Origin of the sequence: Microcoleus sp. AR_TQ3_B6, from assembly GCF_036702785.1 — a bacterium.
In the GTDB taxonomy this organism is placed as follows: domain Bacteria; phylum Cyanobacteriota; class Cyanobacteriia; order Cyanobacteriales; family Microcoleaceae; genus Microcoleus.
On record NZ_JAUBVJ010000065.1, the window covers coordinates 1 to 46,189 of the forward strand.

Below are 46,189 nucleotides of genomic sequence, written 5' to 3' on the forward strand. Positions count from 1 at the left end.
GATTAATTTTTATTTCTCCGGTGCGGTCTTTTAAAATTACTTCTAATATGGTTAACTTCTTATTTTTCGGACTAGAAAAGCAATTGCAGCGCTTTACTTGGGCGATCAAAGTGACTGTTTCCCCAGCTACCAGCTCGCGAATTTGTACTTGCTTTGCATAGTCGATGTGGTTGCGCGGATAGTAGTAAAGCAAGTCGTATACAGTGTATAAACCCAGTTTTGCCAAGCGGTTGCCGTTGGCGGGGCCGATGCCGGCGGTGCGGATTAACTCTTGGTCGAGAGTCAGGCCCGGCGGTGGGGCTGATGAACTCAGGGGTGCAGTTCGGGGAACGGAAACTGCTGGGGCGGTTGTTTCGTCAGGTTTGGCGGGTCTGACTTGTGGTGCAAGTTCAAGCTGGTGGCGAGTTTCTTGTTCCCAAACTTGCTCCATTTGCCTTAGAAAACTGGCCGTAATGGCGATCGAATGCTGGCGCTGTTCGAGATCCTTCTGAGGGTAGATGTCAAATTCAGCGGCTAGTTGTCTGGCTCGATCGCGCGAAGAAGCCGCCACCGCAACTGCAAGCTGTCTCAAACTCAGCCCGAGAAACTCGCTGAAGCGGTATTGACTGCCTTGGATGTCGTTAAATCCGCGATCGGCTTCTACGGAAAGAGCTTTTTGCAATCGCTGCCATTCGGGTTGATTATTAGTCATCAGTCATTAGTAATTAGTCATTAGTCATCAGTCATTAGTCATGAGTCATTAGTCATTAGTTATTAATCATAGCTCAAGAATTCCAGACAACAGACAACAGACAACTGTCAACTGACAACTGACTAATCTTCAAACCAACTCGATCGCCAAGCCGACTCAGCCTCCACCACAGCGAGTTCCCGCTGCTTTTTCTGGTAATCGCGGCCCAGCGTGTTCAACCTTACAGAAAGGTTGCGAATTTGCTGGCGCCAAGCCGAGGTTCCCGCATCAGCAAACTCTATTTCCGACAGCCGGAGTTTAACCGCTGTAATGTGCAGGGCCCTACTAGCCAATGTTTCTGGCAAGTTTCGCGATGCTGATGGGGCATCGGTTTCAATGATTAAGCTTAATAAGTTAGGCGGCCCCGCAACGCTGTCCCCGGAAGATTCAGCAACAGAAGCAGCTTCTAGAACAGGTTCTGGCAATTGACTGGGCAAGATTCCCGACTGTTGCAGCAAGCGGTTGGTGTCGCGAGAAAGCAGCTTGATAATGTGGGCTATCGACTTTTCAATACTATTTTGCCAGCGCGCCAAACTTTCGGGGGAATTGGCAGTTGGCACCTGGTAATTTGCCACTGCAAATAGATAGTTAGTGGCGGAAAGTTCTTTTTTTTCCTCTATTTCTTCCTCTTGTTCCTCTTGTTCCTCTTGTTCCTCTTGTTCCTCTTCTTCCTCTTCTTCCTCTATTTCTTTCTCTTCCTCTTCCTCTTCCTCTTCCTCTGATTCAGTCACCAGCGAGCGCAATTTTTCCTCCGACGCCGCAGCCAAACGCCTTACAGACTGCTGCATTTTTTGCCGCGCGTCGAAGGACAACTTGAGAAACGACTCCGGTACTGCTTGAGTGCAAAGGTGATAGCAAGCCAAAATTAACTGCTGCCGCACCGCTTGTCCTAACGCAGTTAAATAACCCTCGTAGGTACTCTGAAACTCCAAAGTCAAGGCTGCTAAAGCCTCTTCTAGTGCTGCCAAATCTTGCTCTATTCGCTCTCTTGCTCGCACCATATCTCTCGTATAAAATTAAAATAGGACGCGGGCGAAAAAATTATGTTTCTGCCACAAATTGTCTGAGTCTCCCTTTAATACTGGTTAGAAACCGGGTGTCTGTTACGCAGTGCAGGAGTCCTGTAAAAATTAAAAATTAAAAATGAGAAAACTTAATTTTTAACATTTTTAATTTTTAATTTTCCATCTTAATTTAAGATTATTGAACACCCATTTGGGCTGCCACTTCATCGGCAAAGTTAGCTTCTACCTTTTCAATGCCTTCGCCCAAGACAAAACGCACGAAGCGGCGCACTTGGACATTTTCTCCAATTTGGGCGATCGTTTGTTTTACCAACTCTTCCACCGAGATATTCTGATCTCTAATAAAAGGCTGATCCATCAAACATAACTCTTTCAGGCGCTTGTCAATGCGGCCTTGAACAATCTTTTCTTTGATGTTGTCCGGCTTGTTGCCCAAGTCGTCCTTCTCCATTTCAATTGCCTTTTCTCTTTCGACAAATTCGGCGGGGATATCTTCAATCTTCACGTATTCTACATTCGGGCAAGCTGCAATTTGCATCGCAATATTCCGCACCAAAGCTTGGAATTCTTCGCGGCGGGCGACAAAATCAGTTTCGCAGTTAACTTCCACCAATACTCCCACGCGGCCGCCGGTGTGAATGTAGCTACCTACGAGCCCTTCTGAGGCAACCCGTCCTGCTTTTTTGTCAGCCCCGGCGAGACCTTTTTTCCGCAGCCACTCAATGGATGTCTCGATATTACCTTCGTTGGCAGCGAGGGCTTTTTTGCAGTCCATCATGCCCGCGCCGGTTTTGTCGCGCAGTTCTTTAACAAGTTTTGCAGATATGTCCGCCATCTTCTTTAAGTTCCCAATCAAAATTAGTTATTAGTCATTAATCATTAGTCATCAGTCATTAGTCATCAGTCATTAGTCACTAATCTTAATGTTAATGATTAGACAAGAGTGAAGAAATACCCAGTCTACCTTAGGGCGGACTTTGTACGTGTAGGGCCAGGATTTATGCTGGCGCTGGCACAATTAATGCTTTTGCCAGCACTCTACTAATGACTTAGACTCGTGCCATGTACAATTAAAAATTAAAAATATCCCACTAAAAATAATAATAATTATTTTTAATTTTCAATCTTTAATTTTTAATTTCCTGGTGTCAGATTGCGAGGGCAATACTAGCTCTCGGTTTCTTCGCCTTCAGCGTCTGCGTCGTCGGAATCTACATAATTGGGGTCATCCAATTCTTCGATTTCGCCGTCATATTCAGCGCCTTCGTAGCCACCTTCGTAGTCGTAGTCTTCCTCAGAGTCGCCGCCCTGCTGACCGTGACGACCTTCGTAGATCGCATCAGCCAACTTGCCGACAATCAGCTTGATCGATCGAATAGCATCGTCGTTCGCCGGAATCGCAATGTCCACCAAATCCGGGTCGCAGTTGGTGTCCAACAGAGAGACGATCGGAATTCCCAACTTTTGGCATTCCAACACCGCATTATACTCGCGGCGTTGGTCTACCAGCACCACTCCGTCGGGAATCTTGCGCATAGATTTAATCCCGCCCAGATATTTCTGGAGTTTTGCCATTTCTCGGCGCAGCACCGAAGCTTCTTTTTTCGGGAGCAAATCGAGGGCGCCGATTTCCTCGCGGCGCTCCAAATCCTTGAGGCGCTCCACCCGGGACTTAATAGTCGTCCAGTTGGTGAGCATTCCCCCCAGCCAGCGCTGGTTGACGTAATAAGCACCGCAGCGTTGAGCTTCTTGGGCTACAATCCCGGCAGCTTGGCGCTTCGTACCCACGAACAAAAACTTTTTGCCTTTTTCTGAGGCCACTCTCATGTACTCGTAGGCGTCTTCCATAAGCTGAGCGGTTTGCACGAGGTCGATGATGTGAACCCCGTTGCGCTCTGTAAAAATGTAGGGAGACATTTTCGGGTTCCACCGGCGGGTTTGGTGTCCGAAGTGAACCCCTGACTCTAACATTTGAGCCAAACTGACTACTGGCATTGTATTTTTAACTCCTGTATTCGGGTTAATCCTCCACCCGGTCGTATTTCTGAAGGTTTGCGCCCTCGAAACACCCGAAAACCCGGATGTGCGAATTTAAACAACTTTTCTAGTTTATCACAGCGCGCCTTACTTTTTCGGACAATCTTATATCCCTAGGGTGGGATGGCTGGTGGTCACCCGGAGGTGAGATTTAGTGCGGGGTGCGCCGGCTGGGGTAGAGTTACTCGCAAGGGCTTCTTAAAAACGAAAAATCCAGGTGGGAGGTTGCCAAAGCCTTTGTTCGCTTGTGAGAGAATGGCGTTGTTGGTGCGCCTAAGAGTGCCTTCTACCTTCGATCGAGCTGGTATCCATTTTTTTCGATCGGCAATTCTGTCGGCTTTACTGCCGTGCCATCTCGATCCGCAAAAATCCCAAAGCTAAAAACGCCATGCCCATCCCCATTCTCGTCTTGCTTGAAGTTCTAATTGTCATCGCACTTTCGAGACTTGTCGGTTTAGGATTTCGATCTATCAAACAACCTCAAGTCATTGGAGAAATTGTAGCAGGAATTATGCTCGGGCCTTCTCTGTTGGGCTTAGTTGCACCAGCCACCGCAACAGCACTTTTTCCAGCCGAAGCTGTTCCTTTTCTCAACGTGCTGTCAGAGGTGGGGCTGATATTTTTCATGTTCTTGGTTGGTTTGGAACTGAATCCGAAGTATCTCAAAAACAATTTAGATATTGCGATTTTAACTTCTCACGTCAGCATTTTAGTGCCGTTTTCCCTGGGAAGCTTGCTAGCGCTGCTGCTATATCCCATCGTTTCAAATAATAGCGTTTCGTTTACAGCCTTTGCCCTATTTTTGGGCGCTGCGATGTCAATTACTGCCTTTCCGGTGCTGGCAAGAATTATTACAGAACACAACTTGCAGAATACAAAATTGGGGACGCTGGCCCTGACTTGCGCTGCGGTAGACGACGTGACGGCGTGGTGTTTGTTAGCAGTGGCGATCGCAGTTACTCGAACTAACTCGATGCTCGGCGCTTTGCCAACCATTTTTGCATCTTTAATTTACATCGGTTTCATGATGACTGTAGTCCGCTGGTTGTTGCAGCGGATTTCCAAGCACTACAAACGCACCGGCAGATTAACACAGTTAGTGCTGTCGGGAATTTACATGGGAGTTGTAGCTTCTGCCTTAATTACTGAATTGATCGGCATTCATTTAATCTTCGGTGCATTTTTGCTGGGGGCCGCCATGCCGAAAAATGCGGGATTAACCAGAGAGTTAGCTGAAAAAACCGAAGATTTTGTCCTGATATTTCTGCTGCCAGTCTTTTTTGCTTACAGCGGTTTGCGCACTCAAATCGGCCTGCTCAACAGTCCCGAGTTGTGGCTGCTGTGCGCCGCAGTTTTGGGAGTGGCAATTGTCGGCAAATACGTCGGCACTTACGTGGCCGCCCGAGTCTGTGGCATCAGCAACCGCGAAGCTTCAGCCCTGGGATGGCTGATGAATACTCGCGGTTTGACTGAACTAATTGTGCTGAATATCGGTCTTTCCCTGGGCGTAATTTCACCGCTGCTATTTACGATGTTAGTCATTATGGCTTTAGTCACAACTTTTATGACTTCGCCTCTGTTGGAGTGGACTTATCCAAAACGGTTAATTCGGTTAGATATTTCAGAAGTTAGCTCTGAGGATTCAGAATTAGAAGATTCACCAATTGCCGATAGCAGCGAACAAACAGGTAAAAATTTGCTGCCAACTTATCGGATTTTAGTACCGGTTGCCAATCCCAGCACGCAGAAAGGTTTACTGCAACTAGCGGTAGCGCTGGCGCAGCCCGCTGCTGGTATGGGCGGTGAAGATTTACAGTCGGCGGCGGTTCATCCTCTGAGTTTGATAGAATTAAATGAGGATTATGCCTTTGAAAGTACGCCTGCGGAAGCCGATCGCATTATTCAAGAGCGCCGCTCGAAATTATCAGAATTGATCGAGAGTTTGGAACTGCAGGAGGCGAGAAAATTCGTACATCCCATCATTCGGGTTACTAATGATGTAGCCCGGGAAACGGCACAAATTGCGGAGATCGATCGCGCGGATTTGATTTTAGTAGGATGGCACAGACCTACTTTTAGCAGCAACCGTTTGGGAGGACGTGTCGGCAGAATTCTCGGCAACGCTAAGGTGGATGTAGCAATTTTTGTTGACAGAGGCCGGGAAAAGTTGAATAACTTGTTAGTACCTTACGCGGCAAACATTCACGATGATTTGGGGTTAGAATTGGCGCTGAGACTGTTAGTTAATAGCGAGGAACGCCGTTTGACGGTGCTGCGGGTGGCGGTTGACGGGGAAGCTGGAAATGATCTGAGTTACGATTTTCAGCGAGTGATGGATCAGTTGCCGGTTGAGGTGCGATCGCGCATTGAAACTCCGATTGTGGAGGCTGCTGAGCCAATTCAAGCAGTGGTGGCGGCTTCTGCTAATGCTGATTTGACGATTGCGGGTACGAGTCGGGAGTGGGGAATTGAGCGCCAAACTTTGGGACGGTATACTGATGAATTGGCTGTGCAGTGTCATTCTTCGCTGCTGATTGCGCGGTGCTACGTTAAAGTGCGATCGCACTTGGCGTCGGTACTTCCTCAAAGGTAGTCTGTTGACTGTTGACTGTTGACTGTTGACTGTTGTTATTAGTTATTGGTTATTGGTTATGTGTGAGTTAGTACCAATGCCCAATGCCCTGTTTGGCCAATGCCCAATTACCAATTACCAAGATGATGAATCATTTAAGCCTCAAATCGCTGGCATTTTACGCAATTGCGATCGGCTCAGTTTCGGTGCTGTTTAAAGTAGTGAGTGCTTACGGCGAAACAAATTTAAAGGCGGCCCCGGCAATTGCGGGAAGTTATCGCTTCGATGCTCAAAGTTTGCCCGAATGTCTGAAATCTGATTCCTTGGTATTGACAATCGAGCAATCAGGTGTTTATTTGAGCGGTAATTTGCGATCGGGCAGCAGCGAAGCCGAGAGGGAAAAAATAGCCGAGGACACACCTCCTCTACATGGCAAGTGGGAAACTCAAGGATTGAGTTTGTCGGGTGCAGTTCCTAATTTAGCCGGTTGCAGCGATTCCACAGCAACGGGTCAAAACAGTTCGGTTAAAATGCGAGGAATTGTGGAGGGAGAAAGCCTCAAGGGAAAAATTAGTCTAACAGATAAGGCGGTGGCTACTGATTTTACGGCTCAAAAAGAAGCGCCGCCGAAACCCCAGAAGAAGGAACATTGATCGATCCCAATAGGGAATGGGTAATTGTCACATTCATTGTCAGTTCCCGAATCTGTGAGATTAAATCCGGTTACGTCGGAAGGATGTCGAGGGTGCGAGCGTCCCGCTCGCTTTCGGAGACAACAGCGCAACCCGGGAAAAATTATAATTCCGATGGGGCGATCGAACTCTCGCCGGAGCTCGTCTAGTCCCAAAACTCCAGCATCGAATCTGAAATCGAGCACCAAGAATTGTTAGAGTGAAATATATACATAAAAGTCAACGATCGAAATAAAGTATCCCTGAGGAGTCGTCGGTTCTGAATTTGTCATGCCCGAGACCCCACATACCCGTATAGTTTGTTTGGAATGGATGTTGCCGTGATATTAATGCCGTCAGAAACTTCGCTTACCCAGTCAAACCCGTTGATTTTAGACAGTTTGCCAGACTTGTCGCCCTCCGATGGGGGATGTCCCCGCCGGGCCAGATTGCAAATTGACTTGATGTTGCTGGCGATCGAAGCCTTGTATCTCGGAGGTGCTGAAGAAATGCTGGCAGTGTCAAAGGACCTGGAATTGGAATCGATTATCAAAAATCGGGTTGCCCTTTGGCTGATGCGCAATACTAACCCGCTGAGACGCTACACCCAGCGCCGCTCCCTTACTATGGTGGAGGCAAAAGCGCTGGTGGCGATCGCCTGTAATATGGCGCGCAAGTTAACCGCGACAATTCGGCAATTGCTGCTAGACTCGCAGCAGTTGCGATCGAGAAATATCCCCCTCAACCAGCACTTGCCACTGGCCGAGTATTTAGAACGCTTTCGAGCTCACTTTCGATCGCGCATGAACCCCAAGCGATCGCTAGTTGCAGCTTACGATTCCGACGACAAGCTCAACGAACTCGCTTTGAACTTGTTGAGCAACCTGCTATTTTGTACAGGCACAGCCGGAATGCAGCGCTTCTGGGTTAGCCTGTTTGATGGAGAAGTTGAATAAAAAATGACTATTAGGCGTCAGTACAGTCTGCCAAATTGCACCCTGGTTCTAGAAGGGTTGAGCGATGGCTCCTCCGCCAGCCAGCTAGATAAACGGCCGGTGCTTTCCATACTAATGAGCGCTGAATGCTATGTGACGGGTCTGGGCGAGCCCCTAAGCGGGGGACGAGAGTTTTTTGAAAGCTTGGTCAGGGTTGTCAGCAGCTACGCTCAAGAATTTATGAGCGGAGTGCATTATCCCGATCGCTACGGCCCGAATTTGGGTATGGTGCAGTTGCACAGAATTGACGGGAATTTGCATCGGTTGACCGTTCTACCCACCGAAACAGGCAGCCCAAGCCAAATCGATCAAAAAACAGAACCGTCGGCAAAAGTAGATTTGACGACGGTACAGCTATTTGACTTAGTGGAAGCCATCGATCAGTTTTTTGCCGACACGCAGACGCTGCCGGAATTGTCACTGCAATTAACCCCTATTTCCAAGCGTTACGTCAAGTCTGCCGAACCTTTGGCGAAGCGGAGTTTGCCTGCTATCGTGGGGGTGTCGAGTTTAGCTTTGGCAGCGATGGCGTTTTTCTTGGTGCCAGTGCCCGAAGTCCAGCGCCCCAGAGATCCGGTGCCGCAGCCCAATGCTGGGGGCCAGAATCTCGGAACGCCGAATCCGGGGGGATCGGGCTCGCCTAATCCCAATCCTACGCCGGAGGCTGACGGTTTGCGGCCTAGGACTCAAACTCCGAACGCTGCATCGAGTTCGCCGACTCCGATCCCCGCGCCGCCGTCGGACGCTTCACCCTTGGCCGCACCCCAGTCGAACACTTCGCCGGAAAGCACGCCGAGTCCTGTTTCTGAAGGTTTGGCAAGCCCTGAGGTGGCAGCCGTCCCAATTAGCGATCCCACGGAAATTGAGCTGTTGAAGGGCAAACTTTATCAGCAAATTGACGGAGTAGTGAAGAATAAGCCTCCCGTTGATGCAGAGTTGGTTTATCGGGTGAGTGTGGCCGCCGACGGCGCGATTGTCGGTTACAAGTCGGAAAATTCGGCAGCAGTCGCTCGCTCTGAAACGCCGTTGTCGGAGTTGCTTTACAAGCCGGTTGGCAGCAGGCTACCTGCGGAACCGCTGGCTGATTTCCGAGTAGTTTTTGCACCAAACGGCAAAGTTCAAGTCACTCCTTGGTAATGGTTGATTGTTGACTGTTAACGGAATCAAATCCGGCTTTCATACCCCTTTTATTCTTTAGTCCTTCTCTGCTAGGACGAAAGTTTGTGTAGGATCGGTTTTAACCGCCGAGTCTGATCGTGGGGGCCCAGAAACCGGGTTTTTTATGAAAAGACGGGTTGTAAGTCGCAGATTCGCTAAAAAACCCGGTTTCTTTGGTCGTAATGCGTAAGTGCTGTAGGATTCAAACCCACATTCCGCACCCTGAACTGGCACACTGTTTTTTTAGGATTCAAATTCCTGTCGGTGCGGTAGGCTCAATATCTGGGTCAAATCCCCCGACTTGATTTGTGCGAATTATCCACAAAAATTCTCCTTGTGTTAATAAAATTTTGGCGATTTCATCTTGGGTGCGCCTCGGCAGCATTGTTCGGTAACTAATAGCAGCTTTTATCAGGTTCGCTATACCAACAAAAAAGGTTTTTTTCAGTTCCGAATCAATCCCCGCTAATCTCGAATTTTTCTGCCAATCGGGACGTACAATGCCGAGGGGCATTAATACTTTTTCTAAACTCTCTCCTAAAGCTACTAACTGGTGAAATCTTTGAGTTTGTGCGGCGGCGGGATTTGTTTTCAGCCAGTCTTGAATCTGAGGATTTGACTCTATTTCGGAAGTGATTTTTTTAATTGTCGCGTAAATTGCCTGACTTGAATCTTGGACGCAAGAAGTTGCTGGCGTGACTAAACTTGCGCCGGTGCCGTCTCCGCTGCGGTAGCGGGCCATCATGATATCTAGTTGCTGGTTTAGTTCGGTTAAAGGCGACAAGCTGATGCCACCAAAATCGTAGTCGCAACACACGCAATCTAATTTACAGATGATATCGCAAACCGGGCGATCGCCCAACCAGCCGCGCTGCAAGTCTCCCATGTAGCTTTGCCATTTGCTGGAACCGGCAACGATTCCGTCGGGATTGTGGGCGTAAACTTGTTTGTATTCTATGTCAAAACGCAGTTCGCTGGTAAATCGATCGCGCACCACTTTTGCTACTCCGAAAGCAAAATGTCCGGTGACAATTCCCAGCGGTGCCGATTCGCCTTTTTTGCCGCCGATACCGCCGAAACAGTGAATCACTATCCCGATATCTCCTTCTTGCCAAGGGGAGATTGAAGCGTTTTCTGTAGCATCATTTGGGTTTAACAATACTATTTTTGCTTGCCCTTTTTGTGCTGGTGTATTTTTCCAATTTTTGCTGTTTAAATAAGCCAGAGATTTTTCCAGACCAAAATGTGTTTCATCTGGTGTTAATTGGGCAATTTTGCGGGGTTCGATTGCCTGCACTACAAACATACTGTCTTCGTCTCTTTCGCCGTAAATGTACCAGCCGTCTGGATTTAATGGCGATTGTTCGATCAGGTGATTGGTAGACCTCGCTACGCCATTTTTGTCTGGCTGTACTTGCGGAATCCGAATGATTTCGGCGGGACCGTCAAATTGTTTAGATGTTTTGTTGAAATGCCGGACAATAAATTTGTCGCTGTCGGGTTCTTTTCGCTGCAAAATTGAGACGAAGGCGCATAAACGTCCGATAATTTGTACTGGTTCGCGATCGATCGTGAGTTCATAGCGATCGCTACTGCTATAATTAATAGCAATCACCGGCCTGCGTAGCATCACAGTCACGCTGTCTTCGAGTCTGGTGCCTGCTAGAGTTTCTAAAGGACCTACATTTCGCCAGCCGTTCAATCTATCTGGATGAATGTTGCCAGATTTTTTACTATCTATAGCCTGTTTGGTGAAGTTGAGATCTTGCGTTACTGCGTGGACAAAAAACTGTACTTCGCGATTTGTACTCCATTTCAACAAGGCTGTTTTGCCAATAAAATTTTGATATTTTTTGGGTGCATTTATTACTTCAAAAAACACTGCACCGTGGGGCTGGCGCTGTTCGTTTGAGGGCAAAATTAACCGCCCGTGCCAAAGAGCCATCGGCTTGTAGAGATGGGCAAATGCTGCTGATTTTTCGCAGACGATCTCCGGCTCAAGCGGTTCGGAAATATCGGTTTCTGATGCCAAAATACCAGCAGCTAATTTGCCGTCATTTTCTACTAATTGCGGCTCTAAAAAAAACGTTTCAGGTTCGGAACTATTAGCGGTTGAGTTTTCAGTCTTGCTTTTGAACAATCGTCTCAAAAAATGGCTTTTTTCTGCGAATCTCGCCTGCAACCAATTGATGCCAATCCGAATAAAAATAAAAGCTGTTAGGCCGGAAATAACAGCCAGAACTATCAGAACCAGAGTCAAAATGAATTGGTTGAAAGATTGACCTGATAGTAAAAAAAATGTGGGCCCGATCAAAGAAAATGCCGCCATAATATCTAAAAACGAGTTTTAGGTTCGATCCAGCCTGTGCTGGCTTGACTGCCGAAAACTAGGGGTTTGTCCTCGCTGACAGCTATCGTTTGGCCGGTCATATCAACTGCACAAAGAGGCCAAGATCGATCGCCCAAATTGCCGGCGCGGAACAGAACTTGTCCGGGACAAACTTGACTCCAACCCAACAATACAGCATGAGTGTAAAGACTGCGAGCGGGAGCAACCGTATAAGTGTAATTATCATTTTTGTCCCAAATGACACCGTAGTCGGACATATCGGAAGAGTTGAAAATTGCTTCAAATTCGCGGGCGAGAACGCGGGAACCCTCTTGATTCCAAGAAACAGGCACTAAAATGGCGATCGTCCCGGACATATCTGTGTCATCGCTAGCATACATTCCGCTTTCCGCCAGCGGCGAAGCAGCCGCCACTGTTTGCAGTTCCCCGGTTTTGAGATTTTCCACAAACATGACGCTGCTAACCCGACACCGGGCGAATTCGGGCTGTACTTGCAACTCAATTCGACTGTAAGCCGCGTATTGGCCGTTAGTTGAAACGAGGGAAGGACTGCGATAGTAGCGGAGGCCTGTGCCGACAGTTGAGCTTACTTTAGCATGAGTGGCACTAATCCATTCCCAAGGAACGGGATAAGGGCTATTTAAAGGGTCAGTCATCGGTTTTTTTCCAAACTTTTTACGGAATTATCCAACAGATTCATGGTTGCACGCCACAAACTAGAAACCAGGTTTCTGCCTCGGTGCTTCGCCGCCAAACCCGTGATTTGTAGAAACCGGGTTTTTTTTTCTGATTTGAGATTTTTCCTCCTATCTAAAATCTAAAATCGATCGGCTTGCGGGGGCAAGGTCTACTAAGTTACAGCATTTTTTAGGTAAGTCAGGTACATAGCTTTCGATAGAGGACATGGCAGTGCCGTTTCCCTACAGCGATCGATCGCTTGAGGAGTGTACTTCATCAAGGTGGAATCTGCTGTAATTTAGTTCGTTACACAACTTAACTCAAGTTTTATTAAAATCTCACAGGTAAGATAGTATCGAAATTAATATCGTATCTGAACCGAGAGGGAGTTTGACCTCATCACCTGATACTTTACGAAACTTTCCCTACTTTCCCTCAAGCGAATTATGGCAATAATATTGACAAACGCTCTGTTTTGTGATATAAGGTCTAGATAAACCCAAAAACCCAAATAATTTGTTTCTGGTTGGCAATTTTTTTCTGGTTTGTAAACCGCGGTGGATTAAAAAATGACCAGCCTATAAAAAGGTCGAACGGGATACCACGATTCGTTAAATTGGTTGAAAATAATGCTCAAACAATGGCTAAAAGCTTAAAAAAAAATAGTTGTAGTGACAAAAAATAGGGTGTTGCTCTACCCGAATTTACGGCAGGAAAGAAGCAGGAGTCAGATGGATCAAGGAAAATACTTAGAGTTGAATCGTGAAGCAAAGATAAAATTGAGCCAAGTTTTGTATAGCAGGAAATATGACGCGATCATTTAACCAAAAACCTTCAATCCCCCCGACTCGCGTCTCCAAGTCGCGGGGAAAAGGTTTGGTTGTACTGTCGCTGATTTTTCGGCTGCTGCTACTGGGGGTAGGCAGCGGTTTTGCCTGGGTTTTGGGGATGGCGATCGCTCAAATTTATCCCTCAGGGGCGACCGAGATGCCGCTGGCAGAAAGATTGCTGCGTCTAACTCAAAATTTGACCCCCAGCCCGAAACGCACACCAGCAAAGCAAAATCCGGCGCTGCCGACACCAACAGCTACACCCAGTCCCCAGTCAAAAGTTAGTCCTGCCCAGAGAGAGAAATTGCAGTCGGATTTGAGGCAGTTGCAGGGCCAGATCAACGCGCTGATCGGTCGAACGGCGGCTTTGGAGAGTCAGTTGGGCGTCAGCCGCCCGACGGAAACTTTGGAAAAGCGGTTGCAGTTGATGTCGCGGGAATTGGCGGCGCCGGAAACGGCGGCAACTCCTGTTCCTGCTTTGCCCGCGATCGGCAGCAGCCCGAGTCTCAACCCTGAAACTGTTAATACTGCGCCACAGAATGCCAATAGTCGGGTGTTGGCGGGGGATGGGCTGATGGTAACTCTGCCCAGCGATGTTTTGTTTGATACTGGCAGCATTTCTTTGCGCGCGGGAACGAGTGCGATTTTGGACAATTTGGTGGCGGAGTTGGGCAATTACGAGGGGGCAACTGTGCGGGTTGCGGGCCACACGGACGACGCGGGGGAAGCGGCGGACAATCGCAAGGTGTCGTTGGCGCGGGCTCAGGCTGTGGTGCAGTATTTGTCTGGTGTGCTGGGCCAAAAGTATCATTGGGTGGCGATCGGCTATGGGGAAAGTAGCCCTTCGGTAGAGAATAGTTCCGATACTAATCGGCAGCGCAACCGCCGCATTGAGGTGGCAATTAGTCCTTAGTCGGCGGACTTGTGGATACTAGATTTATTGCTTGAATCTTTGATTGATAGTCAACCGCAGATGTAAGGCAGATAAACACGGATAAACGCAGATAATTTCTCCAGAGGTGAGCGAATGCTTGCAATGGGAGTCTACTGTGTTGAATTCTCAAGGCGTAAGCTGCTGTCATGCTGAAGGTGTAATAGGTGGCAAGTCTGAATTATTTTTAGCCCGATCTATTGCCTCTCGATGTTCGCTCCTAAGCTTCGGTTTTAAATACAAGTTCTCAATCAAAGCTGCTACTCCCGCAAACCAAGGCGGTACAATTACTGCTCCGATAATTCCCAATACTTGAACGCCTCCCAAGACAGACAGCAATTGATATAAAGGATGCACCCCAACTGATGAACCAACTAGCAAGGGATCGAGGACGTAGGTTTCCAAATTCTGGATGATTACAAATAACAGCAATACCCACACAAATAGCCAGCCGCCTTTAGCAAAGGCTACGATTAATGCGGGTACTGCTCCCAAAACTGGCCCGATGAAGGGAATTAAGTTGGTAACGCCGGCGATCGCACCCAAGCCTAAAGCAAATTCCGGCATTCCCAAAATGCTCAAACCTGTGGTAATAAATATCCCTAATATGCCGGAAACTAACACTCGCCCGCGAATATAACTCCCCATTCTTTGACCGATTGGGGTCGCTTGGGCTGCTAATCTTGTATCCCAAGGTTTCGGGAAAAACTGCACTAAACTTTTAATTAATGTGTCGCTGTCGGCAACCATGTAACCGGAAATAAATAATGCTAAAACTAGGCTGAAGAAACCGCCTAGAATGCCTCTGGTTAAACTGTACGATCGCAAAACCAGTTGTTGGCTCGATCGAATCAGCCAATTAGTCAGCGATTGAGTGTCCACCAACTGACCCACCAAGGTTGGGGCATCGTCGCTCAACCGACTCAATACATTAGTTGCTACAGTTCGCAAATTTTCGACATAAACTGGTAACTGCCGCAGCAGTAACTCTATTTGTTCGATTACGGTGGGGCCGATTAATACTACCGTCCCGGTAAATCCACCGATGAGAGTTAAATAAACCATAATCACCGCCAGCCAGCGCGGAACCCGCATCGTTTGGGCCCAATTAACGATGGGGACGATCGAAGCAGCCAGCACGACTGATATCATCAGAATTACTAGCAGGCTGCGCAATTGCCACAGCAGCACTAGCAGCAAGGACGATCCTACAATCAGCAGCAAGTTAGGTAAAGAAATAGTTATCCGTTGTTCTGACATGATTAAGTCCTCCCGCAGCAGGAGGGCGAGTTTATTTATATTCTCAGTTACCAAATATATTTCTGGTAAAACCCACCCCTACTCATATTATAATAAAAAGTAACATCGGTACAAAAAAATAATATGCAACCGCCATATTCAACTCAAGATTTGTCCACAGTTTCGTCTATAAAATCACCAACGCTGTTTTACGAATGGCAAAATTATCGCTGTGCTTATGATTTTTATAACCCTACTATTGGGACAGAAGAGAGCATCCCTTTGTTATTAATCCATCCGATAGGGGTGGGTTTGTCAAGAGTTTTTTGGCAGAGATTTTGTGAGAGTTGGTACAACGCAGGGAACAGCAATCCGATTTACAATCCCGACCTTTTGGGCTGCGGCGATTGCGAAATGCCTGCTGTGGCTTGCTATCCTGACGATTGGGCCGCACAGTTGCAATATTTCTTGGAAACTGTAGTGAAAAAACCTGCGATCGTACTCGTGCAAGGTGCTTTACTGTCTGTAGCCTTGGCTTTAGCAAAAATGCAGCAGGAAAGCGGCTCAAATTTAATTGGCGGGTTAGTTCTCGCGGGACCTCCCGCTTGGGCTGTGATGAACAAACATTCGACAGAAAGACAGCAAAGAATTGTCTGGAATTTGTTAGGTTCTCCCTTCGGAAATGCTTTTTATCGCTACGCCAGACGCGCTGAATTTTTGCGATCTTTTTCTGCGAAACAACTGTTTGGCGATGCTGCTAAAGTTGACAGCGAATGGTTGGATGCTTTGCAGGCTGGGGCTGCCAATCCTGACAGCCGTCACGCGGTTTTTTCGTTTTTAGCGGGGTTTTGGCGCCAGGATTACAGCGGTACGATTCAAAAGTTCGATCGCCCCGCACTGGTTGTGATGGGAGAAAAAGCCTCAAGCATCAGTCAAGCGGGTAAGGAAGAGAAACCGGATGAAAGATTAGCGCAATATTTGGCTGCTTTTCCCAATGCGGAAGGTTTGTTGATACCGGGGCGGAATGTTTTGCCCTACGAATCAACGGCAGAATTTGTGGCGGCTGTTGCGGAGTTTGTCAATGGGACTTTTTAACCGCAGATGTCAGCAGATGAACACAGATGAACGCGGATGGAATTTTATCTGCGTTCATCCGCGTTCATCTGCGGTTAAAAAACTCTAATTTTCAACTGCGATGCCAAATTGTTGTGCCATCTTTTTGATCGATCAGAGTAATGCCCCGATCCTTGAGTTCGTTGCGAATGCGATCGCCCTCTGCGAAATTCTTAGCTTTTCTGGCATCTTTCCGCTGCTGAATCATCGCCTCAATCTCCTCATCAGTTAATCCGCTAATGATTTCAACTTTATTAATAGTGAAAGATGCGGGAGGGAGATTGATAGTCGCACTTAGCGGGACGCGTCTGGGTATGGGTTTTTCAAATCCTAAAACTTCGGCTAACTTAACAAGAGTTTGCCACTTTTGTTGCAACACTTCCGAAGGCATTTCCGTTTTTCCACCATGTACAATTATATTGCTTTCGCGCCGCAATTCCTTCGCCAATTCAAACAGAACAGCTAAAGCATTAGGAGTATTGAAATCATCATCCATCGCTGCTCTAAATTGCTGTACAGCCTCACTCTCGACTATGGGCAAGTTCAGAATTTTATCTAAATCCCAGCCCAATTTGGAACCGGGCCCATAACCAAAACGTAGGCTTTCTTGAAGAGTATGCCAGCCATTTTTTGCAGAGGCGATCGCCTCTTCGGTAAAATCAATTTGACTGCGGTAGTGCGCTGTTAACACAAACAGCCTCACCGCCATCGGTTCCACATCACCCGACCACTTCCCATCCAACAAATCGCGAATTGTAATAAAATTGTGCAAAGATTTCGACATCTTTTTGCCATTGACGGTCACAAAAGCATTGTGCATCCAATAATTAGCAAGTGACTTGCCCGTCGCGGCTTCAGATTGAGCAATTTCGTTTTCGTGGTGCGGAAAAGTTAAATCGGAACCGCCGCAGTGAATGTCAATTGTTTCGCCCAAGCAATCGCGCACCATCGCCGAACATTCGATGTGCCATCCGGGGCGACCTTTTCCCCAAGGCGAATCCCAAGCAGGTTCTCCGGGTTTAGCGCTTTTCCACAGGGCAAAATCTGACGAATCTTGCTTTTTTTGAGCTTCTATTTCTGCGGTTTCCAATCTACCGCTGGCCCCGGCCTGCATTTCTTCCAACTTGCGGCCGGAAAGTTTTCCGTAATCGGCAAACTGCCTGACGTTGTAGTAAACGTCGCCGCTGGAAGCATAGGCATAACCTTTATTTTCTAATTCGTGAATCAGCCGTTTAATGCCGTCGATTGTATGGGTGGCGCGGGGATATTCATCGGCCCTGAGAATATTTAGCTTGTCCATATCTACGAAATATTCCTCGATGAAGCGTTCTGCCACGGCTTCCATTGTGGAATTGGTTTCGCGGGCGCGATCGAGAATTTTGTCGTCAATATCTGTAAAATTCTGCACGTAGCGCACATCGTATCCCCGCCACATCAGATAACGCCGCACCATGTCCCAAACAATATAAGCGCGCGCATGGCCGACGTGGCAGTAGTCGTACACCGTAACGCCACAGCAATACATCCGCACTTTTGGGGGTTCGAGGGGTTCAAAAGGTGATTCGCGACGGGTCAAGCTGTTATAAAGCGTTAGGGGCATGGGATTTGAGATTTGGGATTGACGTACTGCTCTAATTTATTATATTGCTGTTGGTGAATCTTTCGGTGTCACTACCACACATCTGTTAAATCTAAGACAAATCCCGGTAACACATCTTCCCCTGACAAAGTGCTGGGATTATCTAATATTTCCACATCCTGATTTTGTCTGTATATTTCGACTTTCTTATTTTTGCGATCGATTAACCACCCCAAACTTGCTCCATTTGCCATGTATTCCCGCATTTTTTCCCGCAATGGTTCCAGGTTGTCAGACTTAGAGCGCAATTCTACAACGAAGTCTGGACAGAGGGGAGCGAAACCTTCTTGTTGTTTGGGTGTGAGAGTTTGCCACCGTTCTAATTTAACCCAGGAGGCATCAGGGGAGCGATCGGCACCATTGGGCAGTTGAAAACCAGTAGAAGAGTCAAATACTACTCCTAGCTTGGTTTGGCGATTCCACTGCCAGAGTTGTCCTGACACATCTTGGTTGCGTTTGCCTGTATCGCTTCCTGTGGGGGGCATAACAATTAATTCTCCTGTAGCATTTCTCTCTAGCCTTAAGTCACGGTTGACGGCAGCAATTTGCTGGAACTGTTCGTGAGTTACTTTGAAGGTTTGAGGAATGGTAATGGTGTTGTTTAGCATACTGTGCAGTCTCGCGCATAGGCTATTACCTATTGTACAGAACCGAATACAGCAAATTCAATAATCTGCCAACGCTGCTAAAACTCAATAATCGCTGTTGGTGAACCACCCCATCGTTTTTTCACCAAAGTTTTTCTACCCTATTCTGGAAAAACTTATAGAGTCATTTATTAAAAATCCTAAAATTGATTGACTCTTAAAGCTAAAAAAAATCGGCTGTTTTGTTGTTGATATTTGTTGTCATATTAGTTGATAGCTGGGGGCTATTTGGGGTAGCTAAATTTTTTGCTGAAAGTCTTGCAGTTTGTCATATCCCCAAAGACATATAGTCCTGGACGCCTGGGAACCCAGAAACCGGGTTTTTTACCGAATCTGCGATGGTCTAACGAAGTATTTTCGTGAAAAACCCGGTTTCGAGGAGTCGGAGTGCATTGAGGACTGACATATCTAAACCACCGCCTCCACCCTCCAAACCCATCAACAGCCCCCTATCGCAATATGTCATCAAATCCTGACATTTGCTGCCGCACCGATCCCCCCAATCTGCAATATGTCAAGATCCCCTGACATATTGATCCCCAAAATCACGAAAATGCGTATAAGTACCCAGGATTGAGGCAAAAGACCCCTTGACCCGATCGCAAGTTGTCTGCAACATTAAGTCATGACAAAGCGATCCCAAAGAAATGCTTGGATTAAGCAGCACTGGGAGTCGAATAGCGCGTGTGCTGCCAGCACAGCGTTGCTAGCAGCACCGATCGCACTCACAAAATCGATCTTGTCAATCAAGAATCGACAGAAAAGTTTTATTTAGCTCGGACGGTGCGCGCAGAAGCCAAGAAGTCAAAACCCCCGATCGCCTTCGGGAAAAGACAAGCTAAAAACAAGCAAGGCTTCAAAGGTTGGAGAGATTTGGAAGCTCACTAATATTTGCATTTAAAAGAGTTTCTAACTCGAAAAGTCAACACATTGGTGTTGAGAGGAAAAATCTAACCCGCCATCCCAAATTAGTGGAGAACAAACTCATGGCAAAAGAACGCCCACCATTAGAAGAGATGACTTTGCGACAACTCCGCAGAGTTGCTAGCGAATGTGGAGTCTCTCGCTACAGCCGGATGCGGAAATCGCAACTCCTGGCATCAATTCAAGAAATTCAGCGCACCAAATTTTCATACAGTCCATCTCGCAAACTAGAGGCACAAGAAGCAGTGGAAGCAGCAAAGTTTGAACTCGGTCAAGAAGATAGAACAGGTGGTTCTTTGTCGTCTGTAGATGAAGGTTTAGCAGATTTGCCCAACGGCTACGGCGAAAGCCGGGTTGTTTTAATGCCCCGCGACCCAGAATGGGCCTACACTTACTGGGATATTCCCAACGATCGCAAAGAAGAGTTGCGCCGCCAAGGAGGACAGCAACTAGCCCTGCGGATCTACGACGTTACAGATGTTAACCTCGACATTCAAAGCCCGCATAGCATTCAAGAATATCCCTGCGACGAACTGGCGCGGGAATGGTACGTGCCAATCCCCGTAAGCGATCGGGACTACGCGGTAGACATCGGCTACCGCTGTGCAGATGGCCGCTGGTTGATATTAGCTCGATCGAGCCAAGTCCGCGTTCCTCCCGTCTATCCCAGCGACTGGATTGAAGATCAATTCATCACCCTCGACTGGGAAGAAGACTTGTCTGGCAAAACCTTCGCCGAACTGGTTCCTCCGGCAAAGAAATTCGCACAAGCAGTCAATGGCGCTGGTTTGAGCACCAACAACGCCATCTACGAACAAATCTTCGGCATGGCAGAATCTGCCGAAGCCATGCGCGTCGCGGGTTCTATGTTCGGTTCCATGCAGCACGTCGCCGGTTCGATCCAGCAAGTCGGCATCCACGAACAAGCTATCAGTTCCTACGTGTTCCCCTCCGGCGTCGGAATGTGGGCGGCAAGCGCCATGTCCGGCCTCACGATGTCTGGTGCCGGTATGTCCGGCATGACGATGTCGGGTGTCGGTATGTCCGGCATGACGATGTCGGGTGTCGGTATGTCCGGCATGACGATGTCGGGTGTCGGTATGTCCGGCCTCACCATGTCGGGTTTCGGTATGTCGGGTGTCGGTATGTCGGGAGTTGGCTTCGCCGCCCCGATGCGCCCCCGCCAGTTCTGGTTAGTTGCTGACGCCGAACTGATCGTCTACGGCGCCACCGAGCCCGACGCCACGGTCTACGTAGGCGGACAGCCGATTAAACTCAATGCTGACGGCACTTTCCGCTTCCAGATGTCTTTCCAAGACGGCTTAATCGACTATCCGATTTTTGCAGTAGCAGCAGACGGCGAACAAAACCGCGCCATCCACATGAAATTCGAGCGCGAAACCCCTGAACGCCACACCAATACCAAGGAAGATGCTGTTGTGGAATGGTTGGGCTAATTCCTTGCGATCGATCGCTATTAGGGCGATCGTGCAGGTTTGTGCCAATTTTTTAACCATCACAAGGTATAGTCTGAGCAGATCGTGATTTGTTAATCTTAATTCCAGACAACAACCCATAACACCCCCTATACACCGTTCTCCTGTTTTGAGGAGCGGTGTTTTTTGTATTTAGGACTTACTCAGAAATCGAGTTTTTATAGCAGAATAGCTCGCGGATCGGACGAGCAACAAAAGTTCTACCAATTCTTAAAAGTAGGGATAAATATAGATATATAGCAATCCTTGCAGGAGTTGTAAATTTTTTACCCCACCCCAGCCCTCCCCGCGAGTTCGGTCCGGGAGTAAGAAATTCACAAATGATTTAGGATGGCTATAGCAACCGCCAAGATGCTTAGGACGCGAAGCGTAAGACATCTTCTGCAGGCATGAACGTAAACAATCAAACTGAAGAGAGTTTTTTGCGGATTCGACTTTTTAACCAATACCAACATTTCTCAATCTTGTTAAGGTAGGCGAGAATACGGTGGTAAGTACAGCAGTGTACACCCCGCATTTTGAATCAGTGGCGAGGGGGCGCCCGCCTTTATGGAACGTGGCATGATCCATCACCACAACCTGTCCTGCTTCAAGTGTGGGATCTTACAACTTTCCAATTAACCCTCAAACACTGTTCGATTAGACGCCCCCTCAATAGTGAAGGAAGCAATCAGATTTTGGTTGCACTTTCTCTGCCATCCCGCCCGCCTTCACGCTACGGCGTGGCCGATTGACGGCTAAGTAGTGTCTGTTTTTTTGTGTTATTTTCTGCCTTTTTAACTCTCGACACATGGTACTCGGACTTACCAATTGCCGATAAATATAGCCCCAGTATTTACAATATTATGACGCCTGTGCTATCTGGATATTTTTCTACCAGTCTCAGTAAGAGCGATCGCCATCTTTGTGAGAGTATTAGCTGCTAGTAGTTCACCAAAAAAGTAGGCAGCCTCAAACCACAACGAAGACGCAAGTCCTCTGCCCTAGATCGCTCCCTAAAAACCTGAAAGCTGCGCAAAAAGTCCCGGCAGCCGTTCACTTAGGTGCGATCGCAAAAGTTAACTTAATGCCTTCAACACATTCAACGGATTGATGGCTATTGATGTTGCTGTTTGAAGGCTTTCGGCGCTGTCAACGGTCGCATTGCGGGCTATTGACACGTTGCGATAGTAATGATCTTCCTTATTTCAGAGCCTGCTTGAGGTCAATTTCACCAGCCACCGATCCCGCCCTGCTTTCTGCGGGCTTTTGTCCCAGGTCATCCGGCAAATGCACAGCTTCAATCGTAGGGCGATCGGCGATCGCATCTTTACTATTACTAATCATGTCAAAGAGTAACCTTTAAGGAGTAAGCAATGAGTCCTATTCAGCAAGCTCTAATATTCGTTGATTGTGAGACTGTCTCTCAAACGTTTTATGATGCTGTCATGGTAGGATGTCGTCTTGCTGGAGCTATTGCGGCCAAAGAATTGAGTCAACCAGGAAAAAAAGTTTTAATCTTGGAGGCAGGACAAACTAAGCATTTAACCCTTGCAGGCTTTCAAAGTTACATTGACACCTTCTACAGTGCGACGGGCAAAGGCGGGATGTTTTTGGGGTTAAACAAAAGGATAAAACCTTTATTCCCAGCCCGCAAGCCTATCCAGAAGGACTCTTATGGCCTAGGATTGGTGTTAACCCACCTGGCGCGAAAGGCCCTGGATATGGGACTTGGAGCGCACCCCCTTCAGTTACTTTAGTAGAGGCTAAGAGTCATTCGGTCTAGTCATTAATGACCTGGCACCATGCCTCAGTTAACCTCTAAAAATTTCATCTTTGAGCCGGACACAATAGCCCACCCTTTCTAATTTTCACGTTGAACATGAATATTTCCTCTTGGTTTCGCAAACTTTCTACTATTGCCCTGTCGATTCTCCTTAGCTTAACGATCTTTAGTGCTCCCGCTAATGCTTTTGTTGGGACAGATTACAATAAGTTGCGTTTGACTAACGCCTGTGTTAGCTGCGATCTATCGGGAGTGGATTTATCGGGACTGGATCTATATGGCGCAGTCCTCACTGGGGCAAATCTATCCCAGGCTAAACTCTCCGGTTCCCTACTCGTTGAGACAAACCTTGAAAAAGCTACTTTAACGGGAGCCGATCTATCCGGCGCTACACTAATGGGTAGCAGGTTGTCCGAGGCTAACTTAACAGGTGCTGATCTTTCTAAGGCAGATTTGTATAATGTCCTCATGATTAAAGCAGATTTAACGGGGGCAGATTTAACGGAGGCGGATTTAACGTCTGCCGTTATTTCTGATGCAAATTTGTCTAAGGCTGTGGGAAAAAGTGCCAAGTTACAAGGAGCAATTCTTTCTGGCTCAAAATTAGTCGATGCAGATTTTTCCAGTAGCAAAATGAGAAATACAAAGTTATCAAATGCTACTCTGACTGGCACTAAATTTCAGGCAGCAGATCTGTTTAATTCCCTGATGCCTGACGGGACTACTTATAACGGAGATGTCTCCAAATTTGGGGCTTATCAATGAGATATGAATCCTTAAGGATTCTTTTGATGGTGAGGCAGAAGAAGATTTTAAAACCCATCTTCGCCAGGGTACCTAAATCTATCCTTTAAGGATTTTCTTCGTCTCATCCCTAACTCTTTGCCGAGGTAGGGAAAAAGAATTTCAGGAACTCCACTTCGCAGACTAGGAATCTTAAGTCATGTTGACCAACAATGAGCGCAAGATGAAAAAATCTCCTATTACTGTTGAAGAATTCAATAACCAAGTAGCATTCATGAAGGATATGAGTGCTACAAAGATTGTCGTAGCTGAATTAGGGGGTGCTGTTCATCAACAAGTCCCAGGTGCGGATCCTTTAACTAGCAGACCGCATTTTAGTGACCAGCAATGATCGGATTTATTAGGATGGCTGAATTACCTTGGTGAAAAAGCTAAGGCCGAAGGTATGCAGTTGGTCTATCATCCCCATATGGGGACGGGAGTAGAAAACTTAGCTGATATCGATCGCTTAATGAACGGTACCGATCGCGAAAATGTTAAGCTGCTGCTTGATACCGCTCGTTTGTACTGCGCAGGAGTCGATCGGCTGAAAGTTACTCAAACATATGTCGATCGCATCGAGCACGTTCACTTGAAAAATATTCCTCAGGCAGTTTTAGAGGAATCCAAAGAGACGCATCGTGGCTTTTTAGATTCCATCCGCCCAGGGATCTTTACCCTTCCGGGAGATAGTGAGGGCGCAATTGAGTTTCAGCCAATTTTACAAGAGCTTGCTAAAGCTGACTATAAAGGATGGCTGATGGTAGAGGCAGAACAAGACCCTAATACCACTAATCCTTTGCAAGATGCGCTAACAGCTTGCAGTTATCTACGCAAAGTGACTGGTTTGTAGCAAAAACAGAACCCAGACCTGAACGAAGTAGGTCTGGGTTGTTCTCTCGTAAAAATCTACAGTTTCTCAACCGGAGTTTAGCCATGAGTGACGATCGAGAGCAGATCAGAGTGGTTTTTGAAGAAGTCTATGCAGCAAATGTTAGGGGACGCGACTTAGAGGGTTATGGAAAGATGTACACCGACTATGCTTTCTGGATGCCACCCGATCAAGCCGATCGGCGCGGAATTCCTGACATTGTTGAAGGCTTTGCCGCTCAGATCGCTAAGCAAGATATCGATCCAACCTTCATCGCTGAAGAAATCGAAGTGAGGGACAATGTTGGTTATGTCGTCGGTACATCTCACACTACGATTTACCCGCATGATGGCAGTCCATCTAAGGAAGTCAAATTTCGAGCACTATGGTTAATGAAAAAAGAGGGAGACACCTGGAAGATCGATCGCCAGATTTGGAATGTAAAGCCTGGGTAAGGCTAAGCTTGACCTAAAAAACTTAGCGGTAGAGTCTCGGGGCGCGTTTAGTAAAAAGTTCCGCATCAATAATGATTCTTTTTTCAAAACGCGCCCTGATTATTGGATGATATATAGCAATCCTAAATCATTCAGATAAATTTGTAGGGGTAGTGCCCCCGTGCCTACCCCCTATCTATCGGGGCAACCACGGGGGGATTGCCCCTACAATAATTACGCAAATCATTTAGGATTGCTATATATCATCCAATTTGGTATCTATTCACTTGCGAGCCGTTTAAGTATCAGTCTCATGAAACAAAGATTGAGTTTAGCGGCTTGACCAGTGTGCGTTCAAAGTTTTTGACCAAACTCTTACAGCGTTCTACCCAAGCATTCGACCCCTCAATCACCTAGGGGGTCGCCACCGGGACAAATCGAGATTTTCCTGGCACTGCTTTTTCGGCTTTGGTTGGCTTTGGGGCTACTTGGAACCGAATCTGGGTCAGGATTTGGGGATAGACATTTTGCACTGCTGCGGTGATTCTATCCGGGTGATACTCGTTGTCCAGCAGGATAGTAATCTTCGGGATATTGACCCGCAAGCGCCCGAAAGTAGTCGAGAGTATGGCTTAACAGTTCAATCAAGCTCAGATCGTCGGACATATTTGCAGCAGTGCAGCAGGTAAAGAAGGGAAAGCCCTGCGTATCGACTGCCAGATGGTGTTTGATGCAAGGAGTGCATTTGTAGTGACAAAACTTTTTGGAGTTCACACTCGCAGTACAGGTATGAAGGCAAATCACACCAGTTACAGCCTTTGTTATATGCGGTGCAGGACAGGACATTGCCCTTCTTCGTGTCAAATTAACATCACACGTAGTACCGGTCTGCTGTTTGACGATTAGGGTGCGATCGCCCCTGATTCAGGCCCCCTACTCCCCGCAGCGATTCGGGGGGATGCCAGGGGGATCTAGACTCAGGTAAAAGCTATATTTATCAGGGGTTTCTGTCTTAAGTTGACACCAATGGACAAGGCCTAAGTCCCTACTTTATTTCATCGGATTGACAACTGCTATCTCAGACAATTTTTTCAATATCTCTCTGTAGATAGATGTTGACTTAACTCGCTATCGAGAGTGTTAAATCAAAATTTGCACTTTTCACTCAACCATTATTAAGTAAGCTAAAGTTTACTTAAACTTTTATTGCACAAACTCGCTAAATCCAGCGAAACCAAAGAAAGCGAGTTATTAGAGAAAGAAGGCGATCGCACCGCCATTTCTCAAAAACAAATGCCAAAAATAAATTCCCTGCAGCAACGAAGCCAGAAGCGTCCCCGTCTTTTAGCCTTATTCGCTGTCACATTAGCCACCGTCTTACTGTTATTTATTCTGCCTGCACTGACTCAACAGCCAGTCGTGCTCACGATGTTGATGCAAAGCCAAGACATTCTTAACTGGAAACCCTTTGTCAAAGAATTTGAACAGAAAAACCCCGGCATTCGCATCAACCTCATAGAAGGACCTTTTGACACAAACCTCATAGAAAATCTTTACACATCTGCCTTTCTTTTAGGCGAATCGCCCTACGACATCATCAACATGGATATTGTCTGGGTTCCCAAATTTGCAGCCGCAGGTTGGGTAAGGGATTTGACAGACAAAATTCCCCCCAAAGAACTATCAAAATTCATCCAAGGTAACGTCGAAGGCGGGCGGTATCGGGGCAAACTTTACCGAATTCCCCACGCTTCCGATGCCGGAATGCTTTATTACCGCAAAGACATTTTAGAACAAGCGGGAATTCCAGCGCCGAAAACCTTTGAAGAGATGGTAAAAATATCTCAAAACTTGCAAAAACAGGGAAAAGCAACTTGGGGTTATCTGTGGCAAGGCAAACAATACGAGGGCGTCTCTGCGATGTTTGTCGAGGTACTCTCCGGTTTCGGGGGCTTTTGGGCTAACCCTCAAACTTTTGAAGTTGGGTTAGATAAACCGGAGGCAATTAAAGCAGTGGAATTTCTCAAAAATACGATCGCCTCCGGCATTTCTCCTCCGGGTGTCACCACCTACGGCGAAGAAGAAACCAGGCTGTTGTTTCAAAACGGCAAAGCGCTTTTTTTGCGAAACTGGCCCTATGTTTGGAAGCTGGCAAATGCCGAAGGATCGAATGTTAGAGGCAAAATTGCGATCGAGCCAATGCTCAGCAGTATCGGTAAAACAGGCGGTTCCTGCTTGGGCGGCTGGGGCTGGGGAATTGCCAAAACCTCAAAACATCCAGAACAAGCCTGGAAAGCAATTCAATACCTTACCAGCGAGGAAACCCAGCGCAAATTTATTTTACAAACCGGTTTAGTTCCCAGTTACAAATCCCTATTTACCAACAAAGAAATAGTCGCCAAATTTCCCCACTACCCGCAACTGCTAAAAGTAGTGGAACGGCCAGCGTTGCGCCCGCCCATAGCACAATACGCTCAAGCTTCTGATATTTTGCAGCGTTATTTGAGTTCCGCTTTTACCGGGAGAATGACTGCAGAACAAGCAATGAAAGCAGCAGCTAGCGAAACTCGCAATTTATTAGGCAGTTTGAAACAACCCAAAGCTTCGTAAATTTGACATCAGGCCTCTGTCAGAAACAGGCAAGATGCCTGTTCCACAAAGAGTTAGAAACAGGCATCTTGCCTGTTCCACAAAGAGTTAGAAACAGGCAAGATGCCTGTTCCACAAAAAGTTAATTCAATTGTGGGGTGGGCTTCTAGCCTGCCCCAAAATAAATTAAAGGTGAACAATATGCAATTAGACAAGATGCGACAGCGCGAACAAAAAACCGGATGGATATTAGTAGCACCAGCTTTGATAATTCTGATGCTAGTATTTGCTTACCCAATATTGCGCGCTTTTTGGCTGAGTTTATTCACCCAAAACCTCGGTACTGAATTAAAACTGGTTTTTTCCGGTTTTGCTAACTACAGTCGAATGTTAGGTGACGGGCGTTTCTGGCAAACTTTAGGCAACACCACAGTATTTACAGTCGCCTCTGTTGTGCTGGAATTAATTATCGGTATGGGCATTGCCTTAGTCTTAAATCAATCCTTCACAGGGCGCGGCATTGTTCGCACAATATCCTTGCTGCCTTGGGCGCTGCCGACTGCATTGATGGGAGTAGCTTGGGCGTGGATTTTTAACGACCAATACGGCGTAATTAACGACATTTTGAGGCGTTTGGGATTGATTCAAAATAGCATTAGCTGGCTGGGAGATCCGACTTTGGCAATGATGGCAGTGATTACAGCGGATGTGTGGAAAACTACGCCCTTTGTCAGCTTGCTTTTGCTAGCGGGATTGCAATCAATTCCCGGTGATTTGTACGAAGCACACGCGATTGACGGCGCCAGTAGCTGGCAGAGTTTCCGTCAAGTTACCGTACCCCTGCTGATGCCGCAAATTGTGATTGCTTTGCTGTTTCGATTTGCCCAAGCTTTCGGCATTTTTGACTTGATTCAGGTGATGACGGGAGGGGGACCGGCGGGGGCAACGGAGACGGTTTCTATCTACATTTACAGCACGGTAATGAGGTATTTAGACTTTGGGTATGGGGCGGCTTTGGTGGTGTGTACTTTTTTGCTGTTAGTGGCAGCCGTTGCGATCGCCGCTTACCTGTTATCGAGAGCCCGCGCCAGTCAATTTTAGATTTGGGATTTTAGATTTTAGATTGGTACTGGTTAAGTTAGTTTGCGATCGCGCACAGAGCCCAGAAACCGGGTTTCTTCGTAAATTTCTCGTTCCTGTTCGCAAAACTCATAGAAACCGGGTTTCTCACCGCACAATCCTATTTCTTGAAAATCTTGTGGGGTGGGCATCCTGCCCGCCGCAAAAGTTAAATCTAAATGCAGAACAACTTAGCACGTTCCTTTAATTGGTATAAATTATGTCGATCGCCCGCGAACAACCCACAAAAAAAACCTTTGACATCCGGCAATTAATCTTGCCAATCTCAGCGATATTAATTGTCGCATATTTCCTCGCACCTATTATCTGGCAGGTGCTAACTTCTTTCAAAGTAAATGCGGATATTTCGGCAATTCCCAACGTCTACATTCCCAAACGAATTACTTTCGAGCATTACCTGTCCCTCTTCCAACGTCGCCCGTTTGCTCTTTATATTTTAAATAGCGCTTTTGTTTCGATTACTTCAACATTGCTGTGTTTAGCAGTAGGCGCTCCCGCAGCTTACGCTTTAGCGCGGTTGCGGCTGTGGGGCGAGAAAATCATCCTGGCAACTGTGACGATTGTGACGCTATTTCCGGCGGTGCTGCTATTTTTGGGACTGCTGGAAATTGTCAAAGCTTTGGATTTAGGCAATAATTATTTAGCCTTAATTATTCCTTACACTGCGATCAATCTGCCTCTGACAATTTTGGTGATGCGGAGTTTCTTTCAACAGTTGCCAAAAGATTTGGAAGATGCGGCTAAAGTTGACGGATACAACACTTTTCAAATGCTGTGGCAAATCGTGTTACCGATGACATTTCCCGCCTTAGTCACAACCGGAATTCTGACGTTTATTTCAGCTTGGAACGAGTTTATTTTTGCACTGACATTTATGACTCGCGAATCTCTAAAAACAATCCCCGTCGCCACGGCTCAACTCAGCGGCGCGTCCGTCTTTGAGATTCCTTATGGGCCGATCGCCGCAGCTACCGTTTTGGGAACTTTGCCCTTGGTTTTGTTGGTTTTGGTGTTCCAGCGGCGCATCGTTCAGGGTTTAACTGCGGGGGCGGTAAAAGGATAAATCGATTTTAGATTTTAGAACTCGTTCCTAGGCTCTGCCTGGGAACCGATATCTAGAGGCTCTGCCTCGCTTTTTAAACAGGAAAATTGGAGGCAGAGCCTCCGGATCTGCGTGACCAGGCAGAGCCTGGTAACGAGCAAACAATCAACAGTCAACAGTCAACAGTCAACAGTCAACAGTCAACAGTCAACAGTCAACAGTCAACAGTCAACAGTTTAAAAACCATGGCAAAATTGCAACTAAAAAACCTCAATAAAACCTACAGCCCTAAAGTTGTTCCCGTAAAAGACATTAGTTTGGATGTCAGCGAAGGGGAATTTCTGACCTTGCTGGGGCCGTCGGGGTGCGGCAAATCTACGACGCTGAGGTTAATTGCAGGGTTGGAACAGCCAACTAGGGGCGAGATTAGAATTGGCGATCGCAATGTCACTTATCTCAGACCGGGCGATCGCGATATTGCCATGGTTTTTCAAAGTTACGCCCTTTATCCGCACATGACAGTATACGAGAATATGGCATCGAGCCTCAAACTTCGCAAAATCTCCTCCAGCGAAATCAATCGGTTAGTCACGGAAGTTGCAACATCCCTCGGATTGACGGAATTAATCGATCGCAAACCCGGAAAACTATCAGGCGGACAGCGGCAGCGAGTCGCCCTCGGCCGCGCATTAGTTCGCCAACCGGAAGTATTTTTGCTCGACGAACCTTTGAGCAATCTCGACGCATTATTACGAGAAAAAGTTAGGGCAGAACTCAAACAATTATTTTCCTCCCAAAAAGCTCCTGTAGTTTACGTAACTCACGACCAAACCGAAGCAATGACGCTTTCTACAAAAGTCGCAGTTCTTAACAGCGGCAACGTGCAGCAACTAGACCCGCCACACTTAATTTATACCCGTCCTGCAAATCAGTTTGTAGCGGGTTTTGTGGGCAGCCCGCAAATGAATTTGCTCGTGCTTAAATGCCAGGGCAATTTTGCTGTGTTGGGGGATTTTCGAGTTCGACTACCAGATATGCCGACTGTGCCGCCAGAAATTGTGTTGGGAATTCGCCCGGAACACGTCGGCTTTGCAGATGTAGAGGCCGGCAATATGTCCGCCCCAGAGGCAATTCAAGGTGAGGTTTATTTAGTGGAAAACTTGGGAATGCAAAATTTAGTTAGCGTCCGAGTTAAAGGTTTGGAGTCAGTCACGGTGCGGGCTTTACTGCCAAATGACCGCCACTGGAATTCGGAAATTGTAGAGCTGGTTTTTCCGCCTCAGTTGCTGCACTGGTTTGACGTGAAAACTGGCGATCGCTTGCAATAAGAATTGGCCCTGTATAGCATGATTGATTGAAAATGGTCTAACCTTGTGCTGAAAAAAACCTTTTCTGCTTCTAACTAATTTATGACTTTAGTTAGAGGTAGAAGTATTTGCCTGCTGTTAATGTGAAATAGGTGTTGAAAAAAGCTAATTGGCTGACACATAGGTGGCGTGTTTACCAAATTTTATCGCTAACCTATAACTCTATTTATGTGGTTAATGGCAAGTAGAAGCTAAGTTGGCTTTCCCTCGCCTTAGCTGCGGATTTTGCAGCAAGTCAATTAGATGAAAAAATGTTGAAAATTATCACCAATCAACTTAGGGAGTATGACCGAGATGAATTTGATTTCCACAGCCATTGCTCGCATCAGTTCCCTGCTTAAGGGCTTTCAAATCAAGAGTTTTTTGAGTGTTGTCCTAGTCGGTTTTCTGCTGCTAACAACAAGTGTTGATTCCGGAAGCAGTAACAAAGGTTTTGGCGCGCAAGCCAGCTCAAAAGCCGATCTAAACAATCCTGAAAGACCCCAAACAACGCGGGAATGGAGGCAAGAAGCTCGCGAAACCTCAGACTCTCCGGGCGAACGAGCTCAGAAGATTGGGCAAGAGGCAGGAGCAGCCGTGAAAGAATTCGGGGAGATGTACCAAGACACTGCTAAGAGAAGTATCCGCGAATTAAAGGGTAACTAGCTCCACCTAAAAAAATATAACACTGAGAAACCTCAGGGCTGTAGGGGCGCGGCCAAGAGTTCCTGCCCTTCCGGGTTTCTGAACACCTGAAAAGTTTGACGTTTAAATAAGTTAAGCAACTTAATACGGCAGACGCAATCAATTAGGCGAGCATAAATAAACAAGGACGGACGCTCATAAACCCGGTTTCTCATGTGAAACTGGGTTTTTGATTTGGAAGCCTTTTATGTTAAATTAAATCACATCCGCGTTAAAAACCCCTTGATAAGACTCGGCAGTTGAAATCGATCCTATAGAACCCATTTGAGATCTTTTTAGGGGGTAACTGGAGCAGCAAGTCGTTTGAGCATCAATCTGATAAAACAAAGCTTGAGCTTGGCATTGGCAGCTTCAAGTGTGCGGTCAAAATTTTTGACTAAACTCTTGCATCGCTCAACCCTTGCATTCGATCTTTCAATCACCCCGGAAAGCTGCAACCGGAACAAATCCCGATTGTCATGAAAGACTCCTTGTCAGCTTTTGATGGCTTGGTGGAGAGTTCAAACTGGATCTCGGTCATAATTTGAGCATAAATCTGCTCCAATGAGCTCGTCAGTTTTTCACTCCTGATAACCACGATCTAGCAAGATGGTAATCTTCGGCAGTGCCAGCGGTTTAGATGTGAAGTAATCGATATTTTGGGTCAGCATTTCAATCAACCCCGAGGGTCATCAGATACGCTGGCTTTGGTGCAGTGGGTAAAGAAGGGGAAGCCCAATATATCAACTGCTATAGCAATCCTAAATGATTATACTCGTTACCAGGCTCTTCCTGGTAACGCATATCCGGAGGAAGAGCCTCCATAGTCTGGGCCGAGGCAGAGCCTCGCTTACATCGTAACCAGTTAACCAGTTATTGAAACTGATGCGAGGATTGCTATAGAGGTCTTTTAATCCCATTTGTTGTCTTGTAAAAACAAAAGCCTTTCGACTCAATCCCTGCATTGCAGGTGTTTTTCACCCATGAGTGAGTCAATCATGATTAGAGTTATCCAGTGAGGCTTTTTTTTTACTTCCGCACTCGTCCATGTAATTCAGTCATAAATTTGTCTAATATCTCATCTTCACACCACTGTTTGTAATGCCAGAAGACCGTTGAATAGGGTGGAAAATCTTTGGGTAAGTCTGCCCAGTTGCAACCATTCTTGAATTGATACAATATCCCGTTGAGAAGGTGCCGCGCCAGTCCACACTGGGGGTCTTGTTTTCTTCTTGTGGGGTAATAATGGCTCTATTATTTCCCACTATGAGTCTGTTACATCGCTTGAATACCCCATTTACTCCCCCATCTGCTTTTAATTCACCACTTTTAGCTATCCTACCCGATTGGCAAAAAGATCTAAAAAGGGTTCCATAACATAATTTGTGATAAGTCGTCGGTACTTTGAACGGGTCTATCTTTTTTTACCCCAAGTGGGTCAACGTCTTACCTTGTCTAGCTTCTAACGGGGTTATCACCCCCCAGCCCCGAATAAGCGCCACTTTTATCAAAGGGGGATGAGGGCTGTAACTCAGATTAGGTCTAGCTCTTAGCTCTCTTTGTCACCCCCCAGCCCTGCTAGAGTCAACAAAGGTTCAAAATTAGCCGATCGCAGAGGGTCAGCTAAAGTTTCTACTAGCGATGATTTCTAAAACCATTGAGTAAGATTTGGCTGTTGCAGTAATTGAGCCAGAGTCCGAGTTAATTGTTTGGCTGCTTTTCCCGGTTCTACATAGGCTAAAGCTGTCCAATACTGCGCTTGTTTTAACTCGGTAATTTTTGATTGAAAGTTTCCCTTGACTAACCTGAGTAAAAATTCCGATAGGTCCCGCAAACGCTGCTGGCTCAAACTGCTTAAAAGTACCTTGCGAACTGTGCTATCCATTTTATATAATTCTTCATCAAATTCGCTGCACAAACCAGACAAGAACAAATTAGAAACTGTAATGCAAGGCACTTATAATTTTGACCAAAAAGGGTAAGCCCAAAAGCGATGAAGCAAGTCAGGTGCCAACGCTAGGGGGAAAGCTGCATCACAAGTAAATTCCAGATGAGCTTCAGTAAAACGATTTCTAAAGGGTTGAATGCACTTGATAGCATCTTGTTCTTTTAGGTCATTGCCAGTGGCTGTAAATTCAGTCATTGCAGCAGTTCGATTCCTTTTTGAAAGCCTTTACTATCTGCAGCAAACATTTTCAGAGTGTCAAATTTAGCAATTTCCGCAGCCGTTGTCTCTTTCCAAGAAGATTCTGGGATAGGGTTTAACCAAACAATTGTTCTAACTTGCTGTTTTAAGCATTTTAAAAATGATTCAGTTTCACGAATGCGCCTAGGAATATAATCTCGCCTTGCTGCACCAGCATCGCTAAAGATTAAAACAACTGTGTGTTGAGAGGAAAGGCGCACTAAAACTTGTTCTAGGGAAATTTCAGTATTAAACTGCGGGTCACAATACAACTCACCCTTGGGATAATTATTAAAATAATAGCAGGACTGGAATGCTAAACATCCCGTTTGTTGTGCAGTAGCAACTAACTGCCGAGATAAAACATGAAATGGTTGCATAGAACCTTTCTGATCGATCAGCAGCAATAGGGGACTATATTTGAGTCGGCGCAATTTCTGGACAGGCAAAACTAATTTACCTTGACGTTTGATTTTTTCTATAGTAGCAGCAACATCTAATTCTAGTCCCGTTCCTGTAGGAATTGATCGTTTGAGGTTATACCAACCCTGTATCATTTGTTGGCGTGTAACAGGCAAATAGTCGGGCTTCCCTGTTGGCTTAAAAGCTACCCAATCTTGTGACTGAGATGTTCTGACAGCTTTTACGACTTCACTATTTTCATCTATCGAAGTAGAGGCAACTGATTGGGGCATGGCTGGGAAAAAGAAATACTTTTCGGTCGAGTGTCTGGGAGTCCGAGAGGCTGTAGGAAGGGGTTGTCGGTGTTCCGCTGGAAAGTTAGGAGTGTCGGGCTTTGATGGTTCGGAAGACTGGACAGGATAGGCAGATTTTTGGGGAAAGATATCCTGAAAGATTGCATCAAATTGCTGTTTTTGAGAACTCGTTTTTACCCAAATAGTTTTTAGTAATTGCTTCAAAGACTCTGGTTCTAACGGGTAAATATCTGCTTCTAAAGCCTCTATCAGTAAATTGTAATCACAAATTCCTAGAGGAAACCCCGCCTTCCGTAGTTGGCTGAATAATTCGTAGAAGGGCAAGCTAAGTTCAATCGGAATCTTCATCTTCATCTCCTAAATCCTCAGCTATTTGTAAATCCTCTCGGTTTTTCAGTAATGTACTAGCATAAGGTATCTTCCGCTGTTGTAAAAGTTTCTCAAGTTCCGACTGAGGTACGTGTAGATGCAAAGCCATAAACCAATCTAGCAATTCACTGATGCTAATCTTTTTGCCAAAATCTCCTTTTTCCTCATCCATTACCTTACGAAGATTTAAAAATCTATCTAGAGTTCGACTTGTTAAGTTTTTTGACCATTGGTTCCCCATCTTAGCTTCGACAATTCTTTGTAAATCTAGCTTTTTAGGAAAATCGACATAGTGATATAGACAGCGTCTTAAAAAAGCATCGGGCAACTTTTTTTGAGCATTGCTAGTAATAAAAATAATCGGAGCAAAATCTGCTTTTGCACGAATTTCTTCTCCTGTTTCCCGGACAAAAAAGCGTTTTTCTTCAAGTTCCAAGAGTAAATCGTTCGGAAAATCGGTATCAGCTTTATCAATTTCATCAATTAAAACAATCATGCGCTGACCATTTTGAGAAGCTTTGAAAGCTTTGCCGATCGCTCCCCATGTAATGTAAGCTGCATGGTTGGGGTCATTGAGGCGAGTGTTAATGTTTTGTTTTTCTAAGGAGTCTGTCGCTGACAGTTGTGCATCGTACAGTCGCTTAACAGCATCATAAATATACAAGCCATCTCGCGCTTGGTCTGTGGATTTAATATACCAATCAGCATAAGGCCATTTAACATTATAGCGTTTGCTAAATTCATAGGCAACAGCTTTAGCTAAGTTCGTTTTACCGCATCCTGGCTCCCCTTCCAGCAGTAATGGTCTTTTCAGGTTAATCGCCAACCGAACAGCTTCAACTAAACCCTCGCTAACATCTGCTAAATATGGATAAAGGGGTTCTTGTGTCTCAGGATCGAGTTCACCAGCTTGGGGCTGAAATTCGATCGCCCCAGTGAATTCAAGTTGAGACTTCATTTTTTCTGGATTTTTTGCCATGAACTTTGATGTTCCTCCCATTTTAAGTTACAAAGACTATAGACAGACTTTAGCAAAGCTTCTGGTTGCCCTTGTTGACTTTCACTCCAAATAAATTCGCTGATGTTGTCAATAGGTGGGTAATTTGATAAATCATCATTTATGGTTTGCTTAATAAATGATTTCACTTCTTCGAGATTTGTCCAGCTTATTATATCACTCTTGTTAAATTTAGAGCTAACAGGAATTCCCTTATATGGATCGTTGCGATCGTCCCCATCTAAAGCGTTATATTCCCCTTGAGATGATGCTTGTAAGTCAATCGATACCATCAAAAGTTTTTGCCTGGGTTGTTCGTTAGAGAATGCTTTTACTAGAGGTTGATACAAGAGATTGAATAATTCTTCAAATTCAGTTAATTTTTGCCGCTCTTGGGTAAAAAACAATAAGGCTATAGCTTTATTGTTTTTCAGCATTTTTTTGTGAATTTCTTTAGCAATTGCGTCAGGGTTTTTCTTTCTCTCAAGCTTTTCAGGAAGTCTGAGTCCTGTAATAATGGTACTCAGCCTATCTTGAGAATCTGAGTGAATCAGACTGTTAAAAGAGATTTCAACTGTTTGGATACTGTCATCAAGTGGTTGAATCAGAGTTTTGAGTAACCAAAATAGAGGGATCTGCTCCTCGGAAACCGGGGCAAATTTTAAACAGACTAAATTTTGAGAGTTTCGGGCTAAGGCTTGGAAAATTTTAATTTGAGTTTTATGGTTTAACTGCCACAACAAAATTTCTAGCTTTTTCCAATCAGGCATTTCTCGCGTGTTCATACCTATTTCATGGCACTCAAAATCTAAAACAGTACAAATAGTTTTAAAAGCCTCATATTCGATGGCTGTTTCTCCTTTTAAAAATTTATTCCAAGTTCCGTGACTGTTATCTTTGATTTTTAGATAATCATTGAGAAAATTTTCTATGCTCAGGCTGTAGTAGGGAATAAAATAATCTTTAATATCTTGCAATTGAAATTTCTGGCAATTTAATTCGGGCATCGCCTCAAGCATAAGATTTGCAGCATCACCAATCAGGATATCCTGCTGAGCTAGGTATTGAAGGTCTGTTTCATCTAGACCATCTTCCAGTGTTTGGTTGCGAAGTGCCAACCCTTGTTCAATTTTATATCGGGCTACTTGCCAACGAACCTGCCGCCTGCCACCTCTTGTTTCTACCCTGGCGTTGACTGCTTTCAGTTTTGCCGATCGCACTTTCCAGCCCATTACTACATATCCTCCAATTTGTCAACGATCTGTTTACAAGTAATTTTTTAGCGATCTTTTACATAGTCGATAAAAGTTGGGAGAGTTGAATTACAAGACTACAAGCAATAAGGATTTGCAAAATGAAAGATAACATCAATGACATTCCGTCTGGCGGGATCGGTATAAAAATTATTGGCAAAATTGCCGATGAACTTTCTTACACTCGCATTTCTGGCCGCAACTGTTTGTTCATTATAAAATATTACCAATCCACACACAACACTCAAGCTAATTGTTGGAAGCGGGCGATAAATATTCTGAACAGCTTTAATTGGTTGCAAGAGCAACGAGAGCAACAATCCGATCGCAATTCTAACCAGCCACTGAAAAAAATCAGCTTAAAACTCAATACTGATATCAAGGGTGTTACTGAAGTTTTACAGTGGGTAGAGCAGTTAGAGGACCTACCGATTCCCGAAGCAGTTTTTTGCCAATTTAAGCTGATCGCCGTCGAAGGGTTTACAAATGTTGTTCGCCATGCTCATAAAGATATGCCATTAGAAACTCCGATCGAGCTGGTGATTGCTGCATTTAACGATCGCCTAGAACTCGAAATTTGGGATAGCGGAGAGCCTTTTGATTTCAAATCAAAGCTGGAGGAAGAATTGTCAGAAAAAAGTCCGTTTAGCTGGAACGATCTGGAATTTACGTTTCACTAAACATGACTTTTTGTATGCAGGGGTGGCCATAAACCGGGTTTGGCATGGTGGTTGAGCGTAGCCGAAGCTCAACCACCTGTTTTTTTACGAAAATACTTCGCTGTTACGGTTACAGATTCGATATTGCTAAGTAGATGAGTGGGAAAATATGTATGCAATCTAAAGCGAGGCGCAACAAAGTGAAGTGTCAGTGCGATCGATCGCACTGAGTCGGCATCAGTTGTTGTTTCAAGTGTGTCTGATAGAATTTTGGTAAAATATTTTTGGGATAAGTCAGCGTTTAACAATCTCGCTGCCTATTTTTTGAAAGTTATAAATGGGTTAAATAATTACGATATCAGCGTTTCAGGCTGGTTGTTACCTCCCCGGGTTTTGGACTAATAGCAATAATTTTTCAGGGGTTTTGCGAAATTCTTCCCCAAATCGCTGATAGATATATAGAGTTAAAGGAAATTCTCATGGACGAACAACGCTTTGCTGCTTATCTAAATCTGATTCAACAACTCCTCGATTGTCCTAACGGTGGAGAGAATGATATTCTCAACGCCAATCGAGAGTTGGTGGATGCCGATTTGCTGCAAGTCATGGAAGTGGTAGCGGCCGATATGGCAGAAAAAGGCAACTCAAATGCAGGTTGGTTGCAAAATCTAGCGGCACAATTGGCTAATTATATCGGTAATACTGCAACTCCTCAAGAGTATTTGTCTTTTTTAATGGAGGTGTTGCAGGCAACGTCAGACAGTGAGGGAAATCCTCAAGTTGTGTATCCTATTTTACAACAAAATCTTGACAAATTGAATCTAAAGTTTGCCGAAATATTGCAAGAGTGGGCAACCTCGATATTTACAGAAGTCACATTAGAAAAAGCTGAAAAAATCGCAATAGTTATTTTTAATTTTGGTCACTTAATTTGGCAGTTTTTTCTAGGTAACCGGGCATGGAATATAGAAATTAGCATCGCTTGTTACGAATCAGCTTTAAGAGTTTGTACCTCCGAACAATTTCCCCAATATTGGGGAACGATTCAACATAATTTGGGTATTGCCTGCGATCACAGAATTTATGGAGAAAAGGCTCAGAATATAGAACGGGCGATCGCTTGTTACGAATCTGCTTTAAAAGTCCGCCCCCGCGAACAATTTCCTCAAAAATGGGCAATGACTCAAAATTGTTTGGGTGTTGCCTACGATCACAGAATTAATGGAGAAAAGGCTCAGAATTTAGAACAGGCAATTGCTTATTTTGAGTCAGCCTTAATAGTGTACACCTACGAACAATTTCCTCAACAATGGGGAGGGACTCAACATAATTTGGGTCTTACCTATACAAACAGAATTCAGGGAGAAAAGGCTCAGAATATAGAACGAGCGATCGCTTGTTTCGAGTCAGATCTCATAGTCAGCACCCTCGAACAATTTCCCCAACAATGGGCAATGACTCAACATAATTTGGGTATTGCCTACGGCAACAGAATTCAGGGAGAAAAAGCCCAGAATATAGAACGGGCTATCGCTTGTTTTGAATCTGCTTTAATAGTCCGCACCCCCGAACAATTTCCCGAACAATGGGCAATGACTCAACATAATTTGGGTTTGGCCTACACCGAAAGAATTCAGGGAGAAAAGGCCCAGAATATAGAAGGGGCGATTGCTTGTTATGAATCTGCTTTAATTGTCCACACCCCCGAACAATTTCCCGAACAATGGGCAATGACTCAACATAATTTGGGTTTTGCATACACCGAAAGAATTCAGGAAGAAAAAGCCCAGAATATAGAACGGGCTATCGCTTGTTACAAGTCTGCTTTAACAGTCTACACACGCGAACAATTTCCTCAAGATTGGGCAATGACTCAACATAATTTGGGTATTGCCTACGGTGACAGAATTCAGGGAGAAAAAGACCAGAATATAGAACGGGCGATCGCTTGTTACGAGTCAGCTTTAATCGTCCATACTCTCGAACAATTTCCCCAAGATTGGGCAACGACTCAAAATTGTTTGGGGAATACCTACATGAACAGAATTCAGGGAGAAAAAGCCCAGAATATAGAACAGGCGATGGCTTGTTACGAGTCAGCTTTAATAGTCCGCACCCGCGAACAATTTCCCCAAGATTGGGCAATGACTCAACATAATTTGGGTGTTACCTACAGTCAAAGAATTCACGGAGAAAAGGCCCAGAATATAGAACGGGCTATCGCTTGTTACAAGTCTGCTTTAACAGTCTACACACGCGAACAATTTCCCCAAGATTGGGCAATGACTCAACATAATTTGGGTCTTGCCTACGGTGACAGAATTCAGGGAGAAAAAGCCCAGAATATAGAACGGGCGATCGCTTGTTACGAATCTGCTTTAATAGTCCTCACCGGCGAACAATTTCCCCAAGATTGGGCAATGACTCAACATAATTTGGGTAATGCCTACCGCAACAGAATTCAGGGAGAAAAAGCCCAGAATATAGAACGGGCGATCGCTTGTTTCGAGTCAGCTTTAAAAGTCCGCACCCCCGAACAGTTCCCCCAAGATTGGGCAATGACTCAACATGGTTTGGGTATTGCCTACAGTCAAAGAATTCAGGGAGAAAAGACTGAGAATATAGAACAGGCGATCGCTTGTTTCGAGTCAGCTTTAATAGTCCGCACCCCCGAACAGTTCCCCCAAGATTGGGCAATGACTCAAAATGGTTTGGGTATTGCCTACAGTCAAAGAATTCAGGGAGAAAAGACTGAGAATATAGAACAGGCGATCGCTTGTTACGAGTCAGCTTTAATAGTCCGCACCCGCGAACAATTTCCCCAAGATTGGGCAACCACTCAAAATAATTTGGGTATGGCCTACAGAGAGAGAATTCAGGGAGAAAAAGCCCAGAATATTGAACGAGCTATTGCTTGTTACGAGTCAGCTTTAATAGTCCGCACCCGCGAACAATTTCCCGAAGATTGGGCAACCACTCAAAATAGTTTGGGTCTTGCCTACAGAGAGAGAATTCAGGGAGAAAAATCCCAGAATATAGAACAGGCGATCGCTTATTTCGAGTCAGGTTTAATAGTTTACACCTACGAACAATTTCCCCAACAATGGGCAAGGATTCAAAATGGTTTGGCTGCTGCCTACAGCACCAGAATTCAGGGAGAAAAGGCTCAGAATTTAGAACGGGCGATCGCTTGTTTAGAGTCGGCTTTAATAGTCCGCACCCGCGAAAAATTTCCCCAATATTGGGCAGGGACTCAAAATAATTTGGGAAATGCCTACTGTCAGAGAATTCAGGGAGAAAAGGCCCAGAATATAGAACAGGCGATCGCTTGTTACGAGTCTGCCTTAATCGTCCACACCCGCGAACAATTTCCCGAAGATTGGGCTAGGATTCAACTTAATTTGGGTGCTGCCTACGGTCAAAGAATTCAGGGAGAAAAAGCCCAGAATATAGAACAGGCGATCGCTTGTTACGAGTCTGCTTTAAAAGTCTACACTCCTACCGCTTTTCCTTTAGATTGCTTGCGATCGGGTAGAAACCTCGGCGATACCGCTTTCACTGCTGGTTTCTGGGAGATTGCGATCGAAGGATACGAACAAGCGATGACAGCGGTAGAATACAGTAGAAGTTGGGCAACTTCGGACGATCGCCGCCAACAAATGGTAGCAGAATCGATCGATGTTTACGAAAACGCCATTCAAGCTTGCATCAACAGCGGCAAACTAGAAAAAGCCCTAGAATATTGTGACAGAACCCGTTCCAAGTATTTAGTCGATTTAATGCACAGCAATGACGTGTATGCTAGCGGTAAAATTCCGCCTGAAGTTGAAAAGTATTTGCGGGAGTTTGAGGCGAAGCAGCGTGAAATTGACGCAGAAGTTGAACAACTCCGCAATCCATCGCCCGGGAATAAAGAATTAGCAACTGCGGGGAGTCAGTCACGAAATCGGGCGGATTTTGCTGCTTACACGAACAAGATAGAACAATTGGAATCCGAGAAACAGGACATCTGGCAAAACATTCGCCGTTTAGATCCAGTTTTATCGGGACAGCTTCAAGTCGATGGGATGAAGTTTGAGGCAATGCAGCAACTCATCAACAATTCACAGACCGCAATTATCTGTTTTTATACTACCAATCAAGCCACTCATGTTTTCGTAATTTACAAGGATAAATCCCCACAAATTCACACTTGTCAGGAAGAGGGTTTGGAAACTTTTCAACAGTGGATTCGCGAGAGTTGGTTGTTGCCTTATTTAGTAGCTAAAAAAACTTGGAAACGAGAAATGGGTAATTTTTTAAGCCAGTTGTCGCAGCGGTTAAAAGTTAATGAGTTGATTGATAAATATCTAAATGGCATTGAAGAATTGATTGTGCTTCCGCATCTGTATTTGCATCAGATTCCGTTGGCGGCATTGCCGATTAACCCCCCCCAACTCCCCCTTGCTAAGGGGGGGCTAAGAGAAGGACAAGATTTTTCCCTGGTTGAAGGGCAGCTACAGCAGGAGAATGCCCCTTTGCTAAGCAAGCAAGAATCTCTTCAATCTCCCCCCCTTAGCAAGGGGGAATCCCTTCAATCTCCCCCCCTTAGCAAGGGGGGGCCGGGGGGGGTTCTTAGCGATTATTTTCTAATTCGTTACGTTCCCAGTTGCAAAATATTAGAGTATTGCCATCAACGCCCAACCATCGAATCGCCACAATACGGCATCGTAGAAAATGCCACTGACGACCTCTATTTTACACCTTTCGAGTGCGAAGAAATTACCAAAATTGTTCCGATCGAGCAACACTTAAAAGGACGCGAACAAGCAACAGTCGCTAATTATCGCAATTTGGTGAAACAAGTTAATGTCCTACACTCCAGCCACCATGCCAAATCGCGTTTGGACAATCCTTTAGAATCCGAATTATTACTGGGGGATGGGACGATCCGGCTAGGAGAATTAATGACTCCTGGTTGGCGTTTGCCGGAATTGTCAGAGGTGTTTCTATCCTGCTGCGAAACCAATTTAGGAGAGACGACAATTACCGACGATCTGCTCACCTTGGGAACCGGGTTTTTGTGTGCGGGTGCTCGGAGTGTAGTCAGCACGTTATGGGCGGTGAATGATTTGGCTACGTCGTTGTTTTCGATTTTTTACTATCAGTTTCGGCAGACTGGTTGCAGTCGCCCGGATGCGTTGCGGCGCGCTCAGATGAGGTTGCGGACGATTTCGGGTGCGGAGTTGGAAGCGCTGTACAAGCCGCAAATAGATGCGATTTTCCTGAAAATTAATCAGAATTTAAATCTGACGAAAGGTCTCTATGCACAGTCAAATCCTTTTGCTGATTTGATTTATTGGTCGGGGTTTATTTGTCAGGGTTTGCATTGAGTGGGCGGGTTCACCAACCATCTATGAAAATCACAAACCATCTGATAAACCAGCCCCCTTCCTACTCTTAAGCCCACGCAGCCACACACACAACCCGAAAACCATAGTTGGCGAAGCCGACATCGGGCGCAAGGTTGATGCGACAAGCAGAACGGCAGTTCCACGGATCGCTGTCCCACGAACCTCCGCGCAGCAGCCTCGTTTGGTTATCCTTTTTGGTATTGACTAATAAATGAATACTATTGTGATAGCGATTATCATTACAAGTATCATCCCAGACCGTACCATCAGTAGGCGCACCTTGATAGCGATCGTGCCAAGGATCGGCGCACCACTCCCAAACGTTCCCGTGCATATCGTAGAGTCCAAAAGCATTCGCTACGCCCAGGCTACCCACAGGCGTTGTTTGTTGGCGGAAAATTCCTTTAGATCCTCGATCGTAGGAATCCCACCACTTGTTCTCTCGATCGCCCTTACCTCTATAATTTGCTAAATCAGTCGTCATCGTTTCCCCAAAATGAAAAGGTGTTGTTGTCCGGGCGCGACAAGCATATTCCCATTCGGCTTCGCTAGGAAGGCGGTAGCTTCTACCTGTTTTTTGAGATAATCTGGCACAAAACTCGATCGCCTGATACCAAGAAATTTGTTCTACAGGTCGGTTTTCCCCTTTAAACCGAGATGGACTGGAGTCAAGGTCGTAATGAATTTTTGGTAATCTAGCTACTGCTTGCCATTGTACTTGAGTAATCAGGTATTTTCCCATCATAAAAGGTTTGATTGTCACCTGATGTTGAGGTCTTTCAGAGTCTAGGCTTTCTACTTCAGTTTCTAGTGAACCCATGATGAACCTTCCCCTAGGAATAGAAACCATTTCTAAGTTGGTGTCATCGCCTAAGTCTTCGGTAAAATATGGAGCTTGTTTGATTTCGCGTTGACCAATTTCGCCTTCAGAATTGACGGTAACAGTTTCAAAGGTGAAAGTTTTAGCCGGGACAGGACGGGGAGGTAAATTAACTTCCACTCCAGCAACAATCGCATAATCTCCTGTCTTGGGTAAGCTATCAAACAACCGAGTTGCTTCTGTGCGATATCCTAGCGCTGTTTGTTTCATAGCTTCTGCTAGAGTCAACAAAGATTGAAAATTGGCTGCTCGCAGAGGGTTAGCTAAAGTTTCTACTAGCGAAGATTTCTGCAACCATTGAGCAAAATTTGGCTCTTGCAGTAATTGACCCAGAGTCCGACTTAATTGTTCTGCTGCTTTAGAGGGTTCTACATAAGCTAAAGCTGTCCAATATTGAGCTTGTTTTAATCCTGGAATGTTCGATCGAAAGTTCCGCTTGACATACTTGAGTAAGAATTGCGAGAGTTCCCTCAAACGAGGCTGGCTCAAATGTTGTAAAAGTTCTTGGCGAACAGCGAGATCCATTTCATAGAGTTCTTCATCAACTTCGCTGCACAAACCTGACAATAATAAGTCAGAAACTGCAATCCAAGGCACTTGTAATTTTGGTCTAAAAGGGTAATCTCGCAACCGATAAAGCAAGTCCGGTGTTAAAGCTAGGGGAAAAGCTGCATGACAAGCAAATTCCAGATGAGTTTCAGTAAAACGATTTCTAAAAGCTTGAATGCGCTTCATAGCCTCTTGTTCTTTTGGGTCGTTTCCCGTGGCTGTAAATTCGGTCATTGCAGCACCTCGATTGCTTGTTGAAAGCCTGCACTATAGCAATCCTAAATCATTTGTGTAATTCTTGTAGGGGCAAACCCCCCGTGGTTGCCCCGATGCAGGCAGGGGTAGGCACGGGGGCACTACCCCTACATCTTTTTACGACTCCTGCAAGGATTGCTATATCTGCGGTAAACATTTTCAGAGTTTCAAATTTAGCAATTTCCGTAAATCGGTATCAGTCTTATAAATTTCATCAATTAAAACAATCTGCCGATCGCACTTCCTGCGTGTATCACATATCCTACAACTTGTCAACGATCTGCTTAAAAGTAATTTTTTAGCGATCTTTTACATAGTCGATAAAAGTTGGGAGAGTTTAACTACAAGACTACAAGACATCAGGATAGCAAAAATGAGAGATAGATTTTTTGATGAACCGTCACTGGGAATAGGTATAAAACTAATTGGCCAAATTGCTGACGAACTTAGTTATACCCACACTTCTGACCGCCGCAATTGTCTTTCGATTGTTAAATATTTCCAGCCCGTACTACCTCAAGATAACACTCAAGCTAGTGGTTTGAAGCGATCGAGCGATGTTTTGAGCATCTTTAACTGGCTGACAGAGCAAATAACTAGCCAATCCGATCGAAATTCTCACCAGCTACTGCAAAAAATCACTCTTCAGCTCAATAGTGATATTGCTACTGTTAGCCAAGTTTTGTGGTGGGTGGAGCAGTTAGATAATCTACCAATTCCCGAAACAGTTTTGCAGCTTTCCCGACTTGCGGTGGTTGAAGGGTTTATCCTTGCCGTTCACCATCACAAAAATATGCCATCAGACACTTCGATCGATCTTTCGATTGCGGTATTTAACGAACGTCTTGAAATCCAAATTTGGGATTGGGGAAAGCCGTTTAACTTCAAGGCTAAGTTAAACGAAGAGTTGAAAAAAAAAGACCCGTTCGGTTTAAACGACAGCGGATTTGTATTTCAGTAAAGCGGTTTGGTAATTGCCGACTTTGAACGGGCAAAAGGAAGAAACTTTTATGTGATGACTGCTAATACTGCACATGACGGGGTAACAACCCCGTCAGAACCTATAGCGGGTGAGGCGTTGACCCACTTGTGGTAAGGAATGAGAATTAAATAACTTCCACTCTTGAAAGTGGGATGGGCGTCCCGCCCGTCCGCAGTTTTTAGTATTAAGGAATGAGAATTAAATAACTTCCACTCTTGAAAGTGGGATGGGCGTCCCGCCCGTCCAAAAAGGACGGGCGGGA

Annotated in this window: 41 protein-coding genes and 1 pseudogene; 22 read left to right on the forward strand and 20 right to left on the reverse strand. The window is 45.6% G+C overall.

Annotated features, from left to right (window positions below):
- The 4 genes and pseudogenes from QUB56_RS25620 to rpsB all read right to left on the reverse strand — a co-directional run.
- A pseudogene (locus tag QUB56_RS25620) lies at nt 1-691 on the reverse strand (ATP-dependent DNA helicase RecG); the annotation flags it as partial.
- A gap of 122 nt (nt 692-813) precedes the next feature.
- Nucleotides 814-1,731 (reverse strand): hypothetical protein, encoded by a 918-nt coding sequence (locus QUB56_RS25625; protein WP_332959024.1) that lies wholly within the window; start codon nt 1,729-1,731, stop codon nt 814-816.
- Between the two features lie 199 nt (nt 1,732-1,930).
- The gene (gene tsf / locus QUB56_RS25630; RefSeq protein WP_332959026.1) at nt 1,931-2,590 is read right to left on the reverse strand and encodes a translation elongation factor Ts; all 660 of its coding nucleotides are present in this window, start codon (nt 2,588-2,590) and stop codon (nt 1,931-1,933) included.
- Between the two features lie 332 nt (nt 2,591-2,922).
- On the reverse strand, nt 2,923-3,750 hold the full coding sequence (rpsB, locus tag QUB56_RS25635; protein WP_332959027.1) for a 30S ribosomal protein S2: 828 nt from the start codon (nt 3,748-3,750) through the stop codon (nt 2,923-2,925).
- Nucleotides 3,751-3,915: 165 nt separating this feature from the next.
- Here rpsB and QUB56_RS25640 point away from each other — a divergent pair, with 165 nt between their 5' ends.
- The 5 genes from QUB56_RS25640 (at nt 3,916) to QUB56_RS25660 (ending at nt 9,167) form a co-directional block, all read left to right on the forward strand.
- The gene (locus QUB56_RS25640) at nt 3,916-4,173 is read left to right on the forward strand and encodes a hypothetical protein (protein WP_332959029.1); all 258 of its coding nucleotides are present in this window, start codon (nt 3,916-3,918) and stop codon (nt 4,171-4,173) included.
- Between the two features lie 7 nt (nt 4,174-4,180).
- Nucleotides 4,181-6,385, forward strand: coding sequence for a cation:proton antiporter domain-containing protein (locus QUB56_RS25645; protein ID WP_332959031.1), 2,205 nt, complete (start codon nt 4,181-4,183; stop codon nt 6,383-6,385).
- Between the two features lie 122 nt (nt 6,386-6,507).
- A complete protein-coding gene (locus QUB56_RS25650; RefSeq protein WP_332959033.1) occupies nt 6,508-7,017 on the forward strand; it encodes a hypothetical protein in 510 nt (169 codons plus the stop codon).
- A gap of 347 nt (nt 7,018-7,364) precedes the next feature.
- A complete protein-coding gene (locus tag QUB56_RS25655) occupies nt 7,365-7,991 on the forward strand; it encodes a DUF3038 domain-containing protein (protein ID WP_332959035.1) in 627 nt (208 codons plus the stop codon).
- Between the two features lie 3 nt (nt 7,992-7,994).
- Nucleotides 7,995-9,167 carry a DUF4335 domain-containing protein gene (locus tag QUB56_RS25660; RefSeq protein ID WP_332959037.1) on the forward strand — a complete coding sequence of 391 codons (1,173 nt, stop codon included), beginning with the start codon at nt 7,995-7,997 and terminating at the stop codon, nt 9,165-9,167.
- 271 nt (nt 9,168-9,438) lie between these two features.
- Here QUB56_RS25660 and QUB56_RS25665 read toward each other — a convergent pair whose 3' ends face one another.
- Entirely contained in the window at nt 9,439-11,448 is a 2,010-nt protein-coding gene (locus QUB56_RS25665; RefSeq protein WP_332959039.1) for an abortive infection protein, read from the reverse strand.
- Between the two features lie 74 nt (nt 11,449-11,522).
- Nucleotides 11,523-12,194 carry a hypothetical protein gene (locus QUB56_RS25670; protein WP_332959040.1) on the reverse strand — a complete coding sequence of 224 codons (672 nt, stop codon included), beginning with the start codon at nt 12,192-12,194 and terminating at the stop codon, nt 11,523-11,525.
- A gap of 829 nt (nt 12,195-13,023) precedes the next feature.
- Here QUB56_RS25670 and QUB56_RS25675 point away from each other — a divergent pair.
- The gene (locus QUB56_RS25675; protein ID WP_332959042.1) at nt 13,024-13,959 is read left to right on the forward strand and encodes an OmpA family protein; all 936 of its coding nucleotides are present in this window, start codon (nt 13,024-13,026) and stop codon (nt 13,957-13,959) included.
- Between the two features lie 165 nt (nt 13,960-14,124).
- Here the strand turns inward: QUB56_RS25675 and QUB56_RS25680 are convergent, their stop codons facing one another.
- A complete protein-coding gene (locus QUB56_RS25680; protein ID WP_332959043.1) occupies nt 14,125-15,237 on the reverse strand; it encodes an AI-2E family transporter in 1,113 nt (370 codons plus the stop codon).
- 123 nt (nt 15,238-15,360) lie between these two features.
- Between QUB56_RS25680 and QUB56_RS25685 the strand changes: the two genes are divergently transcribed.
- Complete coding sequence (locus tag QUB56_RS25685) at nt 15,361-16,311, forward strand: alpha/beta hydrolase (protein WP_332959044.1); 951 nt, start codon at nt 15,361-15,363, stop codon at nt 16,309-16,311.
- 91 nt (nt 16,312-16,402) lie between these two features.
- Here QUB56_RS25685 and cysS read toward each other — a convergent pair whose 3' ends face one another.
- Together cysS and QUB56_RS25695 are read right to left on the reverse strand one after the other, a co-directional pair.
- Nucleotides 16,403-17,929, reverse strand: a complete 1,527-nt coding sequence (cysS, locus tag QUB56_RS25690) for a cysteine--tRNA ligase (RefSeq protein ID WP_332959046.1) — start codon at nt 17,927-17,929, stop codon at nt 16,403-16,405.
- 71 nt (nt 17,930-18,000) lie between these two features.
- Nucleotides 18,001-18,576, reverse strand: coding sequence for a Uma2 family endonuclease (locus QUB56_RS25695; protein WP_332959047.1), 576 nt, complete (start codon nt 18,574-18,576; stop codon nt 18,001-18,003).
- 723 nt (nt 18,577-19,299) lie between these two features.
- On the opposite strand from QUB56_RS25695, the gene QUB56_RS25700 reads away from it, so the two are divergent.
- On the forward strand, nt 19,300-19,503 hold the full coding sequence (locus QUB56_RS25700; RefSeq protein WP_332959048.1) for a hypothetical protein: 204 nt from the start codon (nt 19,300-19,302) through the stop codon (nt 19,501-19,503).
- A 98-nt stretch (nt 19,504-19,601) separates the two neighbouring features.
- A complete protein-coding gene (locus QUB56_RS25705; protein WP_332959049.1) occupies nt 19,602-20,996 on the forward strand; it encodes a DUF4912 domain-containing protein in 1,395 nt (464 codons plus the stop codon).
- A 1,221-nt stretch (nt 20,997-22,217) separates the two neighbouring features.
- On the opposite strand, the gene QUB56_RS25715 is transcribed toward QUB56_RS25705, so the two are convergent.
- Entirely contained in the window at nt 22,218-22,361 is a 144-nt protein-coding gene (locus tag QUB56_RS25715) for a hypothetical protein (protein ID WP_332959050.1), read from the reverse strand.
- A 29-nt stretch (nt 22,362-22,390) separates the two neighbouring features.
- On the opposite strand from QUB56_RS25715, the gene QUB56_RS25720 reads away from it, so the two are divergent.
- The 5 genes from QUB56_RS25720 to QUB56_RS25740 all read left to right on the forward strand — a co-directional run bounded on the left by QUB56_RS25720 (nt 22,391) and on the right by QUB56_RS25740 (nt 24,909).
- Entirely contained in the window at nt 22,391-22,774 is a 384-nt protein-coding gene (locus QUB56_RS25720) for a hypothetical protein (RefSeq protein ID WP_332959051.1), read from the forward strand.
- A 122-nt stretch (nt 22,775-22,896) separates the two neighbouring features.
- Nucleotides 22,897-23,565, forward strand: a complete 669-nt coding sequence (locus tag QUB56_RS25725) for a pentapeptide repeat-containing protein (RefSeq protein ID WP_332959052.1) — start codon at nt 22,897-22,899, stop codon at nt 23,563-23,565.
- Nucleotides 23,566-23,743: 178 nt separating this feature from the next.
- On the forward strand, nt 23,744-23,935 hold the full coding sequence (locus QUB56_RS25730; RefSeq protein WP_332959053.1) for a hypothetical protein: 192 nt from the start codon (nt 23,744-23,746) through the stop codon (nt 23,933-23,935).
- A gap of 18 nt (nt 23,936-23,953) precedes the next feature.
- Nucleotides 23,954-24,436 carry a TIM barrel protein gene (locus QUB56_RS25735; RefSeq protein WP_332959073.1) on the forward strand — a complete coding sequence of 161 codons (483 nt, stop codon included), beginning with the start codon at nt 23,954-23,956 and terminating at the stop codon, nt 24,434-24,436.
- 83 nt (nt 24,437-24,519) lie between these two features.
- A complete protein-coding gene (locus tag QUB56_RS25740; protein ID WP_332959054.1) occupies nt 24,520-24,909 on the forward strand; it encodes a DUF4440 domain-containing protein in 390 nt (129 codons plus the stop codon).
- Nucleotides 24,910-25,434: 525 nt separating this feature from the next.
- On the opposite strand, the gene QUB56_RS25745 is transcribed toward QUB56_RS25740, so the two are convergent.
- Nucleotides 25,435-25,662, reverse strand: a complete 228-nt coding sequence (locus tag QUB56_RS25745) for a hypothetical protein (RefSeq protein WP_332959056.1) — start codon at nt 25,660-25,662, stop codon at nt 25,435-25,437.
- Between the two features lie 432 nt (nt 25,663-26,094).
- Here QUB56_RS25745 and QUB56_RS25750 point away from each other — a divergent pair, with 432 nt between their 5' ends.
- Together QUB56_RS25750 and QUB56_RS25755 are read left to right on the forward strand one after the other, a co-directional pair.
- A complete protein-coding gene (locus QUB56_RS25750; RefSeq protein ID WP_445243393.1) occupies nt 26,095-27,498 on the forward strand; it encodes an ABC transporter substrate-binding protein in 1,404 nt (467 codons plus the stop codon).
- A 180-nt stretch (nt 27,499-27,678) separates the two neighbouring features.
- The gene (locus QUB56_RS25755; protein WP_332959057.1) at nt 27,679-28,578 is read left to right on the forward strand and encodes a sugar ABC transporter permease; all 900 of its coding nucleotides are present in this window, start codon (nt 27,679-27,681) and stop codon (nt 28,576-28,578) included.
- A 32-nt stretch (nt 28,579-28,610) separates the two neighbouring features.
- On the opposite strand, the gene QUB56_RS25760 is transcribed toward QUB56_RS25755, so the two are convergent.
- Entirely contained in the window at nt 28,611-28,748 is a 138-nt protein-coding gene (locus tag QUB56_RS25760; RefSeq protein WP_332959058.1) for a hypothetical protein, read from the reverse strand.
- A gap of 68 nt (nt 28,749-28,816) precedes the next feature.
- On the opposite strand from QUB56_RS25760, the gene QUB56_RS25765 reads away from it, so the two are divergent.
- The 3 genes from QUB56_RS25765 to QUB56_RS25775 all read left to right on the forward strand — a co-directional run bounded on the left by QUB56_RS25765 (nt 28,817) and on the right by QUB56_RS25775 (nt 31,671).
- Nucleotides 28,817-29,680, forward strand: a complete 864-nt coding sequence (locus QUB56_RS25765) for a carbohydrate ABC transporter permease (protein ID WP_332959060.1) — start codon at nt 28,817-28,819, stop codon at nt 29,678-29,680.
- 224 nt (nt 29,681-29,904) lie between these two features.
- Nucleotides 29,905-30,987 carry an ABC transporter ATP-binding protein gene (locus tag QUB56_RS25770; protein WP_332959075.1) on the forward strand — a complete coding sequence of 361 codons (1,083 nt, stop codon included), beginning with the start codon at nt 29,905-29,907 and terminating at the stop codon, nt 30,985-30,987.
- A 333-nt stretch (nt 30,988-31,320) separates the two neighbouring features.
- Nucleotides 31,321-31,671 (forward strand): hypothetical protein, encoded by a 351-nt coding sequence (locus tag QUB56_RS25775; RefSeq protein WP_332959062.1) that lies wholly within the window; start codon nt 31,321-31,323, stop codon nt 31,669-31,671.
- Nucleotides 31,672-32,718: 1,047 nt separating this feature from the next.
- Here the strand turns inward: QUB56_RS25775 and QUB56_RS37395 are convergent.
- The 6 genes from QUB56_RS37395 to QUB56_RS25800 all read right to left on the reverse strand — a co-directional run bounded on the left by QUB56_RS37395 (nt 32,719) and on the right by QUB56_RS25800 (nt 37,176).
- Nucleotides 32,719-32,895, reverse strand: coding sequence for a transposase (locus tag QUB56_RS37395; RefSeq protein WP_445243394.1), 177 nt, complete (start codon nt 32,893-32,895; stop codon nt 32,719-32,721).
- 442 nt (nt 32,896-33,337) lie between these two features.
- Nucleotides 33,338-33,646, reverse strand: coding sequence for a hypothetical protein (locus QUB56_RS25780; protein WP_332959063.1), 309 nt, complete (start codon nt 33,644-33,646; stop codon nt 33,338-33,340).
- On the reverse strand, nt 33,647-33,832 hold the full coding sequence (locus QUB56_RS25785; protein ID WP_332959064.1) for a hypothetical protein: 186 nt from the start codon (nt 33,830-33,832) through the stop codon (nt 33,647-33,649).
- Complete coding sequence (locus QUB56_RS25790) at nt 33,829-34,938, reverse strand: hypothetical protein (protein ID WP_332959065.1); 1,110 nt, start codon at nt 34,936-34,938, stop codon at nt 33,829-33,831. The genes QUB56_RS25785 and QUB56_RS25790 overlap by 4 nt, the downstream gene beginning before the upstream one ends.
- A complete protein-coding gene (locus QUB56_RS25795) occupies nt 34,922-35,938 on the reverse strand; it encodes a MoxR family ATPase (protein WP_332959066.1) in 1,017 nt (338 codons plus the stop codon). Before QUB56_RS25795 ends, QUB56_RS25790 begins: the two co-directional genes overlap by 17 nt.
- Nucleotides 35,914-37,176, reverse strand: a complete 1,263-nt coding sequence (locus tag QUB56_RS25800) for a hypothetical protein (protein WP_332959067.1) — start codon at nt 37,174-37,176, stop codon at nt 35,914-35,916. Before QUB56_RS25800 ends, QUB56_RS25795 begins: the two co-directional genes overlap by 25 nt.
- A gap of 134 nt (nt 37,177-37,310) precedes the next feature.
- On the opposite strand from QUB56_RS25800, the gene QUB56_RS25805 reads away from it, so the two are divergent.
- Together QUB56_RS25805 and QUB56_RS25810 are read left to right on the forward strand one after the other, a co-directional pair.
- Complete coding sequence (locus QUB56_RS25805; protein ID WP_332959068.1) at nt 37,311-37,889, forward strand: ATP-binding protein; 579 nt, start codon at nt 37,311-37,313, stop codon at nt 37,887-37,889.
- A gap of 458 nt (nt 37,890-38,347) precedes the next feature.
- Entirely contained in the window at nt 38,348-43,240 is a 4,893-nt protein-coding gene (locus QUB56_RS25810; protein WP_332959069.1) for a tetratricopeptide repeat protein, read from the forward strand.
- Between the two features lie 67 nt (nt 43,241-43,307).
- On the opposite strand, the gene QUB56_RS25815 is transcribed toward QUB56_RS25810, so the two are convergent.
- Nucleotides 43,308-44,924: a formylglycine-generating enzyme family protein gene (locus tag QUB56_RS25815; protein ID WP_332959070.1), complete on the reverse strand. Its 1,617-nt coding sequence runs from the start codon at nt 44,922-44,924 to the stop codon at nt 43,308-43,310.
- A gap of 394 nt (nt 44,925-45,318) precedes the next feature.
- Here QUB56_RS25815 and QUB56_RS25820 point away from each other — a divergent pair, with 394 nt between their 5' ends.
- A complete protein-coding gene (locus QUB56_RS25820; protein WP_332959071.1) occupies nt 45,319-45,906 on the forward strand; it encodes an ATP-binding protein in 588 nt (195 codons plus the stop codon).
- Between the two features lie 47 nt (nt 45,907-45,953).
- Here the strand turns inward: QUB56_RS25820 and QUB56_RS25825 are convergent.
- On the reverse strand, nt 45,954-46,189 hold a 236-nt coding region (locus tag QUB56_RS25825; protein WP_332959072.1), incomplete at its 5' end, for a hypothetical protein.

Excerpts from the sequence above, each read along its gene's own strand:
- QUB56_RS25625 (WP_332959024.1), bottom strand. The coding sequence starts at position 1,731 with ATGGTGCGAGCAAGAGAGCGAATAGAGCAAGATTTGGCAGCACTAGAA.
- tsf (WP_332959026.1), bottom strand. The coding sequence starts at position 2,590 with ATGGCGGACATATCTGCAAAACTTGTTAAAGAACTGCGCGACAAAACC.
- rpsB (WP_332959027.1), bottom strand. The coding sequence starts at position 3,750 with ATGCCAGTAGTCAGTTTGGCTCAAATGTTAGAGTCAGGGGTTCACTTC.
- QUB56_RS25640 (WP_332959029.1), top strand. The coding sequence starts at position 3,916 with ATGGCTGGTGGTCACCCGGAGGTGAGATTTAGTGCGGGGTGCGCCGGC.
- QUB56_RS25645 (WP_332959031.1), top strand. The coding sequence starts at position 4,181 with ATGCCCATCCCCATTCTCGTCTTGCTTGAAGTTCTAATTGTCATCGCA.
- QUB56_RS25650 (WP_332959033.1), top strand. The coding sequence starts at position 6,508 with ATGATGAATCATTTAAGCCTCAAATCGCTGGCATTTTACGCAATTGCG.
- QUB56_RS25655 (WP_332959035.1), top strand. The coding sequence starts at position 7,365 with ATGGATGTTGCCGTGATATTAATGCCGTCAGAAACTTCGCTTACCCAG.
- QUB56_RS25660 (WP_332959037.1), top strand. The coding sequence starts at position 7,995 with ATGACTATTAGGCGTCAGTACAGTCTGCCAAATTGCACCCTGGTTCTA.
- QUB56_RS25670 (WP_332959040.1), bottom strand. The coding sequence starts at position 12,194 with ATGACTGACCCTTTAAATAGCCCTTATCCCGTTCCTTGGGAATGGATT.
- QUB56_RS25675 (WP_332959042.1), top strand. The coding sequence starts at position 13,024 with ATGACGCGATCATTTAACCAAAAACCTTCAATCCCCCCGACTCGCGTC.
- QUB56_RS25680 (WP_332959043.1), bottom strand. The coding sequence starts at position 15,237 with ATGTCAGAACAACGGATAACTATTTCTTTACCTAACTTGCTGCTGATT.
- QUB56_RS25685 (WP_332959044.1), top strand. The coding sequence starts at position 15,361 with ATGCAACCGCCATATTCAACTCAAGATTTGTCCACAGTTTCGTCTATA.
- cysS (WP_332959046.1), bottom strand. The coding sequence starts at position 17,929 with ATGCCCCTAACGCTTTATAACAGCTTGACCCGTCGCGAATCACCTTTT.
- QUB56_RS25695 (WP_332959047.1), bottom strand. The coding sequence starts at position 18,576 with ATGCTAAACAACACCATTACCATTCCTCAAACCTTCAAAGTAACTCAC.
- QUB56_RS25705 (WP_332959049.1), top strand. The coding sequence starts at position 19,602 with ATGGCAAAAGAACGCCCACCATTAGAAGAGATGACTTTGCGACAACTC.
- QUB56_RS25715 (WP_332959050.1), bottom strand. The coding sequence starts at position 22,361 with ATGATTAGTAATAGTAAAGATGCGATCGCCGATCGCCCTACGATTGAA.
- QUB56_RS25720 (WP_332959051.1), top strand. The coding sequence starts at position 22,391 with ATGAGTCCTATTCAGCAAGCTCTAATATTCGTTGATTGTGAGACTGTC.
- QUB56_RS25725 (WP_332959052.1), top strand. The coding sequence starts at position 22,897 with ATGAATATTTCCTCTTGGTTTCGCAAACTTTCTACTATTGCCCTGTCG.
- QUB56_RS25730 (WP_332959053.1), top strand. The coding sequence starts at position 23,744 with ATGTTGACCAACAATGAGCGCAAGATGAAAAAATCTCCTATTACTGTT.
- QUB56_RS25740 (WP_332959054.1), top strand. The coding sequence starts at position 24,520 with ATGAGTGACGATCGAGAGCAGATCAGAGTGGTTTTTGAAGAAGTCTAT.
- QUB56_RS25755 (WP_332959057.1), top strand. The coding sequence starts at position 27,679 with ATGCAATTAGACAAGATGCGACAGCGCGAACAAAAAACCGGATGGATA.
- QUB56_RS25760 (WP_332959058.1), bottom strand. The coding sequence starts at position 28,748 with ATGCCCACCCCACAAGATTTTCAAGAAATAGGATTGTGCGGTGAGAAA.
- QUB56_RS25765 (WP_332959060.1), top strand. The coding sequence starts at position 28,817 with ATGTCGATCGCCCGCGAACAACCCACAAAAAAAACCTTTGACATCCGG.
- QUB56_RS25770 (WP_332959075.1), top strand. The coding sequence starts at position 29,905 with ATGGCAAAATTGCAACTAAAAAACCTCAATAAAACCTACAGCCCTAAA.
- QUB56_RS25775 (WP_332959062.1), top strand. The coding sequence starts at position 31,321 with ATGAATTTGATTTCCACAGCCATTGCTCGCATCAGTTCCCTGCTTAAG.
- QUB56_RS25785 (WP_332959064.1), bottom strand. The coding sequence starts at position 33,832 with ATGACTGAATTTACAGCCACTGGCAATGACCTAAAAGAACAAGATGCT.
- QUB56_RS25790 (WP_332959065.1), bottom strand. The coding sequence starts at position 34,938 with ATGAAGATTCCGATTGAACTTAGCTTGCCCTTCTACGAATTATTCAGC.
- QUB56_RS25795 (WP_332959066.1), bottom strand. The coding sequence starts at position 35,938 with ATGGCAAAAAATCCAGAAAAAATGAAGTCTCAACTTGAATTCACTGGG.
- QUB56_RS25805 (WP_332959068.1), top strand. The coding sequence starts at position 37,311 with ATGAAAGATAACATCAATGACATTCCGTCTGGCGGGATCGGTATAAAA.
- QUB56_RS25810 (WP_332959069.1), top strand. The coding sequence starts at position 38,348 with ATGGACGAACAACGCTTTGCTGCTTATCTAAATCTGATTCAACAACTC.
- QUB56_RS25815 (WP_332959070.1), bottom strand. The coding sequence starts at position 44,924 with ATGACCGAATTTACAGCCACGGGAAACGACCCAAAAGAACAAGAGGCT.
- QUB56_RS25820 (WP_332959071.1), top strand. The coding sequence starts at position 45,319 with ATGAGAGATAGATTTTTTGATGAACCGTCACTGGGAATAGGTATAAAA.